This window comes from Sphingomonas sp. MM-1 (assembly GCF_000347675.2).
Lineage (GTDB): Bacteria > Pseudomonadota > Alphaproteobacteria > Sphingomonadales > Sphingomonadaceae > Sphingomonas_E > Sphingomonas_E fennica.
In genome coordinates, this window is sequence record NC_020561.1 from 3,395,289 (window position 1) to 3,451,880 (window position 56,592).

The following is a 56,592-nucleotide window of genomic DNA, read 5'->3' on the forward strand; positions in this document are numbered from 1 at the left end:
TAGACCTCGATGATGTTCACCTGCTGCTCGTCGAAGATGCGGGCGACATGGAACAGCGCGCCGGGCCGGTCCTGCAGGCGGATGCGCAGGCGCGCGAGGCGGCCGTCGCGGGCAAGATCGCGCAGCAGCACGTTGGCGAGCAGGCGGGTATCGATATTGCCGCCGCACAGCACCACGCCCACCGTGCGCCCGGCGAAGCGTTCGCGATGGGCGAGCAGCGCGGCGAGGCCGGCAGCGCCCGCGCCTTCGGCCACCGTCTTTTCGATCTGGAGGAGGAGGGACACGGCCTTCTCAAGATCGCGCTCCGTCACCAGCACCAGGTCGTCCACGATCTCGCGGATGATGGCGGAGGTGATCGCGCCCGGTTCCTTCACGGCGATGCCTTCGGCCAGCGTATCGCCGCCGATCGGCAGATCGGTGCCGTTGATGCGGTTGTACATGGACGGGAAAAGCTCCGCCTGCACGCCCACCACCTCGATCGGCCGGTCCTGCGCCTTGGCGACGATAGCCGAGCCCGAGATCAGGCCGCCGCCGCCGATCGGCACCGCCAGCGTATCGATTTCCGGCGCGTCCTCCAGCATCTCCAGCGCCACCGTGCCCTGGCCGGCGATGATCGCCGGATCGTCGAACGGATGGACGAAGGTGAGGCCGCGATCCTTGGCGACCACCAGCGCATGGGCATAGGCATCGTCGAAGCGTTCGCCGGTGAGGATCACCGTCGCGCCATGGCCCTCGGTCTGCGACACCTTCACCGTCGGCGTCGACTTGGGCATGACGATGGTGACGGGGATGCCCAGCCGCGCGCCATGATAAGCGAGGCCCTGCGCGTGGTTGCCGGCCGATGCCGCGATCACGCCGCGCGCGCGGGCGGTTTCGTCCAGCTGGAGCAGCTTGTTGAGCGCGCCGCGTTCCTTGTAGGCGGCGGTGAACTGGAGGTTCTCGAACTTCAGGTAGACCTTCGCCCCGGTCATGGCGGACAGCGTCTTGCTCAGCAGCGTCGGCGTGCGGACGATGCTGTCCCCAATGCGCATGTGCGCCGCCCGGACATCGGCGATGGATACGGGAAGGGCGGTCGGGGTGGTCGCTGCGGTAGCCATGATGGTCCGGGGCTCTAGCCCATCTGGCGGATCGGCGAAACCATGGTTATGCCGTCGCCATGGCAAGCATAGCTTTTATCGGCCTGGGCGTGATGGGCCGCGCCATCGCGCGTCACCTGCTTCGCGCCGGGCATGACGTGACCGTCTATAACCGCACCGCCAGCAAGGCGGAGGCGTGGGTCGAGGCGCATGGCGGGCGGGCGGCGCCCACCGCCGCCGCGGCAGCCGAGGGGGCGGACGCGGTGTTCACCTGCGTCGGCGCCGATCCCGATCTGGAGGCGGTGACGCTGCGGGCCGACGGCTGCTTCCGCACGATGAAGCCGGGCGCCGTCTTCGTCGATCACACCACGGCATCGGCACGGATCGCGCGGCAGCTTGCGGTGGAGGGCAAGGATCGTGGCCTGCTGGTGGTCGATGCCCCGGTCTCTGGCGGGCAGGCGGGCGCCGAGGAAGGGCGGCTTTCGATCATGTGCGGCGGATCGGCCAAGGCGGTGGCGGCCGCGACGCCGCTGATGCAGGCTTATTCGGCCCGGATCGTCCATGTCGGCGGCGCAGGCGCGGGGCAGCAGACCAAGATGGTGAACCAGATATGCATCGCCGGCACGATGCAGGCGATCGCCGAGGGGCTGCGCTTCGCCCAGGCGGCCGAGCTGGATCTGGAAAAGGTGTTCGAGGCGGTCTCCGCCGGTGCTGCATCGAGCTGGTATTTCGTCAATCGCTGGAAAAGCATGGCGGCAGAGGAATTCGACGAGGGATTTGCGGTGGACTGGATGCGCAAGGATCTGGGGCTGGCGCTGGAGGAAGCGCGGGCGAACGGCGCGACGCTGCCGTCCGCCGCGCTGATCGACCAATTCTATGCCGAGGTGCAGGCGATGGGCGGTGGCCGGCAGGATCTTTCCGCGCTGGTCCGGCGGATCCGGCGATGAAGGCTGTCCTCGCGCGGCCGCTGGCCGCGATTGCGTTGCTGCTCGCCACGCCGGCTTTTGCGGACGCATTGATCGACAATGTGAACGGCTACACCATCGGCAAGGGGGGCGAGGTCGAACGCTTCACCGGCCTGCTGATCGATGGCGAGGGCAAGGTCGTCCGCACGCTGGGCCATAAGGACAAGCGGCCCGAGAAGCTCGATTTCCGCATGGACGGGCAGGGCCGCACGCTGGTTCCCGGCCTGATCGACGCGCATGGCCATGTGATGGGGCTGGGCTTCAACGCCCTCCAGCTCGATCTTTCGGAAACCCGATCGCTGGCCGAGGCGCAGGATAAATTGCGCCAGTGGGTGCGCGACAATCCCGGCCAGCGCTGGGTGATCGGGCGCGGCTGGAACCAGGAGCGCTGGGGGCTGGGCCGTTTCCCCACCGCCGCCGACATCGATGCCGCCGTGGCGGACAAGCCGGTGTGGCTGATCCGCATCGACGGCCATGCCGGCGTCGCCAACAGCGCCGCGCTGGCGCTGGCCGGGATCGACGGCAAGACGCAGGCGCCGGCCGGCGGCCGGATCGAGATGGCGGGTGGGCGGCCGACCGGCCTGTTCGTCGATGCCGCGACCGCGCTGATGGAGCGCGCCGTGCCGCCGCCCCAGCCGCTCGAACGCGATCTCGCCTTCGCCAGGGCGCAGCAGATATTGATCGAGGACGGCATCACCGCCGTCGCCGACATGGGCACCACGGCGGACGACTGGGCGGTGATGCGCCGCGCGGGCGACCTCGGCCGGCTGCGCGTGCGGATCATATCCTATGCGCACGGCATCGAGCCGCTGGTCGCCATCGCCGGCACGGGTCCGACGCCCTGGCTCTATGGCGGCCGGCTGCGGATGGTGGGGGTGAAGCTTTATGAGGACGGCGCGCTGGGATCGCGCGGGGCCTGGCTGAAGGCCGATTATGCCGATGCCCCCGGCCAGCGCGGCCTGATGCTGCTCAACGACGCCAAGCTCAAGAATCTGGGCAGCCGCGCGGCGATGGACAATTTCCAGGTCGCCATCCACGCCATCGGCGATGCCGCCAACGCGCAGGCGCTGGATGCGATCGAGGAGCTTTCGGACACCTATAAGGGCGATCGCCGCTGGCGGATCGAGCATGCCCAGATCGTCGATCCCGCCGATCTGCCGCGCTTCGGCAGGCATGGCATCATCGCCTCGATGCAGCCCGTGCACCAGACATCGGACCGGCTGATGGCGGAGGCGCGGCTGGGGCCGGCGCGGCTGGCGGGGGCCTACGCCTGGGCTTCGATGCGCAAGGCGGGCGCGACCCTGGCCTTCGGATCGGATTTCCCGGTGGAAAGCCCCGATCCCTTCGCCGGCCTCGCCGCCGCGACCAGCCGGGAGGACGCCGCCGGTCAGCCGCCGGGCGGCTGGATTCCGGAGCAGAAATTGTCGCCGGCCGAAGCCCTGGCCGCCTTCACCCGCGACGCCGCTTATGCCGGCTTCGCCGAGGACCGGATCGGCAGCCTGGAACCCGGCCGCTATGCCGATTTCCTGCTGCTCGACCGCGACATATTGGCCGCCACCCCGGCGGAAATCCGCGCGACCCGGGTTCTGGAAACCTGGATCGGCGGCAAGCGAATCTGGGTGCGGAAGTAGCGATCCGGCTGCGCCTGCCCGGTATAACGGACTGAGGAAAATCGCGATGAAAGGGGCGCCGGCTATCAGCGGGTCGAGAGGAAAGGGCGGTAGCCACGCTTGCCGTCCGCATCGGCCGGGCGCGACGCCGGTGCTGCGCGGGGGAGCCAGATGAACTTCGTCCAGTGGCTGAACTCGCTCGATGAACTCCTCTACGAGTTGATGAGCTGGTTCGTATTTTTCCCGGTGACGCTGTGGAAAGTGCTGCGCCACCCCCTTGCGATGATGCGCTATGCCGAGGATCAGCTGAAGCTGGATGACGATCGCCAGTATCGCGGCACCGTCAGTCCGCCCATCATGCTGGTCCTGACGATCGTCGCCGAGCAGGCGATCGGACTCGCAGAGGACGGCACCAACCCGATCGTGAAAAGCCAGCATGGTCTGGCTTCCCTCGTCAATGACAATACCACGCTCCTCCTCCTGCATCTCGTTCTATTCGGGACGTTTGCCTTGGTGCTGGCTACGGGGAAGGTTTATCGAAGCAGCGTCGACCTGGACCGCGACACGCTGAAGCCGGCCTTTTATGCGCAATGCTATGCCATCTCGCCCTTCGCGCTGCTGGTCAGCCTCGGCGTGAGCGGGGCGATGCATAGCCATGGCGCGGTTCAGCTTGGCGGACTGACCGCAATCGTCGCAGCGTTTCTGTTTTATGGCATCGTCCAGGTGCGCTGGTTCAGCCGGGAACTGAATCAGTCTCTCATCCGCTCCTTCGTCGATGCGTCGGTCGGGATGGTCGCAAGCATCGTTGTCGCCCTTTTTATCGGACGTCTTTTTGTATGATGTCCGATACTGGCGAATATGTCAGTTATTTCATCATGAGGATTTAGCTGCGGATGAAGACCAACGGCCGTTCGTCTTGGTCTTCCCGACTTCGCGTCCCGTGCGTGGCGCCCCAATATCATTTGGACGTGCTCGAAATTTGATATCTGCTGGCCTTAGCAAGACTGCGGTCAGCCAATCGGCTGCGCTTCCGGGAACGTCCATGATCCATCGAGAATGACGGAACGGGGACGATAGAGCCGGACCATATAGTTCCAGCCCGGGACAATCGGTATGCAATTGGCGACGCCTCCGTCGCAGCCGCCGAACTGTATGGTGATCGATCCGTCGGCGTCCTTCTTCGCGGTGACGCTGTTATAAGAATAGATGCCGGCCTCGTTTTTCGGAATGTAACCTGTCTCGTCGTAGACCGTCACCGACCAGAAAGCGTCGACCGGCACATCCTTCACCCTGAGGCGGTGCACGGTTTTGCCGTCGTTCAATTTCGGCGTGATGTTGAGATAGGTTGCATCTTCCGGTGGATTGGCACCCCATCCCATCGCGCCGCCAACCAGGCGCTGGATGGGATCGACCTTCCCGCGCTTGCCAAAGCCCTTGCTGGTATCGGGCATCGTCCGCGCCAGCGCGAGCAGCGCCTCGCGCACCTTGCCCTGGCTTTCGTGATCCCAGTCGGGGATTTCGAACGCGCCCGGCCCGCCGGGCTGATCGAGGCGGATCGCATCCTGCAGTGCGTGCACCACGGCAAGGTCGTCGGGGTCTGCCGGATCGACCAGCGTGCGCACGCCGATCAGCACGTAGCGCGTTCCGATCTCCTCGCGGGTCAGCGTGTGCGGCTGGGTGTCGTAATATACCGCCGGCACATACTGGTCCTCGTCGATGATCTGCAGCGACATGAAGCGGCCCCCGCTGTCCGGCAGCGTGATCGTCGCTGGTCCGGCATCGAGATCGAGCAGCACCGCGGAATAGAGGGTGTCGCGATTGAGCCGGATGATGGTTTGGTTATCGACCGAGGCCACATCCCGATGATGCTCGAATTTGCCGAATCCCTCTTCCTTGAGCGCGATCGCCGAAAAATAGAGGTCGGATTCCGCCCGCAGGAAATTTTCCGGCGTGACGGTGATCGAACCGCCGCCGGTCCCAGGCTGCTGCAAGCTGGGCGTCTCGTTCATCGCGCGTCTCCTCGTTCAGCCGGCCTTCTCGAGATCGGGCAACACCCAACTCTTGTCAGAGAAGAACTTTTCGGGGTCGCAGGTGCGGAACGGCACCTCAAACCCGCGAGCGCCGCCGGCGCCGGGCGGCCATATTCGACGAGCGGATAGCCCCGGAGGAAAGCGTGGACCCCGATGGCATGCGCACGTTCTTTTGGGGCCGATGCCGAAGGGGGCGTTGCGATGGAGAGGCCGGTTGCGGGCATCGCTCTGCTCCTGGAAACGAGAGCGAGCCTATTCAGCGGAAGGACGCGAATCTATCGGTAATAACCCTACCGACCTTCGGGTATCGGACGTCGCGTCCGGCCATTCCTGGGTATATGACCAGATGAGGTGAATGGCTCCCGTTCACGGCGCCGGCGTGCCGTGTGTCAAGCTTCACGGGAGCCTGTCCGACCCGGCCCCGGAGCGCATATCGATGGGAGACTGCCCGGAGCCGCGCGTCGACAGCCACCGGATCGGTGGTCGCGGGGAAACGCTCGACCTTGGGGGGGGGCGGCACATCCGTCAGCGGTTGGGCCGGGTCGCGCTTGTTCGCGCTATCGCCAGACAGGATTTTGGAGGCCCGAGCCGGAATCGAACCGGCGTGCAAGGATTTGCAGTCCTCTGCGTAACCACTCCGCCATCGGGCCTCGACTGCGGAAATCCGCCGTTTTTGCGGAGCCGGCTTGGTAGAGTTCGCAGCCCGATCCGTCAAGTTCGCAGATTCACGATTTGTCCATCGCCTCCATTTTTGCGATCGCGGCCCTCGCCCGCAGCCGTTGGGGCGCATATATCAGCGCCATCTTGAACGTCTGGTGTCCGAGCACAGTCTCGATTTCGGCAATGGTGCAGCCTGCTTCTTCCATGTCGGCTGCGCGAGGGGATGGCCGGGGGTGGTGTGGAGGCGCGTCAGTCCTCGCCCTCGCCGCGATATTTCAGCTCGAGGAAGCGGCCCTGCGTGGCGAGGCGGTGGAGATCGCCGGAGGCGAGTTGCTCGGTCATGCGGGCAAGCTCGCTGTCCACGACCTCCAGCCCTTCGACAAGCTGGCGATCGGGCGATTTGCCGTTGCGTTCGTCGCGCCGGAGCGACGGCGGGACCCGCTGATAGCCGGAGACGAGCTCGGGCAGCTCCTCGCCGAGCAGCTTGCGGATTTCGACCGCGGCGGGCTGGGCCGGATCGAGGGTGGCGAGCTGGGGGGCGAGCGCCTCCAGCCGCACGCCGATGCCGTCGGCAAGGCGCTGGGCGGGGGCGGGGAGCGCGGGGCGCTGGCGTTCCAGCCATTGCTCGGTCTGGAGCGGCAGTGCCTTGATATCGGCCTGGACCAGCTTTTCGGGCGTGGGCTCCGTGCCCGCGGGCCACATCAGGATGGCGAAGGCGAGGATCGCCATGACGATGAGGGTGAGGAACACGCCGCCTATGCCCAGCGGGGCCACGAAGGTGCCGAAGATGCCGGCGGCGAGCGCGGCCGCGAGGATCGCGGCGATGGCGAGCTTCACCCGGCGCCAGAAGGCGGCCCAGCGCCGCTGGCGCGCGCGCTGGCGCATCCGCCGCCCTTCCGGCGAGACGCGACGCAGCAGGGCTTCGGCCTGTTCGAGGACGCGGGTGGAATCCGCCATCAGCGATCGACCGGCGTGAAGGGATCGGCCGGGCCGCCGGCCGTGATCCGCGCCTGCGCCGCGCCTTCGGCACGGGCGATATAGCCGCGCGACTTTTCGACCTCGTCGGTCAGGGTGGTCACCGTCTGCTTCATCGACGACAGGGCTTCCAGCTTGAATTTATCGATGCTGTCCATCGTATCATAGATGTTCTGGAAAGCGCGCTTCAGCGTTTCGAGCGGGATGGTGGAGGAAGCCGCCTGCTTGTGGATCTCCCCGGTCTGGGTGCGCAGCAGCTCGCCCGTGGAATCGATCATGTTGGCGGTGGTGGTGTTGAGCGCGGTGATCTGCTGCAGCACCAGCTTCTGGTTGGTGAGCGCCTGGGCGACCGTGACGGCGGTGCGCAGCGCCGCGACCGTGGTGGTGGACGCGCGATCGACGCCCTTCACCAGCTCCACATTGTTCTTCTTGACGAGATCGAGCGCGAGATAGCCCTGCACCGTCACCGCCATCTGGGTGAGGAGATCGGTGGAGCGCTGGCGCACATAGAAGAGCGCGGTTTCGCGGATCGCCTTGGACTTGGCCGGATCGGTCGCCTCCAGCTCCATCGCCTTGGCTTCGAGCTGGGCGTCGAGCGCCTTGGAGACGTGGATCATCTGTTCCAGCCGGCCCATCGCCGCCCACAGATTCTGCCGTTCGACATCGATGGCGGCATTGTCCTTCAGCAGCTCGTCCTTGCCGCCGGCCAGCCTCGCCAGGATCGACGAGATGTGGCTCTGCGCCGACTTGTAGCCGTCGAAATAGTCGCGCATCTTGTTGCCGAACGGGAGGATGCCGAACAGCTTCTTGGGCGCGAGCAGGTTGCCCTGCCTGCCGGGATCGAGATCCTCGATGGTGCGGCGAAGCTCCGCCAGGTCGGTGCCGACGCCGGTATCCTTGTCCATCGCGCGCACGGGGCGATCGAGGAAGCGGTTGGACTGGCCGGCGGCCTCGGCGATCTCGCGCCGGCCCATGTTGGAGATCTGATCGACCTTCATGCCGAATTCGGGGCTGTTCGCGTCGAGCGCGGCCAGCTCGTCCACGAACGCCTCGGCCTTGGCATCGAGCTGGGTGCGCTGCTCGTCGCGCAGGGGGACGAGCCCGGCGGCCTTTTCCGGCGCGACGATCTTCACCGGTTCCGGCGCCTTCAGCACCAGATCGGTTTCGGTTTCCGTCGCGTCCGTCGCCATGCAGGTCCTCCCAACCCTTTGAAGGCATCCAAGATGGAGGGGAAAGCCGCGCGGTTCAAGCGCCGGGGCGGGCGGCCGGGGCGTTCGTCGAACCGCTTGGACAATTTGTCAGATTTCGGGTATTTCAAAGCAGCCTATGAACGGGGGCCATGATGGCTGAAGGCGAAACGGCATTAATCCTGGCGCGCGCGCAGTTCGCGTTCACCGTTTCATTCCACTTCATCTTCCCGGCCTTTTCGATCGGCCTTGCGAGTTACCTCGCGGTGCTGGAGGGGCTGTGGCTGAAGACGGGCAAGGATCATTATCTCGACCTGTTCCGTTACTGGATGAAGATATTCGCCGTCGCCTTCGCGATGGGCGTGGTTTCCGGCATCGTCATGTCCTACCAGTTCGGCACCAACTGGTCGGTCTTTTCCGACAAGGCCGGTCCGGTGATCGGGCCGCTGATGGCCTATGAGGTGCTGACCGCCTTCTTCCTGGAGGCGGGGTTCCTGGGCGTGATGCTGTTCGGGATGAAGAAGGTGGGGCGCGGGCTGCACTTCACCGCGACCTGCGCGGTGGCGCTGGGCACCTTCATCTCCGCCTTCTGGATCCTTTCGGTCAACAGCTGGATGCAGACGCCGACCGGCCACACGCTGAACGATGTGGGGCAGTTCGTGCCGGCGGCGGGCTGGGCCGACATCATCTTCAACCCGAGCTTCCCCTATCGCCTGGTCCATACGGTGATCGCCGCCTATCTGACGACCGCGCTGGCCGTGGGCGGGGTGGGCGCGTGGCACCTGCTGCGCGGCGATCGCGGGCCGCAGGTGCGGACGATGTTCTCCATGGCGATGTGGATGGCGGCGCTGGTGGCGCCGATCCAGATCTTCGCCGGCGACCTGCACGGCCTCAACACGCTGGAGCACCAGCCCGTGAAGGTGATGGCGATGGAAGGCCATTATCAAAGCCACCCGGGCGGCGCGCCGCTGATCCTGTTCGGCATACCGGACAGCAAGGCCGAGACCGTGCATGCCGCGATCGAGATTCCCAAGCTCTCCTCGCTGATCCTGAAGCATGATCTGGATGCGCCGCTGGCCGGCCTCGATACCGTGGCCAAGGCGGATCGGCCGCCGGTCGGGATCATATTCTGGTCGTTCCGCATCATGGTGGGCATCGGCTTCCTGATGCTGGCGCTGGGCCTGTGGAGCCTGCTGGGGCGGGTGACGGGGCGGCTTTACGAATGGCGTTGGCTGCACCGCTTCGCGCTGGTGATGGGGCCGTCGGGCTTCGTGGCGGTGATCGCCGGATGGGTGACGACCGAGGTGGGGCGCCAGCCCTGGGTGATACAGGGGCTGCTGCGCACGTCCGACGCGGTTTCGCCGCTCGCCTCGCCGGCGGTGGGCGCATCGCTGGTGGCGTTCGTGATCGTCTACTTCACCTGCTTCACGGTGGGCACGCTCTATATCCTGAAGCTGGCGGGCAAGGCACCGGGGCCGCGCGAGGGCGCGCCGGAACGCGCGCCCATTCGCAGCGCCGGGATCACGCCCGCGCAGGCCGTGCAGGAGGGCGAATGATGGACCTCACCGTCATCTGGGCGGCGATCATCGCCATCGCGGTTGCCGCTTATGTACTGATGGACGGGTTCGACCTCGGCATCGGCATCCTGTTCCCGAAGTTCCGGGTGGGGCGGGAGCGCGATACCGCGATGAACGCCATCGCGCCGGTGTGGGATGGCAACGAGACCTGGCTGGTGATGGGCGGCGGCGGCCTGCTGGCGGCCTTCCCGCTGGCTTATTCGATCGTGCTGCCGGCGCTCTATGCCCCATTGATCGCGATGCTGCTGGCGCTGGTGTTCCGGGGCGTGGCCTTCGAATTCCGCTGGCGCGATCCCAATCATCGCCGGTTCTGGGATTTCGCCTTCTTCGCGGGATCGCTGGTCGCGACCTTCGCGCAGGGCATCACGCTGGGCGCGCTGCTGCAGGGCATCGAGGTGCACGACCGCGCTTATTCCGGCGGGTGGTGGGACTGGCTGAGCGGGTTCAGCCTGCTGACGGGGGTGAGCCTGGTGATCGGCTATGCCCTGCTGGGCGCAGGCTGGCTGATCTGGAAGACGGAAGGGCCGTTGCAGGCGGACGCCCGCCGCTTCGCCCGGCCGCTGGTGCCTGCGCTGGTGGTGGCGATCGCCGCCGTCAGCCTCTCCACCCCTTTCCTCGAGATGCAATATTGGCAGCGCTGGTTCGTATGGCCGGGGCTGATCGTGGCGGTGCCGATGCCGCTGCTGATCGCCTTCGTCGCCTTCATGCTGTGGCGATCGATCGGCCGCGCCCCGGATTCGCACCCCTTCCTGTGGACGCTGGGGCTGTTCGCCCTTTCCATGGCGGGGCTGGCCATTTCGATCTGGCCGTGGGTGATACCGGGCCGGGTTTCGATCTGGGATGCCGCGGCACCGCATTCGAGCCAGGTGTTCATGCTGATCGGTGCCGGCGTGCTGATCCCGGTGATCCTGGCCTATACCGCCTGGGCCTATTGGGTGTTCCGCGGCAAGGTGGGCGATGACGGCTATCACGCGCATGGCGACCACTGAGCGCAAGCCGTCGCTCTGGCTGCGGCGGATCGGCTGGTTCGTCGCCATCTGGGCGATGAGCGTCCTCGCGATCGGCGCGGTGGCGTGGCTGCTGCGGATGGCAATCAAGGGATAAAGGCCGATCCGGCGGCGTTCCAACGCACGGGAAAATGCTCTACGCCCGTGTCCCATGAATGCGACGGGGGACGATCTCGATATCATGCTGGCGACGGCCGCGGACTGGCTGGCAGCCGGGCATCGCGTGGCCATCGCCACCGTCGTCGAAACCTGGGGATCGGCGCCAAGGCGGCGCGGCAGCCATGCGATCATCCGCGACGACGGCCGCTTCGCCGGATCTGTGAGCGGCGGCTGCGTGGAGGGCGACGTGATCGTGGCCGCGCAGGAATTGCTGGCGACGGGCGGCGCGCGCCGGCTGGATTATGGCGTCGCGGACGAGACCGCCTGGGCGGTGGGGCTGGCCTGCGGTGGCCGCATTTCCGTGCTGGTGCAGACGATCGACGCGGACCATTTTCCGCCGGAACTGATCGCCCGTATCCGCGATGCGCGGGCGCGGGGCAAGACGGTTGCGGTCGCGACCGGCCTCGACGACGGGCGCAGCGTGGAGGGAGAGGGCCGGGACGGCGACTTCGTGGCGCGCTACGCGCCGCCCCTGCGGCTGATGATCGTCGGCGCCGTGCATATCGCCCGCGCGCTGGTGCCGATGGCGCGGATGATCGGATATGCGCCGCTGCTGGTCGATCCGCGCGGCAGCTTCGCCGCATCCTTCGGGGTGGAGGGGATCGTTCCCGACGAACGCTGGCCGGACGAGGCCATGGCCGAATGGCGGCCGGATGCGGCGAGCGCGGTGGTGACGCTGACGCACGATCCCAAGATCGACGATCCCGCGCTGGCGGCGGCAATGGAATCGCCGGCCTTCTACATCGCGGCGCTGGGATCGCGGCGGACGCACGCCGCGCGGCTGGAGCGGCTGGCGGCAAAGGGATTCGGCGAAGAGGCGCTGGCGCGGATCGCCGGGCCGGCGGGGCTGGACATCGGTGCGGCCGACCCGCCGGAAATCGCGCTTTCGATCCTGGCGCAGGCCACCGCCCGGCTGCGTGGCCGGGAATGAGGTTCGGCCCGGTTCCGACTGGCGAGGCGCTGGGCGCGCTGCTGGGCCATGGCCGCATGATCGGCGGCCGGCGCCTGCCCAAGGGCCGCAGCCTTTCGCCCGACGATATTGCGCTGGCGGAGCGCGAAGGCGTTACCGAGCTGGTGGTGGCGCAACTCGACCCCGGCGATGTCGGTGAGGACGAGGCGGCCGTGGCGATTGCCGCCGCGCTGGCGGGGGCGGGTGTGGAGGCATCCGTTCCCCGCCACGGCCGGGTGGACCTGATCGCCCTGCATGACGGGCTGTTCCATTGCGACGGGGCGGCGATCGACGCGGTGAATCTGGTGACGGAGGCGATCGGCCTCGGCACGCTGCACCCCTGCCGGCCGGTGCGTGCGGGCGATGCCGTCGCGACGATGAAGATCATCCCCTATGCGATCGGCGGGCAGGCGCTGGCGGCGGCGATCGCGGCGGCGAGGCGCGCCGATATCGGGGTGCGGCCCTTCGCCCTGCCGCCGACCGCGCTGATCCAGACGCGGCTGCCGGGCCAGCCCGACAAGATGTTCGCCGGCACCGCCGTCGCGACCCGGCAGCGCCTTGCCCGGTTGGGGGCGGCGCTGGCGGCGGAGCATATCTGCAACCATGACGAGGCCGCGCTTGCCCGGCGGCTGGGGGAACAGGAGGAGGCGATCGTGCTGGTGGCCGGCGCTTCCGCCACGGTGGACCGGCGCGACGTGATCCCTGCCGCCATCGTCGCGGCGGGCGGGGAGGTGGAGCGGCTCGGCATGCCGGTGGAGCCGGGCAACCTGCTGTGCCTCGGCAGGATCGGCGGGCGGATCGTGATCGGCCTGCCGGGCTGCGCGCGCAGCCCGCGCCGCAACGGCATCGATCTGGTGCTGGAGCGGATCGCGGTGGGGCTGCCGGTCGATGGCGGGGTGATCGCGCGGATGGGCGTGGGCGGCCTGATAGCGGACCAGATCCGCAGGGACGGCCCCTATGGGCAAGAGGCCTGGGAGCCGGAGGATTGAGCGCCAGCGCGGCGAAGGCGGGTGCGATCCTGCTCGCCGCCGGCTCCTCGCGGCGGATGGGGGCGAACAAGCTGACCGCCGATCTGGACGGGCGGCCGCTGATCCTTCACGTCGCCGAGGCCATCCGCGCGGCCGGCCTGCCGCCGCCGATCGTGGTGACGGGGCATGACCCGCAGGCGATCGAGCAAGCGCTGGCGGGCAGGGATTGCCGTTTCGTTCATGCCGCCGACCATGCGGAGGGGCTTTCGCGATCGCTGGCGGCGGGGATAGCCGCAGTGCCGGACGATTGGGGCGCGGCGATGATCTGCCTGGGCGACATGCCATCGATCCCGGCGGCCGTGCTGCGCAGCCTGGCGGACGAGGCGGGCAGGGAGCGGGTGATCGTGCCCGTGCATGGCGGGCGGCGCGGCAATCCGGTGATCTGGGGACGGAGCTACTTCCCCCGGCTGATGGCGATCCGGGGCGACAAGGGCGCGCGCGGGCTGATCGACGCGCTGGGCGATGCCGTGACCTTCATGGCCTGCGATACGCCCGCCGTCCTGATCGATGCCGATACGCCCGATGCGCTGGCGGCGCTGCGGGCGAATTTCGCCAAAGCGTCCTCAAGCGACAGGCGGCCATAAGCTCACCCCCTTGGCTGGGCCTGAGCCGGCGGGGCCGGTATCGATCGGGCAAAGATCATATGGGAGAGAGCAATGGCCTGGGACGAGGAATGCGACGTCGTCGTCATCGGATCGGGCGGGGGCGCGCTGGTGGGCGCGCTGGCCGCCGCCAAGGCGGGCCTGAAGGTGATCCTGGTCGAGGCGACCGACCGGTTCGGCGGCACGACAGCCTATTCCGGCGGCGGCATGTGGCTGCCCTGCAATGCCGCGCTGCGCCGCGCGGGCGACGACGACACCATGGAGGATGCGCGGGAATATTATCGCGCCGTGGTGGGGGACCGCACCCCGCGCGCGGTGCAGGACGCCTTCCTCGATAACGGCGCGGCCATGCTCGATTTCCTGGAAAGCGACCCGCATCTGGAATTCGCCGTCTATCCCTGGCCGGATTATTACGGGAAGGCGCCCAAGGCGCGCGCCGGCGGCCGGCACATCATGCCGCTGAACCTGACGCCCGAGGAGATCGGGGCCTTGCGCGACCAGTTGCGGCCGACCCTGCCGGTGGAGCGGCTGGGCGAGCCCCTGCCGGAGGAGCTGGTGGGCGGGCAGGCGCTGATCGGGCGGCTGCTGCTGGCGCTGAAGGCGCAGGCCGGCGCGGACCTGAGGCTTTCCACGCCGTTCCGCGATTATGTGGCGGAGGATGGCGCGGTTACCGGCGTCGTCGTGGGCAAGGACGGGGCCGAACGCCGCATCCGGGCGCGCAAGGGCGTGCTGGCGGCGGCCGGCGGGTTCGAACGCAATGGCGAGATGCGGGCGCGTTTTGGCGTGCCGGGCGAGCTTTCCGGCTGCGTGGGCGCGCCGGGCAATATGGGCCGGCCGATCGAGGCGGGCATCGCCATCGGCGCGGACGTGGACCTGATGGGCGAGGCCTGGTGGTCCCCCGGCATCCTGCACCCGGACGGCACGGCAACCTTCTCGCTCGGGCTGACCGGCGGCATCTTCGTCGATGCCAATGGCGAGCGTTTCGCCAACGAATCCGCCGCCTATGACCGGCTGGGCCGCGACATCATCGCGGCGGAGGCGGAGGGACGGCTGAAGCGGCCCTTCTGGATGGTCTATGACGATAGCACGGGCGGCGAGCCGCCGGTGATCTTCCCGACCGTGCCGGTGGGCAAGGCCGAGGATTATGTGGCCGCCGGCTATCGCAAGCGCGGCGCGACGCTGGCGGAGCTGGCAAGCGAGATCGGCGTGCCGGCCGATCGGCTGGAGGCGACGGTCGCGCGCTACAACGGCTTCTGCGATGCCGGCCGGGACGAGGATTTCGACCGGGGCGGTGAGCCTTATGACCGCTTCTTCATGGGCGAGGGCGGCGGATCGCCGCTGGTGCCGATCCGGCGGGGGCCGTTCCACGCCCAGGCTTTCTCGATATCCGATCTGGGCACCAAGGGCGGGCTGAAGACGGATGCCAAGGCCCGCGTGCTGCGCGCCGACGGATCGGTGATCCCCGGCCTCTATGCCGCCGGCAACACGATGGCGGCGGTGAGCGGCCAGACCTATCCGGGCGGGGGCAACCCGATCGGTTCCTGCGCCGTATTTTCCTGGATCGCCGCCCGCGACATGGCCGGAACGGGAGCATGACCATGGAAGCAGACGATTATTTCGCCATCCAGAATGTGCTGTTCAGCTATCCCTTCGCGCTGGATGCCGGCGATTTCGATGCGGTGGGCGAGCTGCTGGGCGATGCGGTGATCCACAGCGGCGGCGCGCTGCTGGCCGATCGCGATCCGAAGGCCGTGGCCAATGCCTTCCGCAGCTGGGTGCTCACTTATGCCGACGGCACGCCGCGCACGCGCCACATGCTGGCCAATGTGATGATCGTGCCGGAAGGCGAGGGGAAGGCGCGGGCCAGTTCCTATGTCATGGTGTTCCAGCAGGCGGGCGACGGGCCGTTGCAGGCGGTGATCGGCGGCGATTATCTGGACCGGCTGGAGAAGCGCGACGGCCGCTGGCGGATCGTGGAGCGGACCATGGGCAACGACCTGGTGGGCGACCTTTCCCGCCACGGCCGCGACATGGGGACGATCAAGCCCGGCCGGGCGAACGGAGCGAAGCCGCTGGCCGGGTGAACGCGCGCGGGGCGCAACGATCGAATTGCGCCCACCCCCTTGCCTGATCGCCCATTCCCTGCGCAAAGCGCGGACATGGATAGCGAAAGCCATTCGGAGTTCAGCCGCGCGGAATGGGCGCGGCTCCGCTCCAGCGTGCCGATGATGCTGAGCGAGGCCGAGGTGGAGGCGCTGCGCGGCGCCAACGAGCCGACGTCGATGGTCGAGGTGGAGGAGGTGTTCCTGCCGCTCACCCGCCTCATCAACCTGCACGTCGCCGCATCGCGCGGGCTGGCCCGCGTGACCGACGATTTCGTCGGCCGGCCGAGCTGGCCCCGGCCCTATGTGGTGGCGATCGCCGGCAGCGTGGCGGTGGGCAAGAGCACGGTCGCCCGCCTGCTGCGCGCGCTGCTTTCGCGCTGGCCGGATCATCCCAAGGTGGACCTCGTCACCACCGACGGCTTCCTCTTCCCCACGCGGGAGCTGGAGGCGCGGGGGCTGATGGCGCGCAAGGGCTTTCCCGAAAGCTATGACGTGAAGCGGATGATCGGCTTCCTCGCCGATATCCGCGCGACGGGGCGGGCGACCTCGCCGGTCTATTCCCACCAGGCCTACGACATATTGCCCGGCGAGGAACATGTGGTCGACCGGCCGGACATATTGATCTTCGAGGGGCTGAACGTCCTCCAGATCGGCGCCGGGATGGAGCGGGCGAACGCGCCGGTGTTCACCGCCAGCGATTTCTTCGACATATCGATCTACATCGATGCGGCAGAGGAGAATATCGAGCGCTGGTATCTGGAGCGGTTCATGCTCCTCCAGCGCACCGCCTTCCAGAACCCGGCATCCTATTTCCACCACATGGCCCACGCCCCGTTCGATGAAGCGCGGGCCTTTGCGCTGCAATTGTGGGAACGGATCAACGGCCCCAATCTGCGCGACAATATCGAACCCTCGCGCTCGCGCGCCGACGTGATCCTGCACAAGCAGGCCGATCACGGTGTCGATTGGCTGAAGCTGAGGCGGTTGTAGGGGAAAGCAGCCCCGGCCCTTCTCCCCCGGACCCGCCGCAAAATTCCGCATCGACAAAATTCCACATCGACCGTGCGACGATGCGGTAAAATTCGACTCCATGGCGTTCAAAAATTCCCTTCGCTTCCGCGCGGGATTCATGCAGCAAGGCTGCGCATGGCCACGTATGCGCGGCCGATAAGCGATGCTTTGCGGGAGTTTGCCATGGGAAGGATGCGCGACAAGATCGTGCTTATAACGGGCGCGAGCGAGGGAATCGGGCGCGCCACGGCCGAGCTGATCGCCGCGGAAGGCGGCCATGTCGCGATCGCCGCGCGGCGGGCGGAGCCGCTGGAGGAGACGCGCGCGGCAATCGCGGCGGCCGGCGGATCGGTGGAGGCGCACCGGCTCGACGTGTCCGATCTCGACGCTTACGCCGCGCTGATCGCGGACGTCGCCAGTCGCCATGGCCGGCTGGACGTGCTGGTGAACAATGCGATGTCCGCCGCCTACAAGTCGATCGCGGACCTCACCATCGAGGATTGGCGGCGCGATTTTGCGGTGAATGCCGAGGCGGTTTTCGTGGGCACGCGCGAGGCGATGAAGCTGATGATCCCCGCCGGGCGCGGATCGATCGTCAATATTTCCTCCGCCTGCGGGGTGCGAGCGATGCCGGGCATGGCGAGCTATTCCGCATCCAAGGCGGCGCTGATCCACTTTTCCGCCTGTGCCGCGATCGAGGGCGCGCCGCACGGCGTGCGGGTGAACAGCATCGTCCCCGGCCAGATCGCGACGCCCGCGACGCTGCATTTCCAGGAAATGGCGCCGGATGCGGCGAATGCCGTGACGCAGGCGATCCCGATGCGGCGCAGCGGCGAGCCGGCCGAGCTGGCGCAGGCCGTGCTGTTCCTGGCTTCGGACGAATCCGGCTACGTCAACGGCGTCGCGCTGCCCGTGGACGGCGGCAAGACCGTCCAGCTCTACATGCCGTCATGAGCGGGGCGCTTTCGGGCAAGCGCGCCGTCGTGACCGGCGGCGCGCAGGGGATCGGCCGGGCGATCGCGGAGCGGCTGGCGGCGGACGGCGCGCGGGTGGCGGTGCTGGATATCGATGCCGGCGCGGCCGGCGGCACGGCAGAGGCGCTGGCGGGCGGGGGCCATATCGGCCTGGCCTGCGACGTTTCCGACAGCGGATCGGTGGATGCGGCCTTCGCGGAGATCGCGGGCGCGTTCGGCGGCGTCGACATCCTCGTCAACAATGCCGGCACGGGCCGGGGCCCCGACGACGGCAGCGACCAGATGTATGCCGGTGCGGCCGAGCGCGCCGCCCAGATCGCGCGGGGCGAGGCGCCGACCGCGCATGCCGACCAGCTGATCCACATGTCCGACGCGGGATGGCGGCGGGTGATGGGCGTCAACCTGGACGGGATGTTCCATTGCGCGCGGGCGGCGGTGCGGCTGATGGCGGCGGGTGGCCATGGCGGCAGCATCGTCAACATCGCATCGACATCGGCGGCGTCCGGCGAAGGCCCGCTGCATTATGTGACGAGCAAGGCCGGCGTCGTCGGCCTCACCCGCGCGCTGGCGCGCGAGCTTGCGACGCGCGGCATCCGGGTGAACGCCGTCCATCCCGGTCCCACCGACACGCCGATCATGCAAAGCGTGCCCGATACGATGGTGGCGGCGATGGAGGCGGCGATCCCGCTGGGGCGGATGGCGCGCCCGGCCGAGATCGCGGCGGCGGTCGCCTTCCTCGCATCCGAGCAGGCGAGCTATGCCACCGGCAGCGTGCTGACGGTGAACGGCGGTTCCTACATGGTCTGACGGAAAGGGGTGGGCGGGGGAGGCCCGGCGTGGCATGGTGGCGCATCAGCGTTCTGGAGTAGCCATGTTCGATCGCCTGTTCCTCGCCCATCCGCGCAGCGTGAACGAAAGCTATGTCGAGCATTTCGGCGTGGCCTTCCGCTTCGGCGCGACGATGGTGGCAAGCGGCCTCGCCTGTATGGTCCATGGCATCGTTCCCGCCCTGTTCGTGCGGACCGGCAGCAATGCCGTGAAGCGGCTGCACGCGCAGATGGCCGCGCGCCAGCCTTCCCCCCGCGCCCGCGAGCAGCGCCATGCCGGGTGGAACGAGCCCGAATGGCAGATCGAGTATGAAATCTGATCGAATTTGAGGTATGAAATCTGATCGAATTTGAGGTCGGATTGCCGGGCGAGCGGTTGCCCTTGACGGCCCGCCTGCCTATCGGCGTGGATGTGACCGCGCCTGTTCCCCCGCTCCGCATCGATATCGACTCCGCCGCCCTCGTCGCCAACTGGCGCTGGTTCGCGGAGGCGAGCGGGCGTGCGGTATGCGGCGCGGCGGTGAAGGCGGACGGCTATGGCCTGGGCGCCAGGGGCGTGGTCGACCGGCTGGCCGATGCCGGCTGCCGCGACTTCTTCGTCGCGACCTGGGCGGAGGCGGAGGCGCTGGGGCCGCTGGCGGACGCGCTTTCGCTTTCGGTGCTGCACGGCCTGCGCGCCGAGGATGCGGAGGCGGCGCTCGCCAGCCGGGCGCGGCCGGTGCTGAACAGCGCGGCGATGGTGGCCCGGTGGAAGGCGCTGGGCGCGGGCCGGGCCTGCGACGTGATGATCGACACCGGCATGAACCGGCTGGGCCTGACGCCGGAAGAAGCGCGATCGGGCCTGCTGGACGGGCTGGAGATCGATACGCTGATGAGCCACCTGGCCTGCGCGGACGAGCCGGGCCATCCGCTGAACGAACAGCAACTCTTCACCTTTCGCGGGCTGAAGGCGGCGATCCCGGCGCGGCGATACAGCCTGGCCAATTCCGCCGGCATCTGCCTGGGGCAGCGTTACGCCTTCGGCCTCACGCGGCCGGGGCTGGGGCTTTATGGCGGGATTCCGGGGCCGGGCGCGGAAGGCCATGTCCGCCGCGTCGCGCGGCCGCATGCGCAGATATTGCAGGTGCGGATCGTGCCGCGCGACGCCACCGTCGGCTATGGCGCGACCTTCGCCGCGCCGGCGGCGATGCGCGTCGCCATCCTGAACGTGGGCTATGCCGACGGTTATCTGCGCGGTTTCGGCGAGGGACGGGGCCGGGCGCTGGCGGGCGGCGTGCCCTGCCCGGTGCTGGGCCGGGTTTCGATGGACCTGCTGGCCGTGGACATCGGCGCCGCGCAGGACGTGGAGGAAGGCGACTGGCTGGAGCTGGATTACGATCCCGCAACGGCATCGATTGCTTCGGGCCTGTCACAATATGAGTTGCTGACCTCGCTCGGCCGCCGCTATCAGCGGTGCTGGTTATGACGGGTAAGCGCTTGGCCGAAGCCATCATCTCATTCTTCGCCGCGATCGGCCGGATCGCCATCCGCTCGCTCGCCACCGTGGGCCGGGCGACATTGTTCGCGATCAACGCGATCCGGCGCGGGCTGACGCCCCCTTATTATCCGCACAAATGGCTGGAGCAGCTCGCCCATATCGGCTGGTTCTCGCTGCCGGTGGTGGGCCTGACGGCGATCTTCACCGGCGCCGCGCTGGCGCAGCAGACCTTCACCGCCGGATCGCGCTTCAACGCGACCTCGACGGTGCCGGCCATCGTGGTGCTGGGCATCGTGCGCGAGCTGGGTCCGGTGCTGGTCGGCCTGATGGTGGCGGGCCGCGTCTCATCGGCGATGGCGGCGGAGCTGGGCACCATGCGCGTGACCGAGCAGCTCGACGCGATGACGACGCTGCGCACCGATCCCTTCCGCTACCTGATCGCGCCGCGCCTGTTCGCGTCCGTGATCGCGCTGCCGCTGATGGTGATGATCGCCAATGCCATCGGCATCTTCGGCGGCTATCTGATCGCCGTCTACAAGCTGGATTTCAACGCCGTCGGCTATCTGAAGGTGACGCGCGAATTCCTGGAGGCCAGCGATTTCATGATGGCGCTGGTGAAGGCGGCGGTGTTCGGCTTCTTCATCGCGCTGATGGGCTGCTATCACGGGTTCCGCGCCAATGGCGGCGCGGCCGGCGTAGGTGAGGGCACCCGTAATGCGGTGGTGAGCGCCTTCATCCTGATCCTGCTTTCCAACCTCCTCATCACCGTGATGGCGTTCGGCTGATGGCGACCCCCAAGATCCAGATCAGCGGGCTGGCCAAGACGTTCGGCGCGAACCGCGTGCTCGACGGGGTGGACCTGGCGGTCGAGGCCGGGGAATCGATGACGATCATCGGCCAGTCCGGCAGCGGCAAATCGGTGACGCTGAAATGCATATTGGGCCTCGTCCGGCCCGATGCCGGGTCGATCCGCATCGACGGCGAGGAGATCGTGGGGCTGGGCGAGCGCGACCTTGCCCGCGTGCGCGCCAAGTTCGGCATGCTGTTCCAGGGCAGCGCCCTGTTCGATTCGCTGCCCGTGTGGCGCAACGTGACCTTCGCGCTGACGCAGGGCCGCGCGCGGGACACCGCCCGGATGCGGGCGATCGCGCAGGAGAATCTGGAGCGGGTGGGGCTGGGGCCGGAGGTGCTGAACCTCAGGCCCAGCGAGCTTTCCGGCGGCATGCAGAAGCGCGTGGCGCTGGCCCGCGCCATCGCGCCCCGGCCGGAGATCATCTTCTTCGACGAGCCGACCACCGGCCTCGACCCGATCCGCGCCGACGTGATCAACGACCTGATCATGAGCCTGGTCGACGACCTCGGCATCACCGCGCTGACCATCACCCACGACATGGCATCCGCGCGGAAGATCGCCCACCGGGTGGCGATGCTCTACCAGGGCAAGATCATCTGGCACGGCCCGCGCGACCGGCTTTATGATTCCGGCAATCCCTATGTGGACCAGTTCGTCCAGGGCAATGCCGAGGGGCCGATCCGCTAGGATCAATCGGTTCCGGAATGGGGAGATGCTCTCCATTCCCATGCGTAGCTGGGGCGGCCGCCGCGAGGGCCGCCGAGTGCCTCGGCGGAACCCACCCCCAACCCCTCCCTTGCAGGGAGGGGAGAGGAAGCGCGGAAGGCCGCCTGCTTCTGATATTCCGGACGGTTCCGGTGCGTGGAAAAGCGTTGTCCCGGAGCCGCCAGCGATGCCAGCCTGCGCTGGCATGACGTTATCGGATCGGCTGCGGCCCGCCATCGCCGCTTCGCCCGATATCCGGGCGTCGCGGCGACGGCGGGGTGTTTCGGGTCAGCGTTCGATGCACATGGCGATGCCCATGCCGCCGCCGATGCAGAGCGTGGCGAGGCCCTTCTTCGCGTCGCGCTTTTCCATCTCGTAGAGCAGGGTGGTGAGGACGCGGGCGCCCGAGGCGCCGATCGGGTGGCCGATGGCGATGGCGCCGCCGTTGACGTTCACCTTGTCGGCATCCCAGCCGAGTTCCTTGCCGACGGCGAGCGACTGGGCGGCGAAGGCCTCGTTCGCCTCGATCAGGTCGAGATCGGCGACCGTCCAGCCCGCCTTTTCCAGGGCGATGCGGCTGGCCGGCGCGGGGCCGATGCCCATGATCGCGGGATCGACGCCGCAAGTGGCCCAGGAGACGATCTTGCCCAGCACCTTGGCGCCGCGCCGGGCGGCCTCATCCGCCGACATCACGACGATGGCGGCGGCGCCGTCGTTGATGCCGCTGGCATTGGCGGCGGTGACGGTGCCGTCCTTCTTGAAGGCGGGCTTCAGCGCCTGCATCGCTTCCAGCGTGGCGCCGGCGCGGATATATTCGTCCTGATCGACGACGGTGTCGCCCTTGCGGCCCTTCACGGTGACGGGCGCGATCTCATCCTTGAAGCGGCCGTCGGCGCGGGCCTTTTCCGCCCGGTTCTGGCTGCGCACGGCGAAGGCATCCTGCTCGGCCCGGGTGATCTGATATTTCTCCGCCAGATTTTCGGCGGTGATGCCCATGTGGTAATTGTTGAACGCGTCCGTCAGGCCATCATGGATCATGGTGTCGAGCAGGGCGACATTGCCCATCTTGGCGCCGGCCCGCAGGAACTGGGCGTGCGGCGCCATCGACATATTTTCCTGCCCGCCGGCGACCATGATCTTCGCATCGCCGGCGCGGATCGCCTGGGCGGCGAGCGCGACCGCGCGCAGGCCGGACCCGCAGAGCTGGTTGATGCCGATCGCGGTCTTTTCCACCGGCAGGCCGGCATTGACCGCCGCCTGGCGGGCGGGGTTCTGCCCCTGGCCGGCGGTGAGCACCTGGCCCAGGATCACCTCGTCCACATCCGCCGGCGCGACTCCGGCCTGGGCGAGCGCCGCCTCGATCGCGATGCGCCCCAGCTCGTGCGCGGGGGTGGCGGCGAAGGCGCCGAGAAAGCTGCCCACGGGGGTGCGCTTTGCGGCGGTGATGACGACTTCGGTCATGCTAGGCTCCTGTGCGAACGTGGCTCGATCGGCCCTTTGCGGTGCTTCTTCGGCAGCGCGCCTATCATCTCTTTCGCGGTTGCGAAAGCCAATGTGCCAGCGGCTCCCACAGCGCCTGCCGGCCCCGGCTGCCGACGATCATGCCGACATGGCCGAGGTCGAGCCGCATCGCATCGCCGATACCGGCCGCGCTGGCGGCGGGCACGATGCGATCGGTGAGCGAGGCGACGTCCAGCACCGGGCAGGCGATCGCGGCCGGATCGACCGGCGCGCCGGCCACCAGCCATCCGCCCTTGCCGGTAATGTCGCCGCCGAAGAGATCGACCAGCAATTGCCGCCCGGCGGCGAGCGTCAGCGGTGGGCCGTCATTGGCCCAATCCTCCAGCGCGATGAAGGCCTGGATGCGGGGATCGCCTTCGGGCAGGCGGCCGAAATCCTCGAACTTGCGGATGGTGCGCGCGGGATCGAGCCGCCAGAAGCTGGCCTGCAGCGCCTCCATCGGCAGCACGCCCAGCGTTTCGGCGGTGGGTTCGGCCTGGTTCCACAGGCCGGCAAGGTCATCGCGTGCCGCGCGCGCGAACGCGCTGAAATGCCACGGCGCCGCGATCAGCGCGAGCGAGCGGACCGGATGGCGCGCGGCGGCGGCGAGCGCCATCGTGCCCCCCAGGCAATAGCCGGCAAGCGCCACCGGCTCGCCCAGTTCGCGCAGCAAAGGCAGCAGCAATTGTTCGACATGGCCGGCGACGTCGCGATCGCGCTCCTCCGGCGCGGGCGTGCCCCAATCGAGGAGGAGCGGGCGCACGCCCTGCGTTGCCAGCCAGCGCAGCAGCGACCGGCCTTCGGCGAGATCGAGGACGTGCGGCGGGTTGATGAGCGAGGGCACGAACAATGCGGGCGGCCCATCGCCGCCATAATCGCGGATCGCGGCGCGGCCGATACGCGCGATCACCGGCATTTCGGGCGGGCGCGGGGCGCGATCATGGCCCTGGTAGCGGCGCAGCCCGGCGAGCGCCGCGCGCAGCCGGGCCGGATCGCCCGCGGTTTCATGCTGCAGCATGGCAAGGAACAGCGGAAGGGGGCGGGGCTTCTGTTGCGGTGCGTCAGAAAATGATGCTACGCTGCCGCAATTCGTGGGAAAGGGCGCGGTCATGGCGAAATCAGCTGGTTCGGGCACGGGGGGTTCTGGCACGGTCATCATCAAGAAATACGCCAATCGCCGGCTCTATAATACCGAGACGTCGAGCTACATCACGCTCGATCATCTTGCGCACATGACGCGCGAGGGGCGGGATTTCAAGGTGATCGACGCCAAGACGGAAGAGGACATCACGCACAACGTCCTCACCCAGATCATCATGGAGGAGGAAAATCGCGGGCAGACGATGCTGCCGGTGAATTTCCTGCGGCAGCTTATCTCCATGTACGGCGATTCGATGCAATCGATGGTGCCGCAATATCTGGAAGCATCGATGGATGCGTTCCGCCGCAACCAGACGCAGTTCCGCCAGGCGATGGAAGGGGCGTTCGCCGGCGGCCCGTTCGCGGAGCTGGCCAAGCGCAACATGGACATGTTCGAGGCGGCGGCCAAGGCGTTCCAGCCGCCGAAGAAGAACGGCTCCGCCGGCGAGGAATCGGCCGGGGCCGCTGGCGGATCGCGCGATGACGAGCTGGCGGCGCTGAAGGCGCAGCTTGCCGGCCTACAGGCCAAGATCGACAAGCTGGGCGAATAAGCGGGCGGGCCGGCGGCTTTCCGCGCGCCGGCCCCGCCCCTTCGATCAGGGCTTCACGAATTTCAGCGTGAGCCGGTCGCTTTCGCCGATGGCGAGATATTTTTCGCGGTCCTGGTCCCCCTGCGAAAGGGTGGGCGGCAGGGTCCACACGCCGTTCGGATAATCGGCCTTGTCCCTGGGATTGGCGTTCACTTCCGATTCGGCGGCCAGCTTGAAGCCGGCGCTTTCGGCGAGGCGGACGATCGTCGACTTCTTCAGATAGCCGCTGGATTTTTCGAGGGCGGAATCGCGGTCCTCGGGCAGGCGGTGATCGACCACGCCCAGCACGCCGCCGGGCTTCAGCGCCTTGTAGAAGCTGGCGAAGGCGGCCTTCGCTTCCGGCTCGCCCGTCATCAGCAGGTTGTGGACGTTGCGGAAGGTGAGCACCACGTCCGCGCTGCCGGCCGGCGCGATATCGCCGGGGGCCTTGGGATCGAGGGTGGTGATCTCCACCTTGCCGAAGCGGGCCGGATCGCTGGCCACCAGCGTTTCGGTGGCGGTGCGATATTTGCCCGGAGGCTGGGCGGCGGCGATGTAACGGCCCTTGTCCTTGAGCAGCGGGGCCAGGATTTCCGTATACCAGCCGCCGCTGGGCCAGATTTCCACCACCGTCTGGTCCGGCTGGATGCCGAAGAAGCTGAGCGTTTCCACGGGATGGCGATATTGATCGCGCGCGCGATTTTCCGCCTTGCGGCGCGGATCGGCCACGGCGGCCGCGATCGGCCCGGAAGCGGCGGCGTGGTGCATGGCGTGGCCGGCGTGGGCGGAATGATCCTCCTGCGCGAAGGCCGGCGCGGAAGATGCCAGGCCGGCCAGCAGGGCTGCCGCAAAAACAGGGTGGCGCAAAGTCTCTCTCCCAATCATGACGATGGCGGCATGATGCGGAGGACGGGTTGGGGATGCAAGGCACACTCTGGGCGTTGGCGGGGGCTTCGGCGGCGGTGGCCGGGCTGGCGGCGCTGGCGGACCACCGCCGCAACCGCCGCCGCGACGTGGACCGGGTGGGCTGGGTGCCGTGGCCGCTGATCGTGATGCTGGCGATCCTGCTGGCGCTGGCCTTCACCGCCTTCGCCATCCACAATCCGGAGTGACCGGATGCGGGGCGTTGAATGAAAATTACTCATGTGACGGGTAAAGAGTAACGTCGTTTCAAAAAATCATGGGCCACGGGTTGCGCGAAGCGGCGCGACAGGCCAAAGACGCCCCGCAAACCCAACCCTTAAAGGAGCGGAGCCTGATTCACGATCCGATCGGCCGGCACCCGGCGGAGCGATCGAGACGTTCAAGCCCCAGGATAGCGTGTCATGACCCATCAGTTCGACAAGTCCCGCCTGCCCAGCCGCCATGTTTCCGTCGGGCCGGAGCGCGCGCCGCATCGCAGCTATTATTACGCGATGGGCATGACCGAGGAGGAGATCGCCCGTCCGTTCGTGGCGGTGGCGAGCGCGGGCAACGACAGCGCGCCCTGCAACACCACGCTGAACGAACAGGCCGATATCTGCCGCGAGGGCGTGATCGCGGGCGGCGGCACGCCCCGCCGGTTCAACACCATCACCGTGACCGACGGCATCGCCATGGGCCATCAGGGCATGAAAAGCTCGCTGGTCAGCCGCGAGGTGATCGCGGATTCGGTGGAGCTTTCGGTGCGCGGCCATTGCTATGACGCGCTGGTGGGCTTTGCCGGCTGCGACAAATCGCTGCCCGGCATGATGATGGCGATGCTGCGCCTGAACGTGCCTTCGATCTTCGTCTATGGCGGATCGATCCTGCCCGGCCGGTTCCACGACCGCGACGTGACGGTGGTCGACGTGTTCGAGGTGGTCGGCAAATATGCCGCGCACGCCTGCCCGCTTTCGGAAGTGACGGCGCTGGAAAAGGTGGCCTGCCCCGGCCACGGCGCCTGCGGCGGCCAGTTCACCGCCAACACCATGGCCTGCGTGGGCGAGGCGATCGGCCTGTCGCTGCCCAACAGCAACATGATGCCGGCGCCCTATAAGGGCCGCGACGAGATCGCCCGCGCCGCGGGACGGCAGGTGATGGAGCTGGTGGCGCGGAACATCCGCCCGCGCGACATCTGCACGCGCGAAGCCTTCATCAACGCCGCCCGGATCGTGGCGGCGACCGGCGGATCGACCAACGGCGCGCTCCATCTGCCGGCGATGGCGAACGAGGCGGGGATCGAGTTCGACCTGTTCGACGTGGCCGAAATCTTCAAGTCCACGCCTTATATCGCCGATCTGAAGCCGGGCGGCCGCTATGTCGCCAAGGACATGCACGAGGCGGGCGGCATCTACATGCTGATGAAGACGCTGATGGCCGAAGGGCTGCTCTACGGCGACTGCATGACGGTGACGGGCAGGACGCTCGCCGAGAATATCGACGAGGTGACGTGGAACCCCGACCAGAAGGTGATCTACGACGCCAAGACCCCGATCACCCCCACCGGCGGCGTCGTCGGCCTCAAGGGCACCCTGGCCCCGGAAGGCGCGATCGTGAAGGTGGCCGGCATGCACCGGCTGCAGTTCGAAGGGCCGGCGCGCGTGTTCGATTGCGAGGAGGATGCCTTCGCCGCCGTCGAGGCGCGCGACATCGCCGAGGGATCGGTCATCATCATCCGCTATGAAGGGCCGAAGGGCGGACCGGGCATGCGCGAGATGCTTTCGACCACGGCGGCGCTTTACGGGCAGGGCATGGGCGAGAAGGTGGCGCTGATCACCGACGGGCGCTTTTCGGGCGGCACGCGCGGCTTCTGCATCGGCCATGTCGGGCCGGAAGCGGCGGACGGCGGGCCGATCGCGCTGGTCGAGGATGGCGATCCCATCCGCATCGATGCCGAGGCCGGCACGATCGACCTGCTGGTGGCCGACGACGTTCTGGCGGAGCGCCGGGCGAAGTGGCAGCCGCGCAAGACCGATTATAATTCGGGCGCGCTGTGGCGTTATGCCCGAAATGTCGGGCCGGCGTGGAAGGGGGCGGTGACGCATCCCGGCGCCAGGGCGGAGACCCATGTCTACGCCGACATCTGATCCGGCGGCGGCGCGCCGCGCGATCCTGACGGCGGCGGAAACGCGCGCCGCGGAGGAGGCGATCTTCGCCCGCGGCGTGCCGGTGGCGGACTTGATGGAGCAGGCGGGCGCCGCCGTGGCCGAGGCCGCGTGGCGCTTCGCCGCGATGCCGCCGACGCTGATCCTGTGCGGGCCGGGCAATAATGGCGGGGACGGCTATGTCGTCGCGCGGCACCTGCGCGAACGCGGCGTGCCGGTGCGCGTGGCGGCGACCGGCGAGCCCGCAACCGAGGCGGCGCGAGAGATGCGGGCGCGGTGGGGCGGGCCGGTGGAGGCGCTGGCCGATGCGAAGCCGGCGCCGCTGCTGATCGATGCCCTGTTCGGCACTGGCCTGTCGCGGCCGCTGGACGGCGACGTCGCGGGCCGGCTAGCGGAACTGGCGGCGGCGGCGAAGCTCGCCATCGCGGTGGACCTGCCGAGCGGCATCGCCACCGACGACGGCGCGATCCTTTCCCCCGTGCCGCGTTTCGACCTGACGGTGGCGCTGGGCGTGCTGAAGCCGGCGCATGTGCTGCAGCCAGCCGCATCCTTTTGCGGGCGGGTGGCGGTGGCCGATATCGGCCTTGGCGGCGAGGCGCGCGCGTGGCGGGTGGCGCGGCCGCGGCTGGCGGCGCCGACGCCCGCCGACAACAAATATACGCGCGGGCTGGTGGCGGTGATCGGCGGCGCGATGCCGGGCGCGGCGATGCTGGCGGCGACGGCGGCCGCCCGTGCCGGTGCCGGCTATGTCGTGCTGACGGGCGAGGGCGCCGGGACGCTGCCCCATGCCATCGTGCGGCGGGACGATGCGACGGCGCTGGCCGATCCGCGCACCGGCGCGGTCGTGGCGGGGCCGGGGCTGGGGCGCGACATCGCGGCGCGCCGGCGGCTGCGGGCGGCGATGGATTCGGGCCATCCGATCGTGATCGATGCGGATGGGCTGGCCTTGCTGGCCGATGCTGGGCTATCGCGCCTCCGCCGGCTGGCGATGCCGGCGGTGCTGACCCCGCATGAGGGCGAATTCAAGCGCCTGTTCGGCGATCTGCCGGGCAGCAAGCTGGATCGCGCGCGGGAAGCCGCGCGACGGAGTGAAGCAGTGATTGTGTTGAAGGGCGCGGACAGCGTGGTCGCCCACCCCGATGGCCGGGCGGCGGTGGCCGTAACGGCGCCGGCCTGGCTGGCGAGCGCCGGCACGGGCGATGTGCTGGCGGGCATCACCGGCGCGATGCTGGCGCGCGGGCTGGACCCGTTCGCGGCGGCGCAGGCCGGCCTGTGGCTGCACGGCGCGGCGGCGGCGCAGGCCGGCCCCGGCCTGATCGCCGACGACCTGCCGGCCCATCTGGCATCCGCGCTGGCGGCCTGCGCATGAGCGAGGACGGACTGGTCGTCCGCCTCGCCGGGCGCGGCGACGGCGTGACCGCCGATGGCCGGTATGTCCGGCTGGCGGCGCCGGGCGACATGGTGGCGGCGGACGGCACCGTCATTCCCGGCCCGCAGCATGTGGAGCCGCTGTGCCGCCATTTCCCGCGTTGCGGGGGCTGCCAGCTCCAGCATGTCGACGACGAGGTCTATGCCGATTTCGTGACGAGCCGGATCGTGGGATCGCTGCGCGCGCAGGGCGTGGAGCCGCCGCCGATGGACCTGCCGCACCTCTCCCCGCCGGGCGCCCGGCGCCGCGCGACGATGCGGGCGGAACGGCAGGGGCGGCGCGTGCTGCTGGGCTTCAACGAAGGGGCCAGCCACCGGATCGTCGACCTGAAGGAATGCCCGGTGCTGCGGCCGGAGCTTGCGAGGCTGATCGAGCCGCTGAAGGGGCTGCTGGCCGGGCTGGTGCGCGATCGGCGCGCGGCGGCGGTGCAGATGACGCTGGCCGATCAGGGCGTGGACCTGCTGATCGAGAAGGTCGAGGCCGAAGGGCTGGCCGCCGCCGAGGCGCTGACCGCCTTTGCCGAAACCCACGGGCTGGCCCGGCTGGCGGTGGATGAGGGCGACGGGCCGCAGGTGCGCTGGGAACCGGCGCCGGCGACGGTGACGCTGGGCGGCATCGCGGTGGGGCTGCCGATCGGCGGCTTCCTGCAGGCGACGGCGGATGGCGAGGCGGCGCTGCTGGCCGAGGTGCGGCGGATCGTGGGCGACGCGGCGGTGGTGGCGGACCTGTTTTCCGGCATCGGCACCTTCGCCTTGCCGCTGGCGGAGAAGGCGAAGGTCTATGCCGCGGAAGGCGCGCGCGATCCGACGACGGCGCTGAAGCTGGCGGCGGCGCGCGCGGGCCGGGCGGTGATGGTGGAGCATCGCGACCTGTTCCGCCGGCCGGTGGACGCCAAGGATCTGGCGCGGTTCGATGCGGTGGTGCTCGATCCGCCGCGCGCGGGCGCCGTCGAGCAGGCGGAGGAGCTGGCGGGCGCCGGGGTGCCGTGCATCGCCTATGTATCCTGCAACCCGCACACTTTCGCTCGCGATGCCAAGATATTGATCCAGGGCGGATATGAGCTGGCGCGGATCACGCCGGTGGGGCAGTTTCGCTGGTCCACCCATGTCGAGCTGGTGGGGGAATTCCTGGCGTAACGACGGAGAGACGGATGCGCAAAGCGATGCTGGCGCTGCTGGGGCTGGCCACGGTGGCCGCCGCGCCGCCGCCCGTGCCCTTCACCAACCTGGCACCGGCCTTCGACGCATTCGAGGCGCGCACCGCAGGCATGGACCCCGCCCGGCGGGTGGCGGAATTCCGCGCCACCTTCGATCGGCTGGCGCCGGGGCTCTACACGGCCCGGGATCCCGCGAAGCTCGACCGGCGGATCGCGGCGGCGCTGGCGGAGTTTCCCGCGATCCGCACGGCCTATCGGCAGGTGGAGCGCGAATTTCCGGCGACTCTTGCGGGATCGGTGGCGCGGTTCCGCAAGGTCTTCCCCGATTTCGTGCCGCCGCTGCCCATATACCTGACCCATCAGCTGGGCGTGCGTGACGGCGGATCGGATTATGTGAACGGGCGCAAGGTGATGCTGTTCGGCGCCGATATGATCGCGCGGCTGCATAATGACGATTCGCTGCCGACCTTCCTCGATCATGAGCTGTTCCATCTCGAACATGCCCGGCATTTCGACGATTGCGACCAGCTATGGTGCGTGCTGTGGCAGGAAGGGCTGGCGACCCATGTCGCGGCCACGCTGACGCCCGGCGCCAGCGATCACCAGTTGCTGCTGGACCAGCCGGCGCCGAACCGCGCGCCGACCGACGCGCGCTGGGGAGAGGCCTTGTGCTTCGTCGCCACCCGCTTCGACGCGGTGGACGGCGGCGACATCGATGCCGTGTTCACCGGCGGCGCCCAGGCGGCGGGGCTGCCATCGCGCTTCGGCTATTATGTCGGCCTGCGCATCGCCGAACAGGCGGGACGCGAACGGAGCCTGGCGGCGCTCGACCGGCTGGACAATGAGGCCGCCCGGCCCGTGGCGGCGGGCGCGCTCGCCAGCCTGATCGCGGAAGCCCATGCCCCCTGCTCCCCGCCGGCCGCCACCGGCCCGATCACCCGGACGGCGCCGCGCCCGGCCTAGCGGGTCGGCTTACGGCACGGAATCCGGATGCCGTCCGGTCCTAGCCCTGCCGGCGGGCCATGAAGGCGAGGCGTTCGAACAGCATCACGTCCTGCTCGTTCTTCAGCAGCGCGCCGTGGAGGGGCGGGATCGCCTTGCGGGCGTCCTTGGACTGGAGGACGTCCAGCGGCATATCCTCGGCCAGCAGCAGCTTCAGCCAGTCGAGCAGCTCGCTGGTCGACGGCTTCTTCTTGAGGCCCGGCACGTCGCGCACCTCGTAGAAGATGTCCATCGCGCGGGAGACCAGTATCTTCTGGATGCCGGGGAAGTGGACGTCGACGATCGCCTGCATCGTCTCCCGATCCGGGAACTTGATATAGTGGAAGAAGCAGCGGCGCAGGAAGGCGTCCGGCAGATCCTTCTCGTTGTTCGATGTGATGACGACGATCGGGCGCTCCCGCGCGGCGATCGTCTCTCCCGTCTCATAGACGTCGAAGCTCATCCGATCGAGTTCCTGCAACAGGTCGTTCGGGAATTCGATATCGGCCTTGTCGATCTCGTCGATCAGCAGCACGGGCAGCTGCGGGGAGGTGAAGGCCTCCCACAATTTGCCCTTGCGGATATAGTTGGAAATCTCGTGGACGCGCGGATCGCCGAGCTGGCCGTCGCGCAGGCGGGCGACGGCATCATATTCGTAAAGGCCCTGATGCGCCTTGGTGGTGGATTTCACGTGCCACTGGATCAGCGGCGCGCCGGTGGCTTTGGCGATCTCATGCGCCAGCACGGTCTTGCCGGTGCCGGGTTCGCCCTTCACCAGCAGCGGGCGGCGGAGCGTGACCGCGGCATTGACGGCGACCTTCAGGTCGTCGGTCGCGACATAATCCTTCGTGCCTTCGAAACGCACCCCGCCACTCCCTTGCCGTTCGCGTCAAGCCGGTCCAGCGATAGGGGGCGTGGCGCGGGCTGGCAAGCCGCCGCGTTTTGCGCAGGCGTTCAGCCCCGAAGCTCCGCAAGCCACGCGGGCAGATCGCCCAGCGCCGCCAGCTCGCGATAGCGGGGATGATCGGTCGGGGCGTCGGCCGCCTCATGCGCCCAGACGAGGGGGTAGGGGATCAGCGCGGCGTGGGCGCCGGCCGCCAGCGCGGGCAGGACATCCGATTTCACCGAATTGCCGGCCATCAGCGCGTCTTCCGCCCGGCCGCCATGGCGGGCGAAGGCGCGGGCATAATGATCGGCCGTTTTCTCGCTGACGATCTCGACGCCGTGGAACAGGCTGCCGAGGCCGGATGCCGCCAGCTTCTGTTCCTGATGGAACAGATCGCCCTTGGTGATGAGGACGAGGCGATGGTCGGCCGCCAGCGTCTCCAGGGCCTCGCGCACGCCGGGCAGCGGATCGACGGGATGGGCCATCATCTCCCGCCCGGCGGCGACGATCTCCGCGATCACGGCCGTGGGGGCCGCGTTGCCGCTGATTTCCAGCGCGGTTTCCAGCATCGACAAAGTGAAGCCCTTGGCGCCGTAGCCGTAAAGCGCGAGGTTGCGCCTCTCCACCTCGGCCAGCCGGGCTTCCACCGTCTCCGCATCGGCGAAATCGGCGAGCAGGGCGTTGAAGCGCTGGTGGGTGAGGCGGAAGATCGTCTCATTATGCCAGAGCGTGTCATCCGCATCGAGGCCGACGAGGGTGATCGCCATCGCGGCTATTCCACGCCTTCGAACTGGAGGCGGGCAAGCCGGGCGTAAAGCCCGCCATTGGCCGCCAGCGCATCATGGCTGCCCTGTTCGACGATCCGGCCGCGTTCCATCACCACGATGCGATCGGCGGCGCGCACGGTGGCGAGGCGGTGCGCGATCACGATGGTGGTGCGATCGCGCATCAGCCGGTCCAGCGCCGTCTGCACGAGCCGTTCGGATTCGGCATCGAGGGCGGAGGTCGCCTCGTCCAGCAGCAGCAGCGGCGCATCGCGCAACAGCGCGCGGGCGATGGCGAGGCGCTGGCGCTGGCCGCCGGAAAGGCGCGCGCCGCCTTCGCCCATGAAGGTATCGAGGCCCTGCGGCAAGGCACGGAGGAATTCGGCGGCGTTGGCGGCCTCGGCCGCCGCCCACAGCGCCGCATCGTCCGCGTCCCAGCGGCCGTAGCGCAGATTGTCGCGCGCGGATGCGGCGAAGATCACCGTTTCCTGCGGCACCATGGCGATGCGGGCGCGGACGTCCTTGGGATCAGCATCGGTGAGCGCCACGCCGTCCATCCGCACGCTGCCGCCTTCGGGATCGTAGAAGCGCTGGGCGAGCTGGAACAGGGTGGACTTGCCGGCGCCCGACGGGCCGACCACGGCGACCATCTCGCCGGGCTGGATGGCAAGGGTGAAATCGTCGAGCGCCTTCACCTCCGGGCGGGTGGGATAGCGGAAGGTGACGTGATCGAAGGCAAGCGCGCCGCGTGCCGGCAGGGGCAGCGGCACCGGATGGGGCGGCGGCGCGATATCGGGCACCTCGGCCAACAGCTCGGCCAGCCGGCTGGCGGCGCCCGCGCCGCGCAGCAGATCGCCATAGACTTCGGTGAGCGCGCCGAAGGCGCTCGCCACGATCGCGCCCGAAAGCATGAAGGCCGCCAGCGATCCGCCCGAAAGGCGGCCCGAGGCGACGTCCACCGCGCCCTGCCACATCACCATGGTGATCGATCCGAAGACGAGCAGGATCACGATCGCCGTCATCACCGCGCGCAGCGTGATGCGCCGGCGCGCCGTGCCGAAGGCGCTTTCCACCGCCGCCGTGAAGCGGCCGCTCTCGCGGTCCTCCTGGCCGAAGGCCTGCACGATCTTCATCGCGCCCAGCGTCTCGGACGTCATCGCGCCGACATCGGCGATGCGATCCTGGCTGGACCGCGAAACCGCCCGCAGCCGCCGGCCGAGGATCACGATCGGGGCGATCACCAGCGGAATGCCCAGCAGCAGCATGGCCGTGAGCTTCGGCGCGAGGGTGAAGAGATAGAGGATGCCGCCGATCCCCAGCACGAGGTTGCGCAGGGCGACCGATGCGGTGGTGCCGACGATCTGTTCGATGATCGTGGTGTCCGACGTCAGGCGTGAGGCGATTTCCGCCGGCCGGTTCTCCTCGAAGAAACGGGGGGCGAGGGTCAGCAGGTTGCGATGCACGGCCGCCCGGATATCGGCCACCACCCGCTCGCCCAGCCACGACACGAAATAGAATCGCATCGCCGTCGCCAGCGCCAGCACGACGACGATCATCAGCAGGTAGCGGAAATAAGGCGATACCTCCCCGCCGCCGGCGATGAAGCCCTTGTCGATGATCCGCTGCAGCCGCTGGGGAATCGCCAGCGTCGCGCCGGCGGCCGCCACCAGCGCCAGCCCGGCCGCCGCGATGTGGCCGGGATAGCGGATGGCGAAGCGCCAGATGAGGCCGAGATTTCCGAGCTTGCGATCGGCGGGCGGGGCGGTTTGCTGGTCGGCCATGCGCGCCCGACTAGCAGGACGCCGCACCCTGCTCAACGGGGCGGAATGCCGCAGGCGACGGCGACCGGGGCCATGCTGCATTGCACCGTCGCGAAGTTTGGGCGTAAGCTGCCGTCAAGTCTTTTCCGGGATTCTGTATCTGATGTTGTACAACGCCTATGAAATGCAGCGCACCCTGCTGGCGGGCGCAAGCTCGCTCGCCAATATGGGGGCGGAATGGATGCAGAATCCGGCCAATCCCTTGTCCTACACGGCTTTCGGACCGGTGATGGCATCGGGGCTGGATGTCTTTGCCCATGCCGCCGCGCCGCGCGGCAAGCCCGCCTTCGGCTTCACCAGCACGATCGTGGACGGCAAGACGGTGCCGGTTTCGGAAGAGATCGTGCTGCGCAAGCCGTTCGGCCAGCTCAAGCATTTCGCGCGCAAGGGCGTGAAGGGCGGGCGCAAGCTGCTGATCGTGGCGCCGATGTCCGGCCACTATGCCACGCTGCTGCGCGGCACCGTGGAACGGATGCTGCCGGACCATGACGTCTACATCACCGACTGGCGCGACGCGAAGATGGTGCCGTTGTCGGAAGGGTTGTTCGACCTCGACGACTATGTCGATTATATCGTGGAATTCCTGGAGCATATCGGCCCCGGCGCGCATATGCTGGCGGTCTGCCAGCCTTCGGTGCCCTGCTATGCCGCCGCCTGCCTGATGTCGGAGGACGATAATCCCGCCCGGCCGCGCACGCTGACGATGATGGGCGGGCCGATCGACACGCGCAAGGCGCCGACGGAGGTGAACACCGTCGCTACGCAACGGCCGCATAGCTGGTTCGAGCAGAATGTGATCGTGACGGTGCCCTTTTATTATCCGGGCGCCGGGCGGCGGGTCTATCCCGGCTTCCTCCAGCTCACCGGCTTCATGGCGATGAACCTCGGCAACCACCTGATCAGCCACTGGACGATGTTCAAGCATCTGGTGGACGGCGATGGCGACAGCGCGGACGCGACCAAGGCCTTCTACGACGAATATCGTTCCGTCTGCGACATGGATGCCGAATTCTACCTGCAGACGATCGATGTCGTGTTCCAGGACCATGCCCTGCCGGACGGGCGGATGATGCACCGGGGCCGCAAGGTCGATCCCGCCGCGATGAAGGATATCGCGGTGCTGGCCGTGGAAGGCGAGCGGGACGATATTTCCGGCATCGGCCAGACCAAGGCCGCGCTCACCATCTCCACCGGCCTGCCGGACGCGCTGAAGAAATATTATATGGCCGAGGGCGTCGGCCATTACGGCATCTTCAACGGCCGGCGCTGGCGGGAGATCATCGCACCGGTGGTCATCGACTGGATGGCCGCGCATGACGATCGCGCCTGATCGCCGCGCCCCGTTGAGCGGGCGCGCCTGATGGGGCGGGGCCGCACCGGCATCGGCGCGCTTCTGCCGCCGGCCATCGCCGTCGCCTGCCTGTTGGCGCCGGTGCCGGCGGAGGCATCCCGCCCGGCCCGGATCGATCCGCCGGCCGCGGGCGGCGAGCCCGGCCGGGAGCAGGGGCTGACGGCGGCGGTTGCCCGCTTGCAGCAGGGCGATTGCGCGGGGGCGCTGGCGATCCTCGATCCGCTTGTCGCGGACACGACCGGCAGGCAGCGCAACGCCGTGCAGATCCTGCGCATCTCCTGCCTGGGGCCGGTGGGGCGGGGCGACGAGATTCCGGGCATCTACAAGGAAATGGCGGCGTCGGAGCCGGACAATCCATCGGTGCGCGCGGTGGGCGTGTTCGTCGCCGCGCAGCAGGACGACATGCCCGAGGCCGCCCGCCGGCTGACGGCGCTGGCCGAACAGGCGCCCGACGGCCTGGGTTCGATCAACGGCGTGCTGGCGCGCGGCATCCTGCAGGATCTGGGGGAGCGGCACGATCTTGCCGGCCGCAAGCGCCTGTTCGTGGCGCTGGCGCGGGCCGACTGGCAGCCGGCGGACGAGCCGGACATGCGGGAAAGCGTGGCGCAGGGCGCGATAGAGGCGCTGCTGGCCGATCGGCGGCTGCCCGAGGCCGAGGCGTTTTTGCCGCGCATCGCCATGCCCGAAATCCTCGTCACCATGGCGACCGAACGGCTTTACGAGCCGCTCTGGCCGGCGATCGAGGCGCGGCTGGGCGATCATTCGGGGCTGGCGATCGATCGCTTCGCGCTGGGCCGGCTGGAAGCCTTCACCCGCAGCGAGAATGACGATCGCACGCGCCGCGACGCCATCCGCGCCTTCATCCTGCTCGGCCGCTATCCGGAAGCGATCGAGCTTGGCGAGAAGGTGGCCGTGGTCGACGGCATGAGCGACGATGCGGTGGCGAGCGTGCGCTACCACGCGCAGGCGCTGGCCGCCGAAGGCGACCGGGCGGGCGCGATCGAGCGGCTGCGGCCGTTCACGACGATCGATCCCGCGAAGACACCGTCCAGCGTTTCCGGCCTCGTCGGCCTGGCGGAGCTGCTGGATGAGGCGGCCCGGCCGGCGGAGGCGCTGGCGGTGGCGCGCGCCGCCCAGGCATCCAGCGGCGATACGATCAGCAAATGGGGCCGCGCCTGGCTGCGGCGGACGGAGGTATGCGCGCTTTCCACCATGGGGCGCGAGGGCGAGGCGAAGCCGATCGCCGACGGGCTGATCGCCGGTTCCGCCGACAATGAGGCCGCCGCCATCGAGGCGCTGCTCTGCGCCGGCCGCGCCGACGATGCCGCGAAGATCGCGGTGGCCACCCTCGCCACCCCGGACGGCACGGCCGCCATCGCCGACCAGTTCCAGCCGGACGAGGCGATCTGGGCGCCGGCGGGATCGCGGCTGCGCGGGCTCTGGGTGGCCTTCCTCACCCGGACGGACGTGAAGGCCGCGTTCGACAGGAGCGCGCGCATCCTGCCCAGGCGCCTGTGGCCGGCGCGGACGCCGCGGCCCATCCCGCGCCGCGGCACGGACGAACCCTCGACACTCACCTGAGGACCATGACCGAAAAAAGCACCCCGCGCCTTTCCGCGCGGATCGAACGCTGGCCGGTGGCGGGCGCCTTCACCATCGCGCGCGGCGCCAAGACCCATGTCGATGTCGTCATTGCCGAGATCGCGGCGGACGGCCATGTCGGCCGGGGCGAGGCGACCGCCATTTATTATCACGGCGAAAGCGCGGAGAGCGTGGCGGCGCAGGTGATGGCGGCGGCGGACGCGATCGAGGCGGGCGCCGATCGCGCGGCGATCCAGATGCTGATGCCGCGCGGCGCGGCGCGCAACGCGGTGGATGCGGCGCTGTGGGATCTGGAAGCGCGGATGACCGGCAGGCCCGCATGGGCGATCGCCGGGCTGGCGCCGCCCGCGCCGCTGCTGACCGCCTACACCATCTCGCTCGGCGAACCGGCGCGGATGGAGGCGGACGCCCGCGCGGCGGCGGACCGGCATCCGCTGCTCAAGCTCAAGCTGGCGGGCGAGGGCGATCTGGACCGGGTGGCGGCGGTGCGGCGGGGGGCGCCCGCGGCCCGGCTGATCGTGGACGCCAACGAAGCCTGGACCGGGCGGGACGTGGTGGCGGAAGCGGCCGCCCTGCTGCCTTATGGCGTGGAGCTGATCGAGCAGCCGGTGAAGGCGGGGGAGGATGCGCTGCTGGACGGCATCCGTTCCCCGATCCCGCTCTGCGCGGATGAAAGCTGCCAGGATCGCGCCGATCTGGCGCGGTGCATCGGCCGCTATCAGGCGGTGAACATCAAGCTGGACAAGGCGGGCGGCCTCACCGAGGCGCTGGCGCTGACCGCCGAAGCGCGCGCGGCGGGGCTGGAGATCATGGTGGGCTGCATGCTTTCCACCTCGCTCGGCATCGCGCCGGCCTTCCTCGCGGCGCAGGGCGCGCGCTGGGTGGACCTGGACGGGCCATTGCTGCTGGCGAAGGATCGCGCGCCGGGCTTCGTCTTCACCGGCGGCACGATGCATCCGCCGGCGCAGGGATATTGGGGCTGATCGCAACGACGGCGAACTGGCGAGAGGTGCCGGAAGGCGCTATCGGAGGCTCATGACAATCAACAGGCATTTCGGGGCGTTGCTGGGCCTTTCCCTGCTGCTTGCGGGCTGCGGCGGGGCGCCACGGATGCGCATCGTGCAGACCGGCGCGCTGCCGGCGGCGTCCGGGGCGGGCTTCCGGCTGGATCAGGCCGGCGACCTTGGCGACACGGTGGCCGGATGCCTTGCCGGCATGGGCTTCCGCGCGGACGATGCCCATCCAGCCTATCTCGCGCAGGTCGCGTTTTCGGATCGATCGGCCGGCACCAACCTGTTCATCCACGAGGCGGCGACGCCCGATGCCGGGGCTGAGGCGGTGAACGGCCGCTGGGCCGATGCGCCCAGCCGCGACCGACGGCACCGGAACGCCACGCTTTCCTTCAGCATCACCGACATCGCCGCCGCGCGCGAAATCTATCATGTCGCCGTGATCCGGCCGCACGGGCGGAAGGAAGGGGGCGATCCGCGCGCCGGCATGGCCGGGGCGCTGTGCGAGGCGATGGCTGGAAAGGCGGCGGGGGAGGCGGCGCCCGTCACGCCGTCCTGACGCCGTCCCGTCAGGTCAGCGGGATCATCACATGGGCGGCATAGCCGGGCCGTTCGCGCAGCCGGGCATACCAGTCCTCGACATGGGGCATGGCGGGACGTTCGATATCCAGGGCGAACCAGCTATGGGCATAGACGCCCATCGGCACGTCGCCCACGCCGAAATTGTCGCCCGACAGCCAGGGGCGATCGGCCAGCGCCTGATTGAGGATCGCCATCATCGTCGCCGTGGCCTCGGCCGATCGGGCGATCGCGGCCGCATCCCGTTCTTCCGGCGAATGGCGGACGAGGTTGAGGAAGGCATCCCGCTGGGCATCGGCATAGCCGAACTGCCAGTCCATCCACTTGTCGCCCCGGGCGCGGGCGGCGGGATCGGCCGGCCATAGCGTCCCTTCGCCATATCTGGCGGCCAGATAGCGGAGGATGGCGTTCGATTCCCATAGCACCAGCCCGTCATCCTCGATGGTGGGGATGAGGGCGTTGGGATTCATCTCCCGATAGCTGTCGGTGATGCCGAAGGCGCCGCCGATATTCAGGCGGACAAAGGGGCGGCCGATCTCCTCGGCGAACCAGACCACCTTCTTCACATTGTGGGAATTGGGCCTTCCCCAGATCGTCAGCATCGGGTCAGCTCCGATAATCGGCGTTGATCGCGATGTAACCATGGGTGAGATCGCAGGTCCAGACCGTGGCGCGCCCGTCCCCCAGGCCAAGCTCCACGCCGATCTCGATTTCCTGCCCCTTCAGGTGGGCGGCGACGGGCGCTTCGTCATAGCCTTCCACCGCCAGCCCGTCGCGGGCGACCTGGGTGGCGCCGAAGCGGATGGCCAGCCGGTCGCGCTCGGCCGGCTCGCCCGCCTTGCCCACCGCCATGACGACGCGGCCCCAATTGGCGTCCTCCCCGGCGATGGCGGTCTTCACCAGCGGGGAGTTGGCGATGGAAAGCGCGATGCGCCGCGCGCTTTCGTCGGAAACCGCGCCTTCCACGGTGATGCCGATGAACTTGGACGCGCCCTCGCCATCGCGCACGACGAGCTGGGCGAGCTGGGTGCAGAGATCGGTGAGCGCCGCCTGGAAGGCATCGGCCCCGGCATCGTCGAACGAAGCGAGCGGCGTGTTGCCCGCCTTGGCCGTAGCGAAGGCCAGCACGGTATCCGACGTGGAGGTATCGCCATCCACGGTGATGCAGGAGAAGCTGCGGCCGTTGGCGGCGTTCAGCATCTGCTGGAGGAAGGCGGGTTCGATCGCGGCATCGGTGAAGATGAAGCCGAGCATGGTCGCCATGTCCGGCGCGATCATGCCGGAACCCTTGATGATGCCGACGAGATCGACGGTGCGATCGCCGATCACGACGCGCGTCGCGGCGGCCTTGGGGAAGGTATCCGTCGTCATGATCGTGGCGGCGGCTTCCTCCCACGACGCTTCCGGCGCGGCGAGCGCGGCATCGATCCCGGCCTCGGCCTTGTCGATGGGCAGCGGCACGCCGATCACGCCGGTGGAGGCGACGAACACGTCCGAGGGCGCGCAGCCGATCGCGCCCGCCACCCTGGCGGCGATCGCCTCCACCGCCGCGCGGCCGCGATGGCCGGTGAAGGCGTTGGAATTGCCGGCATTCACCACCAGCGCCCTGGCGCGGCCCAGCGGCAGCGCGGCGCGGCACCATTCGACCTCGGGCGAAGGGCAGAGGCTCTTCGTCGTCACGCCGGCCACCGCCGTGCCCTCGTCCAGCGCCACGAAGGTGAGGTCGCAGCGGTCCCACGCCTTGTATCGCGCGCGGGCCACCGCCGGGCGGACGCCGGCGATCGACGGCAGGAGGGGGAAGGCGGCGGGGGCGAGGGGCGATTTTTCCATGGGCGCGCCATAATGCGAGTCCGCCTGCGATAGAAGGGCGCTCATTGCCATTGGCCGTCGCCTTGGTAGGGAGTGGCGGGAATGTTCGGGGGGACACGGATTTGCTGTCATTGCTGTTGACGATGTCGGGCGCCGTCGCGCTGGTGGCGGTGGAACCAAAAGAGGTTGGCGATACCCTGACCTGGGTGACGACCGAGGATTATCCGTTCGAAGCCCTGCGCGCGGGGATGGAGGGGATGACGGCCGTCCAGCTTAGAATTTCGGCCGAGGGGCGGCCTTCCGGCTGCGCGGTCACCGTATCCAGCGGCCACAAGCTGCTGGACGATACCACCTGCAATCTGCTGCTGCTGCGCGGCCGGTTCGAACCGGCCAGGGATCAGATGGGGCAGCCGGTTTCATCGGTCTATTCGCGGCGTGTCCGCTGGCAGCTGCCAAAAGATGATGAGGGGGAGCGAATCAAGCTGGGGGCTCCCCAGCCTTATTCGTTCATCTACGAATATGACGTTTCCGAAGCGGGATTGATCGAGAATTGCAAGGTGGCGTGGGGAAGCGGTGCCGCACCGGGCGCCGATCCCTGCGGCGGATCCGAGAGGGTGCGCATGGAGCCGTTCCGGGATGCGGCGGGCAAGCCCGTGCGCAAACATGTTACCTTCCGCAATTCGCTGACGGTGGAGGATGCCGTGGAGACCGGGGGCGGGGCGGCGTCGGCCGAGGCTGAACGCGGCAGCCCGGCGCCGCGCTGAAGTAATATCGAAGTAGCGCTTCGTTGCGCGAAGGACGGCCTGTCCTTTCGATTTCGGTTGGACGGACGGGCCGGGAGCACCTATGTGGTGCGCTTCGCAACTATGGGATCGTCCTTGCAGCTTCTGCTTTTCCTCTCCGCGCTGTTGAGCGGCCTGACCGGGGTGATCTCCGGCGATCGGGTGGCTGCGCCGTCGAGCCTGGAGCGCGCCAGCGCCGAGGTGACGGTGATCGCGGAGGAATTGGCCGAGGCCGCCGTCCGGGCGCCCGTCGTCCTGGCGGCCGTCGCCGCGCTCGCGACGATTCTGTCCGTGCGCGCTTTCGCGATCGTCACGGCCCCCGCGCCCGATCCCTTCCGCGTGAGCGAGCGCCGGCGCGAATAACGCGCCCGGCGTCGACGGCCGGCGCGCTGGCGCGGCCGTTCCCCGGTTTCATGCGCCGAAAGGCGCCTCGGGCCGGCCCTTCCGGCCCCGCATCTGCCAATTTCAACGAACAGGAATCACCATGCTGGGCGGACTCGCCAAGGCCATTTTCGGATCGTCCAACGACCGTTACGTGAAGTCGCTGCGTTCCATCGTCGCGAAGATCAACGCGCTGGAGCCCCAGATTTCCGCGCTGGACGATGAAGCGCTGAAGAACCAGACGGTGGTGCTGAAAGGCCGCCTCGCCGCCGGCGAGACGCTGGACGATATCCTGCCCGAAGCCTTCGCCACCGTGCGTGAGGCGGCCAAGCGCGTGCTCGGCCAGCGGCATTATGACGTGCAGTTGATCGGCGGCATCGTCCTCCATCGCGGCGAGATCGCCGAGATGCGGACGGGCGAGGGCAAGACGCTGGTGGCGACGCTCGCCACCTATCTGAACGCGCTGGACGGCAAGGGCGTCCATGTCGTCACCGTCAACGACTATCTCGCCAGCCGTGATGCCGAGTGGATGGGCCAGGTCTATCGCTTCCTGGGGCTGAGCGTGGGCGTGATCGTGCCCAACCTTTCTGACCAGCAGCGGCGCGATGCCTATGCGGCGGACATCACCTACGGCACGAACAACGAATTCGGTTTCGATTATCTGCGCGACAACATGAAATATGATCGCGGGATGATGGTGCAGCGGCCCTTCGCCTACGCCATCGTCGACGAGGTCGATTCGATCCTGATCGACGAGGCGCGCACGCCGCTGATCATCTCCGGCCCGACCGACGACAAGTCCGAGCTTTATCTGGCCGTCGACGCCATCGTGAAGCAGGTGACGCCGGAGGATTACGAGCTCGACGAGAAGCAGAAATCGGTGACGCTCACCGAGGACGGCACCGAGCGGATCGAGCGGCTGCTGGAAGCGGCGGGGCTGCTGGAAGGCGCCAACCTTTACGATTTCGAGAATACGCAGGTCGTCCACCACCTGAACCAGGCGCTGCGCGCCAACGTCGTGTTCAAGCGCGATACCGACTATATCGTGAAGGACGGCAAGGTCGTCATCATCGACGAGTTCACCGGCCGCATGATGGACGGGCGCCGTTGGTCCGACGGGCTCCACCAGGCGGTGGAAGCCAAGGAAGGCGTGAAGATCGAGCCGGAGAACCAGACGCTCGCCTCGATCACCTTCCAGAATTATTTCCGCATGTATCCCAAGCTGGGCGGCATGACCGGCACCGCCGCCACCGAGGCGGGCGAATTCTACCAGATCTACAAGATGAACGTCGTCACGATCCCGACGAACCTGCCGGTTCGCCGCATCGACCAGGACGACGAATTCTACAAGAACATCACCGACAAGTTCGGCGCCATCACCAAGGCGATCCGCGAGGCGGCGGAGCGTGGCCAGCCGGTGCTGGTGGGCACCGTCTCGATCGAGAAGTCGGAGCTGCTTTCCGAATATCTCAAGAAGGAAGGCGTCGACCACAAGGTGCTGAACGCCCGTTATCACGAGCAGGAAGCCCATATCGTCGCCCAGGCCGGGCGGCTGAAGGCGGTGACGATCGCCACCAACATGGCGGGCCGCGGCACCGACATCCAGCTGGGCGGCAACCTGGAATTCCGCATGCTGGACGAGCATCCGGACCTGGTGGAAGGCACGCCTGAATATGAGGCGAAGGCGGCCGAGATCCGCACCGAGATCGCGGCGGAGAAGGAAGCCGTGCTGGCGGCCGGCGGCCTGTTCGTGCTCGGCACCGAACGGCATGAGAGCCGCCGCATCGACAACCAGCTGCGCGGCCGTTCGGGCCGCCAGGGCGATCCGGGCCTTTCGCGCTTCTACCTGAGCCTGGACGACGACCTGCTGCGCATCTTCGGCCCGCAGACGATGTTCGCCAAGATGATGAACAAGAACCTCGCCGATGGCGAGGCGATCATCAGCCCGTGGATATCGAAGGCGATCGAGACCGCACAGAAGAAGGTCGAGGCGCGCAACTACGACATCCGCAAGCAGGTCGTCGAATATGACGACGTGATGAACGACCAGCGCAAGGTGGTCTATGAGCAGCGCGCCGACATCATGGACGCCGAGACGGTGGACGATGTCGTCGCCGACATGCGCGCCGAGACGGTGAACGCGATCGTCGCCGATGCCTGCCCGCCCAATTCCTATCCCGAGCAGTGGGACCTCGCCGGCCTGAAGGCGCGCGTTGCCGAGCTGCTGGGCCTGGAGCCGCCGATCGACGACTGGCTGAAGGAAGAGGCGGTCGAGCCGGAGATGGTGAACGAGCGGCTGCAGGCTCTCGCCGAGGAGCGGATCGCCGAGCGTTTCGCCACGGTCGAGCCGGAAACCCGCCGCAGCGTCGAGAAGAGCGTGCTGCTCCAGTCGCTCGACCATCATTGGAAGGAGCATCTCGCGACGCTCGATGCGCTCCGCGCGGTGATCCACCTGCGCGCCTATGCGCAGAAGACGCCGATCAACGAATATAAGCAGGAAGCCTTCGCGCTGTTCGAACGGATGCTGGTGGCCATCCGCGAGGACGTGACCCGCATGCTGAGCCATGTGCAGTTTGGCGCGCCGCCGGAGCTGCCGCCGATGCCGGACTTCATCACCAGCCATATCGATCCGTTCACAGGCGAGGACGATACCCGCGATATCGATGCGGGGGCGCTCGGCCTGGTGACGACGCGCATCGCGCCGCTTTCCATCGCCACCGCATCGGCGGCGGACGAGCTGGGCAGCGATCCGGCGGACTGGGAAGGCAAGATCAGCCGCAACGCGCCCTGCCCCTGCGGATCGGGGCAGAAATATAAGCACTGCCACGGCGCCTTCTGATCGCAGCGGCGGTGGGCCCGGCGGGGAGGGGCGGCGGAGTGTCCGCCCCGTCCCCGCGCGCACCGCGCTTTCCCCGCGCTGGATGGATGCCCGATGGCGGCGGGCCCGCCTGTGGCTGCGTGTCGGATGCTGTGCCTAAAAAGCGGGCAGATGTCGACGAGCGGGCAAATCCGGCGGGAGCGCCGGAATTCCAGGATATCGCTGCGATTCGCTTTATGCTGCATTGCAGCATCTGCACCCATATTGGGCAATGGGTGCGTAGAAAAATCTACCTCACGATACGCAAACTCATGTTTCTGATTTGCTGATACCGAGATCATGGGGCAGAATGGGGTGAGATTGCATATTTTGCAACCATGGCTCGTAGTTTTGCACTTGCGTAATATCGTTCGCGGACGCAAAAAGGACGGGCCTTTCAGGCATCCTCTCCTAAAAACTTCAAAGGCCGGCCCTTGGGTCGGCCTCTTTTTTTGCCCGCTGCCGGAGATGGAGTCGCCTGCCGCGCGCGGCCCGCGGCCTCAGCAGGCGTCCGATGCCGAAGCGTCGTCGGTCGCCAGGGCGACGAGGAGCGGCCAGTAATCGTTGGCGCGCAGCGGCTCGACAAGCTCGAGCCCGGCCTTGAAGCCTTCGCGCCAGATCAGCCGGGCCGGCAATAATTGCCCCTCGATCAATTCGATGCGGATATCGCTGTGGCTGGAAAGCGAGGCGAGGCTGTCGATCACCATGCCATGGCGGGAGATATTGCAGAGCGTGGCGGCCATCGGCGCCTCGCCGGCGACATGCAGGATGGCCTGCGCGATCACATCATGCCGCATGCTTCGTCTGGTCGCTTCCGACATTCCGTTGCCCCGCAATTCGCCGGCCCTCGATGCCGATTATCGCGCGAGGAGGTGAAATCTGCGTAAACCCCGGCAGGGTGGGGGGCTGTTTCGGAAAGCTGGCGGCAATGGGGCGTCCGGCAATGCACCTTTCCGATGAGGTGGGCATGGCGGCCATAGCCGTTGGCGGACACCAGCTCAGCTATCATCCGAACCGGTTTTAGGGTCCCCTCCAAGCCGAGAGTCGCTCGCGTCGACGGATCACACCTCCGATATCACGGATCGAACGCCTCTCTTCTGTTATCGGGCTGGTCAACGACCGATCATCGGCGAGTCAGACCGCAACCGGTCCGGCCCCGTCGGCATTGCGGACATAGCTCTGCACGCATACCCCATCGTCACCCGGACTTGTTCCGGGGTCCATGGTGCCGCAGACATTGGCGTTGATGATCGAGCGCCAGCCTTGCGTCTACATTCTCGCCAGCAGCTTCAACGGCACGCTGTATGTCGGCGTAACGTCCGATCTTCTGCGCCGCATCGCCCGGCATCGCGACGGCATGTTCGATGGCTTCACCAAGCGATATGGGGTGAAATATCTCGTCTACTGGGGAGCGTTTGGCACGATGGAAGCCGCGATCCTGCGCGAAAAGCAGATCAAGCGCTGGCGAAGGGACTGGAAACGGAATCTGATCGAACGGGATAATCCGTCTTGGCATGATCTGGCGGTGCCGCTCGGGCTTGAGCCGCTGGCGCCATCACCTGCTTGACGGCGGACCCCGGAACAAGCCCGGGGTGACGATAGGTCCGTCCCACCTCCGACCGCGCGACCCTATTTTCTGTCGCCGGCAGCCGATGGTCGCCGCTTCGGAATTCCTTCGCCTCATCAGCCGAGGCGTGAAGCGGTCGGCAATTCCATCCGTTGGGAAATCCATCTAACGGGGCGGGGCAATCGGGAAATCTGAAAAAGGGGCCGGGCAATGACGATCGAAACCCTGTCGAGCAATCGCAGCTTCGGCGGTATCCAGAGCGTGCATCGCCATGCCTCGGCCGAAACCGGCACCGACATGGTCTTTTCCGTCTTCCTGCCGCCGCAGGCGATCGCCGGGGAGAAGCGGCCGGTGGTGTGGTATCTTTCGGGCCTCACCTGCACCCATGCCAATGTCACCGAGAAGGGGGAATATCGGCGGGTCTGCGCGGAACTGGGCCTGATCTTCGTCGCGCCCGATACGTCCCCACGCGGGGAAAGCGTGCCGGACGATCCCGACGGCGCCTATGATTTCGGGCTGGGCGCGGGCTTCTATGTCGATGCGACCGAGGCGCCCTTCGCCGCCAATTATCGCATGCGCAGCTATGTCGAGCGCGAGTTGCCGGGGCTCATTGCCGGGCATTTCCCCGCGGACATGGGGGCGCAGGCGATCATGGGGCATTCGATGGGCGGCCATGGCGCGCTGACCATCGGGCTCCGCAATCCGGCCGCCTATCGCAGCATTTCCGCTTTCGCGCCGATCGCCTCGCCCATGCGCTGCCCCTGGGGCGAGAAGGCGCTGGGCGGCTATCTGGGACCGGATCGTGCGCGCTGGCGGGATTATGACGCGACGGCCCTGATCGAGGACGGCGCGCGCGTCGATGCGCTGCTGGTGGACCAGGGCGAGGCGGACGCTTTCCTGGAAACCCAGCTCAAGCCCGAGCTGCTGGCCGAGGCGTGCGATCGCGCCGGCATCCCGCTGACGCTACGGATGCAGCCGGGCTATGACCACAGCTATTATTTCATCTCCACCTTCATGGAGGATCATCTGCGCTGGCACGCCCGGCGCCTTGGCTGAAATAGCCCTATGCCCCCTCCCGCAATGGGAAGGGGGCATGGGCGCAGGCGCGATCAGATGCCGCTGGGCCGCCGTTCGCCGATGACCTTGACGGCGAAGTCCATGGCGGGCCCCGGCGTGGGCGCGGTCTTGGTCTTCAACTCGTAGTTCGGATGCGGCAGGGCGAGATCGAGCCGGTGGAAGATCCGGGCGATGCTCATCGCCATCAGCACCTCGGCCAGGCCCTGGCCCAGGCAGGAATGCGGGCCGCGCCCGAAGGGGGAATAGGCGCCCTTCTGGAGATGCTCCGCGCGGGGGCGCTGATAGCGATCCACATCGAACTTGTTCACATCCGGGAAGAATTCCTCCATGAAGTGCGGCACGCTGGTGCCGATATAGATCATCTCGTCCTTGGGGATGGTGTAGCCCGCATATTCGAAATCGAAATTGGCGACGCGCATCTGGGCCACGGCGATCGGCCACAGCCGCATGGCTTCCATCACCGCGCCGTTGATGACCGGCAGCTTGCGGATATCGTCCTCGTTCAGCGTTTCCTTGGCGAACAGCTCGTCCGCCTCGGCCTGGACGCGGGCCAGCACCTCGGGATTCTTGAGGACGCCGTAGATGCAGGCGGCCATGGTGTTGGCGGCGGTATCGAGCCCGGCGACATAGGGGCCGGTGACGGTGAGGATCAGGTTCTGATCCGGCATGATATCCTTGTCGTCCAAATTGGCGCGGATGATGTCCGTGATCAGGTTCTTGGGCGCGGTGCCGTCCGCCACCTTCCGCTGGAAATCGGCGATCATGGTGTGGCCGAGCTCCTCCACCCGGCGGCGCGCCTTACGGAAGCGGGGATCGTGCAGCATGATCTTCGGCCGCTGGCGCGTGACCAGCACGTTCAGGATGGTGAGGATCGCGAAGCGAATATCCTCGACATAATCGAGCGGCGCCTGGCCGGTCAGGATCATGCCGAGCTGCTCGACGATCATATATTGGATCGCGGAGACGACCGGCAGCCGGGAGCCCACCTGCCAGCGGCGCGCGATCGCGCTGTCGGTGATGCGGACCAGATCGTCATACTGGCCGTGCACCGCCTCGCGCGAGAAGCCCTGGCGCATCAGCGTGCGGAGGCGGACATGGCGTTCGCCGTCCACGCCGTTGATCACCTCGGTCGCGCCATATTCGTCGGCGACGCCCTGGTTATATTCCTTCGACCGCAGGGCATCGCGGCCCTCCCGCGTCGTCATGAACAGGGCGGATTCGGGGCCCGCGATCACGATGGATTCGCGGCCGAACACCTTCACCTTGAAGACGGAGCCATATTCGCGATAGCAGCGCAGGAAGAAGGCGGCGGGGTCCTTCGCCATTTCCAGCGTGTTGCCGAGGAAGGGCACGACCGAGACAAGGGGGATCTCGCTCGCCGGACGCGCAAGCGAAGGATCGCTCGTTTCCGGCGCCATTGGTCTTTCGAGTAGCGTGGCCAAGACAACCTCCTGTCTATCCGGCCGGTGCCGGCCCGCCCCGGCGCCACCGGCGGCGGCATGGGGCGAACCGGCGATATCGGCCCGATCAGGGCATCAGCAGATGCTCCACGAACATCGCCGCTTCCTTCGGGAAGGGCGGGTAGAACATCGGCGCGCCCTGTGCGGGATCCAGCGCATCCTCCACGACCGCGCGGCCGTTCGAGAATTCCTGGAAGCCGGCCTTGCCGCCCAGCCGGCCGATGCCGCTGTGGTTCGATCCGCCGAAGGGCAGGGTGGGGATGTTCGCCTGGATCGCCGCATTGTTGACGGCGGCCGAGCCCGAACGGGTATGATCGATATACCAGTCGGCGGTCTCGCGATCCTGGGTGAAGACATAGAGGCCGAGCGGCTTGGGCCGCTTGGCGATCTCCTTCACCGCTTCCTCGCGGGTGGAGAAGCTGTGGACGGTCAGCACCGGGCCGAACACTTCCTCCTGGAAGATCTCCATATCCTCGGTCACATTGTCGAGGATGGTGGGCGAAACGAACCGGGTCGCCGGGTCCACCTCGCCGCCCATCAGCACGCGCGCGCCCTTGGACACGGCATCGTCGATCAGCGCCTTGATGCGGAGCGTGTGGCGCTCGTTGACGATGCGCGGCAGATCCTCCGAGCTTTTGAAGCCATCGCCGTTCGGATTGTAGAAGGCGGTGATCTTCTCCTTCAGCTTGTCCACATAGGCATCCTTGATGCTTTCGTGGACCAGCAGATAATCGGGGCACAGGCAGACCTGGCCGGCGATCAGGTGGCGGACGAAGGCGATCTTGGACCCGGCATCCTCCAGATCGGCATCGCGTTCGATCACGGCGGGGTTCTTGCCGCCCATTTCCAGCGTGACGCCGGCGAAATGGCGGGCGGCGGCTTCCATCACCAGCCGGCCGACGCGGTTGTTGCCGACATAGCAGATGTGGTTGAACGGCAGCTTCAGCAGCGCCTGCGCCACTTCCGGGCCGCCGGTGATGACGGCCACGTCATCCGCGAGGCCGGCCTTCTCGATCACCTGGCGCACCATCTCGGCGGAAAGCGGTGCCACCTCGGACGGCTTCAGCACCACGGCGTTGCCGGCGGCGATCATGCTGATGAGCGGGGAGAGGCTGATGAGCACTGGGGAGTTCCAGGTGGACAGGTGCAGCACCACGCCCTTGGGTTCCCAGTGGATATAGGCCTTGCGCCCCTGGAGCATCGGCACGTCCTCGACGGCCTCGTTGCCCATCCAGCTTTCCAGCCGCTCGCAGAAGAAGTTGATCTCCTCCTTCAGCGGGATGAGGTGGAGCTTGCCGTCCATGCCCAGCTCGTCATGGCCGGCCTGGCCGATTTCGGCGCGCAGTTCGTAGACGGCCTGGTAGAGTGCGCGCAGCTTGGCGATGCGTTCGACGGCGGTGGTGCGGGCCAGCGCGGGGGCGCGGGCCTGCAGCCTGTCGAAGACGTCCTGATAGGGATTGGCTTCGGCGACGGGGGAATATTGGTTCATCTCGGCCAACTCCTCACATCATGTCCGGAATGGCGGGCTGGCGACGCTCGATCATGTCGTCATACCGCTTGCGGATCGCGTCCTTGGTCTTGTCGGTCAGCGGCAGGATGTAGAAATCGTCGCGCAGGATCGACTGATAGACCTCCTCGGCGAAATCCTCCGGCTTGGTCAGCGGCACTTCATGGCCGATCAGCATCTTCATCGCCGCCTGGAATTCGTCGACATTGTTGATGCCGGCGCCCGACGCGATGGCCGGATCGTCATATTCCTTCTGCAGGTTGCGGTGCGAGCTGAACAGGTTGGTGTCCACCACGTGCGGGCCGGGGAAGAGGATCGCCGCGCGAACCTGCGTGCCCGAGAATTGGAGCTGGTAGGAAAGCACCTCCATCAGCGCGATCAGCGCCGCCTTGGACGCCGAATAGGCCGCGCCCGACGGCGGGAAGACGATGCCCGCGCCCGAGGATGTCGCCGCGATCAGCGCTTCCTCGCCCTGCGCGATCAGGGTGGGCATGAAGGATAGCACGCCGTTCAGCGGCCCGAAGAAGTTCACGTCCATCGCCCAGCGATAGGCCTTTTCGGGCGTATCCCAGATGGTGGGGCCGCCGCCGCCGCCGACGCCGGCATTGTTGAACACCAGATGGACCTTGCCATATTCGGCCAGCGCGCGATCGCGCAGCGCGTCCACCTGCTCGCGCTTGGAGACGTCTGCCACCTGGCCGATCGCGGTGCCGCCGGCGGCCTTCACCTCGGCCACCGCGGCTTCCAGCGCGTTCGCTTCGATATCGGAGAGGACGACCTTCGCCCCGGCCCGCGACAGGCGGAGCGCGAGCTGCTTGCCGACCCCGCTGGCGGAGCCGGTTATTACCGCGACCTTATCCTTCAAATCCTGCATTTGCCTTCATCCTCTCATTTGATGTCGTTGGCAGGCTGACGGGGGGAGGGGATCAGCCCTCGGGCAGAGCCTCCCCGCGTTCGCGCGCGATCTTTTCAATCAGTGGAACGATCAACCGGTCGATTATGGTCTCGGTGTCGGTCGAATAATGTTGTGCCTGGGCGCGGATCAGCGGCAGCTCCTCCGGCGCATAATGGGTGAGCGCCGCCTGGACGCGCGCGGTGGAGGAGCGGCCTCGTGCGCGGCTCGCCCGCTCACGGCAGATCGCCACCGCGCCGGCGATCGCCAGCGCGCCGATATGGCTCTGTATCTCCAGCGCCTTTTCCGGGGTGAAGCCGCGCGTCACCATGCCCTGCAGGAACCGCTCGGCCACCTCCAGCTCGACCTCCGGCCCCAGGCCCGCATCGATGAACTGGACGATGATCTGCGGATAGCGGACGAGCTGGTCCTGGATGGCATGGGCGAAGGCGGCGATATATTTCGACCAGTGCAGGTCGCTCGCCTCGTCCATGTCGAGCGAGGAGACCTGCCGCGCGGCCGCCAGCTTCAGGAGCTCGTCGCGGCTGCCGACATATTGGTAGAGCGTGGCGGTGCCCACGCCGAGATGCTCGGCAAGGCGTTTCATGCTGATGGCGGCCAGGCCGATATCGATCGCGGCGTCGATCACCATATCCCGGGTGAGCAGGCGTGGTCGGCCGATCGAGCGGCGGGGCGCAGGCATTTCTCGAATCACATTCGGATACTCGTTCGGAAAGATCGGGACGTCAACCCCGTCGCGCCACGATCCGGCGACAGGGCCTTCCCAGACGGCCGGTGTCGTCCTATCGGCAGGGCCATGTCCATTCATATTCTCCTGACCGGCGCGAGCCGGGGTATCGGCGCCGCCATCCGCGAAAGCCTGGGCGGGTTGCCGGACGTCCGCGTGGTCGGCCAGGCCACCCGTGCGGCGGACGCGCAAACGATCGCCTGCGACTTCGCCGATCCCGACGCACCCGCGCGGCTGTGGGGCGAGGCGCTGGAGCGGCTGGACGGCCGGATCGACGTGCTCATCAACAATGCCGGCATCTTCGAAGCCACGCCGATCGGCCTGCCCGACGCCGAATGGCGCGCCGGCTGGGAACGCACCCTGCAGGTGAACCTGCTCGCCGCCACCGATCTCTGCCGCCGCGCGGTGCTCCATTGGCAGGAGCGGAAGGCCGGCGGCCGCATCGTCAATGTCGCCAGCCGCGCGGCGCACCGTGGCGACAGCCCCGATCATTGGCATTATGCCGCGTCCAAGGCCGGGCTGCTGGCGGCGACCAAGACGATCGCGCGCGCTTATGCCCGGCAGGACATATTGGCCTTCGCCGTCTGCCCCGGCTTCACCATGAACGGGCCGGCGGAGGAATATATGGCGAGCCGCGGCGGGGACAGGCTGCTGGCGGATATTCCGCTGGGCCGCGTCGCCATGCCGGAGGAGGTGGCCGAGGCCGTGCGTTTCCTCGCGCTGGAGGCGCCCGCGTCGATGACGGGGGCCGTGATCGATATCAATGGAGCAAGCTATGTCCGCTAAGCAACCGGTCGCCCGCAGGGGCCGCAGGGGCCCCGCGGCGGAGCCGAAGGGCGACGGCGTGACCGGCTTTCCCTTCGATGCCCCGCGCGAGGGAAGCTGGAAGCTGACGCTCCCCTGCACCAAGGCGGAGGCGGAACTGCTGGCGGACGACGTGCCGGCGCTGGCGCTGATCGATCCGATGCCGACGATCATGACCAGCGAGCCCGATCCGGCGCGGCCGGACGACTGGCAGCTCGACGTCTATTTCGAGGGGCGGCCCGACGATGCGGCCGTGGCGCTGGTCCGTTCGCTCGTGCCCAGCGCGGACGGTGTCGAGCCGGTGATCGCCCATATTCCCGAGGAGGATTGGGTGACGCTCTCGCAGGCGGGGCTGGAGCCGATCCACGCCGGGCGCTTCCACGTCCGCACCCCGGCCGCCACCGAGGCGCCGCCCGAAGGATCGATCGCCTTCACCATCGAGGCCGGCCGCGCCTTCGGCACGGGGCATCATGAAACCACCACCGGCTGCCTGCTGATGATCGATCGGCTGAAGCGCAACGGCCGCCGCTTCACCGACATCGCCGATGTCGGCACCGGCACGGGGCTGCTCGCCTTCGCCGCGCTGGCGGTATGGCCGCGCGCGCGGGTGATCGCATCCGACATCGATCCCGTCGCGATCGAGGTGACGGCGGAAAATGCGGCGGTGAACGGCATTCCGGCCAGGGAAGGCATGATCGGGCACGGCGCGGGCCGGATCGAGCTGGTGACGGCGCCCGGCCTCGCCCATCGCCGCCTGCGCGCGCGGGTGCCCTATGATCTCATCATCGCCAATATCCTGGCCGGCCCGTTGATCGAGCTGGCGCCGGTGCTGGCGGGCGCGCTGCTGCCGGGCGGGTCGCTGATCCTCGCCGGCCTGCTGGATCATCAGGCCGATGCGGTGGCGTCCGCCTATCGCCGGCAGGGCATGCGGCTGGCCGACACGATCGTGCGCGGCGACTGGCCGACGCTGCGGCTGGTGAAGCGCCATCGATGACTTTGCCGGCCGCCGGGGCGGCGGATGACGGATTGGGCTTGCGCCCGCCGATCCACCGCCGCTAAGGCCGGCATGTCGGGGAGTAGCGCAGCCTGGTAGCGCATCTGCTTTGGGAGCAGAGGGTCGCAGGTTCGAATCCTGTCTCCCCGACCATTTTCAAGTGACGGGATTTCACCCCTTTTCCCCGCGCTGGCCGATCAGGCCTCCCCTTCGTCCGGGGATGAGCCCGTCTCCAACTCGAGCCACTCCGCTTCGCTGCGAGGAATGATGGCTTTGGGTTTCCGCCGGAACATCCGCTTCAGCCATTGCCCGATTGCGGCGCATATGGTCCGAAAGGCGAGCCCTGAGCGGCCCCTTGCCTGAGATGCCGGCTCGCCAAGGGGAGATGGTTGGTTTCCGCTCGATGCTTGAAGCGCCGTATCTTTGCGCTCGCGAGCGCTGGCGCCATCCCCGTCGCTTTCCTCAGATGCGGCATAAGCGGTTTGTGTATTGGACATGATCCCAGACCCCCCGCTTATGAAGCCAGGCATGCCTTGGCGGGCGGAATGCCGCCGCTCAGGCCGATATCCTTGGCCCGGTCAAATTCGGTTGTGACGCCCACGTCGATGAAAAGCGCGTTCGCTGTCCGCATCTATGGCCCCTCGTTCTTTCATTGAGAGGCTTCCCGGACCAAGGCCCGGTGTTCGCATCCCCGCGCAGGTCGAGGCTTTGCCGTCGTTGGGCAGAGCCTTGGACATGCGCGACAGCCATCCGGCCGGAAAATCCGACCGGCCCGTGGCAATGGTTACGACGCCCCCCGCAGCCCGATTTGCGGAGCTGCCTCATCTTGATGGCAAAATGTCCGAAGGCCGTAAATAGAGATGTGGAAGATGTAGCCGCCAAAGGGCGGAGTCGTGTCGCGATATTTATCGGAAGGAATATTGGAGGCGCGGATATGAATGGGGGTAGGTCAGCTTATTGAGAAAGTGAGGCCCCAGAGATGTGGTGGCAAGGGGACTTCAGAATTCTGCGAATGGTAGCCGTGGAGCGGCACGTTCCTTGGTGAGGCCGAAAGTTTCTTGACCGAAACGCTGTGTCTGGAATTGTCAGTCGCGATATCGTCGCGTGATTGTGGATCAAGGGCCCATGGCCTCCTCGGGGTCTCGCCTGCCTTCATACGGCCATTGGTTTTTCGTCGGGGCTTTCGGTCCGGGGTGGTGCCCGTCAGGCCGGCAGGTCGCCGATCCAGTCCCGGCGCAGCCGGGGGCCGGCCAGTGCCATCAGCGCCGCCGCCAGCAGGTAGAGCGCCAGCGAATAGAGCATCGAATGGCGGAGCGCTTCGCTGCCGTAGATCGGGGCCAGCGCGTCGGAGAGGGCGCCGAGGGCGTAGATGCCGCCGCCGAGGCCGAGCAGGTTGTTGATCAGCAGGAACAGGGCCGAGGCCGTCGCGCGGGCCGGCGGCGTCACGAGATGCTGGATGGCGGCCAGCACCGGCCCCAGCCAGACATAGGCCATGGCCTGCGGCACGAGGAACAGGATGAAGGCCAGGCGCACGTCGGCGCTGTAGATGCCGATGGCGAAGAGCGGCACGCCGATCAGGAAGGCTGAAGCCGGCAGATAGGCGAAATAGGCGCGATCGCGCGAGCCCAGCCTGTCGCCCAGCCACCCGCCGAGCAGCATGCCGGCTACGCCGCCGATCAGCAGCACCGCGCCGATGAAATAGGATGTCTCCACCAGATCGAGCGCGAAGCTGCGCTGGAGCAGGCTGGGGAGCCAGAAAGCCAGCCCGTAGCCGAGCATCGAGCTTGTCGCCGCGCCGAAGGAGAGCAGCCAGAAGGAGGGCTTGCCCGCCAGCAGCCGGGCGGTGGCGAGCAGGCGGGGCGCTTCCCCGGCGGCATCGGCGGCGACCTTCCTGTCGCGGACGAGGAACTTGAACAGCGGCGCGATCAGGATGCCGGCGCAGCCGACGGCCAGAAAGGCGGCCCGCCAGTCGACCGTGGCGGCGATATAGCCGCCGGCGAGGACGCCGGCTGCCGAGCCCAGCGGGATACCGAGCGAATAGACGGAAAGCGCGAAGGCGCGGCGATGGCTGGGGAAATAATCGCC

54 protein-coding genes and 2 tRNA genes (2 of these 56 running past the window's edge) are annotated in these 56,592 nt (G+C 67.9%); 36 read left to right on the forward strand and 20 right to left on the reverse strand.

Annotation, left to right across the window (positions count from 1 at the left end):
• A protein-coding gene (locus G432_RS16185; RefSeq protein ID WP_015459896.1) for a threonine ammonia-lyase crosses the window boundary here: on the reverse strand, positions 1-1,097 show its 5' portion. The gene continues 145 nt to the left of window position 1, outside the view; only the first 1,097 of its 1,242 coding nucleotides appear in the window; it begins with the start codon at positions 1,095-1,097; its stop codon lies off the left edge, out of view.
• A 23-nt stretch (positions 1,098-1,120) separates the two neighbouring features.
• Here G432_RS16185 and G432_RS16190 point away from each other — a divergent pair, with 23 nt between their 5' ends.
• The 3 genes from G432_RS16190 to G432_RS16200 all read left to right on the forward strand — a co-directional run bounded on the left by G432_RS16190 (position 1,121) and on the right by G432_RS16200 (position 4,491).
• A complete protein-coding gene (locus tag G432_RS16190) occupies positions 1,121-2,023 on the forward strand; it encodes an NAD(P)-dependent oxidoreductase (protein WP_269078709.1) in 903 nt (300 codons plus the stop codon).
• Positions 2,020-3,672: an amidohydrolase gene (locus G432_RS16195; protein WP_015459898.1), complete on the forward strand. Its 1,653-nt coding sequence runs from the start codon at positions 2,020-2,022 to the stop codon at positions 3,670-3,672. Before G432_RS16190 ends, G432_RS16195 begins: the two co-directional genes overlap by 4 nt.
• 150 nt (positions 3,673-3,822) lie before the next feature.
• Positions 3,823-4,491 (forward strand): hypothetical protein, encoded by a 669-nt coding sequence (locus tag G432_RS16200; RefSeq protein ID WP_015459899.1) that lies wholly within the window; start codon positions 3,823-3,825, stop codon positions 4,489-4,491.
• A gap of 170 nt (positions 4,492-4,661) precedes the next feature.
• Here the strand turns inward: G432_RS16200 and G432_RS16205 are convergent, their stop codons facing one another.
• From G432_RS16205 to G432_RS16220, 5 genes are all read right to left on the reverse strand, one after another.
• Complete coding sequence (locus tag G432_RS16205; RefSeq protein WP_015459900.1) at positions 4,662-5,660, reverse strand: DUF1254 domain-containing protein; 999 nt, start codon at positions 5,658-5,660, stop codon at positions 4,662-4,664.
• A 597-nt stretch (positions 5,661-6,257) separates the two neighbouring features.
• Positions 6,258-6,331 (reverse strand) — tRNA-Cys (locus G432_RS16210).
• 75 nt (positions 6,332-6,406) lie between these two features.
• Entirely contained in the window at positions 6,407-6,547 is a 141-nt protein-coding gene (locus tag G432_RS23785) for a hypothetical protein (protein WP_170112613.1), read from the reverse strand.
• Positions 6,548-6,590: 43 nt separating this feature from the next.
• Entirely contained in the window at positions 6,591-7,298 is a 708-nt protein-coding gene (locus G432_RS16215; protein ID WP_015459901.1) for a hypothetical protein, read from the reverse strand.
• Entirely contained in the window at positions 7,298-8,506 is a 1,209-nt protein-coding gene (locus G432_RS16220) for a toxic anion resistance protein (protein WP_015459902.1), read from the reverse strand. The genes G432_RS16215 and G432_RS16220 overlap by 1 nt, the downstream gene beginning before the upstream one ends.
• Positions 8,507-8,655: 149 nt before the next feature.
• On the opposite strand from G432_RS16220, the gene G432_RS16225 reads away from it, so the two are divergent.
• From G432_RS16225 to G432_RS16290, 15 genes are all read left to right on the forward strand, one after another.
• A complete protein-coding gene (locus tag G432_RS16225; RefSeq protein ID WP_015459903.1) occupies positions 8,656-10,059 on the forward strand; it encodes a cytochrome ubiquinol oxidase subunit I in 1,404 nt (467 codons plus the stop codon).
• Positions 10,056-11,069 carry a cytochrome d ubiquinol oxidase subunit II gene (gene cydB, locus G432_RS16230; protein WP_041864962.1) on the forward strand — a complete coding sequence of 338 codons (1,014 nt, stop codon included), beginning with the start codon at positions 10,056-10,058 and terminating at the stop codon, positions 11,067-11,069. The genes G432_RS16225 and cydB overlap by 4 nt, the downstream gene beginning before the upstream one ends.
• On the forward strand, positions 11,056-11,184 hold the full coding sequence (locus G432_RS22665; RefSeq protein ID WP_015459905.1) for a DUF2474 domain-containing protein: 129 nt from the start codon (positions 11,056-11,058) through the stop codon (positions 11,182-11,184). The genes cydB and G432_RS22665 overlap by 14 nt, the downstream gene beginning before the upstream one ends.
• A gap of 54 nt (positions 11,185-11,238) precedes the next feature.
• Positions 11,239-12,177, forward strand: coding sequence for an XdhC family protein (locus G432_RS16235; RefSeq protein ID WP_015459906.1), 939 nt, complete (start codon positions 11,239-11,241; stop codon positions 12,175-12,177).
• Positions 12,174-13,184 (forward strand): putative molybdopterin biosynthesis enzyme, encoded by a 1,011-nt coding sequence (locus G432_RS16240; RefSeq protein ID WP_015459907.1) that lies wholly within the window; start codon positions 12,174-12,176, stop codon positions 13,182-13,184. Before G432_RS16235 ends, G432_RS16240 begins: the two co-directional genes overlap by 4 nt.
• Positions 13,181-13,807: a nucleotidyltransferase family protein gene (locus G432_RS16245; protein ID WP_015459908.1), complete on the forward strand. Its 627-nt coding sequence runs from the start codon at positions 13,181-13,183 to the stop codon at positions 13,805-13,807. The genes G432_RS16240 and G432_RS16245 overlap by 4 nt, the downstream gene beginning before the upstream one ends.
• A 72-nt stretch (positions 13,808-13,879) precedes the next feature.
• Positions 13,880-15,421 (forward strand): FAD-binding protein, encoded by a 1,542-nt coding sequence (locus tag G432_RS16250; RefSeq protein WP_015459909.1) that lies wholly within the window; start codon positions 13,880-13,882, stop codon positions 15,419-15,421.
• Positions 15,418-15,909, forward strand: a complete 492-nt coding sequence (locus tag G432_RS16255; RefSeq protein WP_041864963.1) for a nuclear transport factor 2 family protein — start codon at positions 15,418-15,420, stop codon at positions 15,907-15,909. Before G432_RS16250 ends, G432_RS16255 begins: the two co-directional genes overlap by 4 nt.
• A 75-nt stretch (positions 15,910-15,984) precedes the next feature.
• On the forward strand, positions 15,985-16,920 hold the full coding sequence (gene coaA, locus G432_RS16260) for a type I pantothenate kinase (RefSeq protein ID WP_015459911.1): 936 nt from the start codon (positions 15,985-15,987) through the stop codon (positions 16,918-16,920).
• A 204-nt stretch (positions 16,921-17,124) separates the two neighbouring features.
• Positions 17,125-17,895 (forward strand): SDR family NAD(P)-dependent oxidoreductase, encoded by a 771-nt coding sequence (locus G432_RS16265; protein ID WP_015459912.1) that lies wholly within the window; start codon positions 17,125-17,127, stop codon positions 17,893-17,895.
• Positions 17,892-18,722 (forward strand): SDR family NAD(P)-dependent oxidoreductase, encoded by an 831-nt coding sequence (locus tag G432_RS16270; RefSeq protein ID WP_015459913.1) that lies wholly within the window; start codon positions 17,892-17,894, stop codon positions 18,720-18,722. Before G432_RS16265 ends, G432_RS16270 begins: the two co-directional genes overlap by 4 nt.
• 64 nt (positions 18,723-18,786) lie before the next feature.
• Positions 18,787-19,062, forward strand: a complete 276-nt coding sequence (locus tag G432_RS16275; RefSeq protein ID WP_015459914.1) for a DUF6356 family protein — start codon at positions 18,787-18,789, stop codon at positions 19,060-19,062.
• Between the two features lie 92 nt (positions 19,063-19,154).
• Positions 19,155-20,207, forward strand: a complete 1,053-nt coding sequence (alr, locus tag G432_RS16280) for an alanine racemase (protein WP_041865497.1) — start codon at positions 19,155-19,157, stop codon at positions 20,205-20,207.
• Complete coding sequence (locus G432_RS16285) at positions 20,204-21,004, forward strand: MlaE family ABC transporter permease (RefSeq protein WP_041864964.1); 801 nt, start codon at positions 20,204-20,206, stop codon at positions 21,002-21,004. The genes alr and G432_RS16285 overlap by 4 nt, the downstream gene beginning before the upstream one ends.
• Positions 21,004-21,759 carry an ABC transporter ATP-binding protein gene (locus G432_RS16290; protein WP_015459917.1) on the forward strand — a complete coding sequence of 252 codons (756 nt, stop codon included), beginning with the start codon at positions 21,004-21,006 and terminating at the stop codon, positions 21,757-21,759. The genes G432_RS16285 and G432_RS16290 overlap by 1 nt, the downstream gene beginning before the upstream one ends.
• Positions 21,760-22,065: 306 nt before the next feature.
• On the opposite strand, the gene G432_RS16295 is transcribed toward G432_RS16290, so the two are convergent.
• Positions 22,066-23,238: an acetyl-CoA C-acetyltransferase gene (locus tag G432_RS16295; protein WP_015459918.1), complete on the reverse strand. Its 1,173-nt coding sequence runs from the start codon at positions 23,236-23,238 to the stop codon at positions 22,066-22,068.
• Between the two features lie 64 nt (positions 23,239-23,302).
• The gene (locus tag G432_RS16300) at positions 23,303-24,295 is read right to left on the reverse strand and encodes an alpha/beta hydrolase (protein ID WP_015459919.1); all 993 of its coding nucleotides are present in this window, start codon (positions 24,293-24,295) and stop codon (positions 23,303-23,305) included.
• A 91-nt stretch (positions 24,296-24,386) separates the two neighbouring features.
• On the opposite strand from G432_RS16300, the gene phaR reads away from it, so the two are divergent.
• The gene (gene phaR, locus G432_RS16305; protein WP_015459920.1) at positions 24,387-24,968 is read left to right on the forward strand and encodes a polyhydroxyalkanoate synthesis repressor PhaR; all 582 of its coding nucleotides are present in this window, start codon (positions 24,387-24,389) and stop codon (positions 24,966-24,968) included.
• 45 nt (positions 24,969-25,013) lie between these two features.
• On the opposite strand, the gene G432_RS16310 is transcribed toward phaR, so the two are convergent.
• Entirely contained in the window at positions 25,014-25,853 is an 840-nt protein-coding gene (locus G432_RS16310; RefSeq protein WP_015459921.1) for a class I SAM-dependent methyltransferase, read from the reverse strand.
• A 53-nt stretch (positions 25,854-25,906) separates the two neighbouring features.
• On the opposite strand from G432_RS16310, the gene G432_RS16315 reads away from it, so the two are divergent.
• From G432_RS16315 to G432_RS16335, 5 genes are all read left to right on the forward strand, one after another.
• Positions 25,907-26,098, forward strand: coding sequence for a hypothetical protein (locus G432_RS16315; protein ID WP_041864966.1), 192 nt, complete (start codon positions 25,907-25,909; stop codon positions 26,096-26,098).
• Between the two features lie 213 nt (positions 26,099-26,311).
• A complete protein-coding gene (gene ilvD, locus G432_RS16320) occupies positions 26,312-28,033 on the forward strand; it encodes a dihydroxy-acid dehydratase (protein ID WP_015459922.1) in 1,722 nt (573 codons plus the stop codon).
• Positions 28,014-29,420, forward strand: a complete 1,407-nt coding sequence (locus tag G432_RS16325; RefSeq protein WP_015459923.1) for an NAD(P)H-hydrate dehydratase — start codon at positions 28,014-28,016, stop codon at positions 29,418-29,420. Before ilvD ends, G432_RS16325 begins: the two co-directional genes overlap by 20 nt.
• Positions 29,417-30,616, forward strand: a complete 1,200-nt coding sequence (locus tag G432_RS16330) for a class I SAM-dependent RNA methyltransferase (RefSeq protein ID WP_015459924.1) — start codon at positions 29,417-29,419, stop codon at positions 30,614-30,616. The genes G432_RS16325 and G432_RS16330 overlap by 4 nt, the downstream gene beginning before the upstream one ends.
• Before the next feature lie 14 nt (positions 30,617-30,630).
• Complete coding sequence (locus G432_RS16335; protein ID WP_015459925.1) at positions 30,631-31,599, forward strand: hypothetical protein; 969 nt, start codon at positions 30,631-30,633, stop codon at positions 31,597-31,599.
• 40 nt (positions 31,600-31,639) lie between these two features.
• Here the strand turns inward: G432_RS16335 and G432_RS16340 are convergent, their stop codons facing one another.
• The 3 genes from G432_RS16340 to G432_RS16350 form a co-directional block, all read right to left on the reverse strand.
• Positions 31,640-32,482 carry an AAA family ATPase gene (locus tag G432_RS16340; protein ID WP_015459926.1) on the reverse strand — a complete coding sequence of 281 codons (843 nt, stop codon included), beginning with the start codon at positions 32,480-32,482 and terminating at the stop codon, positions 31,640-31,642.
• A gap of 89 nt (positions 32,483-32,571) precedes the next feature.
• Positions 32,572-33,270 carry an HAD family hydrolase gene (locus G432_RS16345; protein ID WP_015459927.1) on the reverse strand — a complete coding sequence of 233 codons (699 nt, stop codon included), beginning with the start codon at positions 33,268-33,270 and terminating at the stop codon, positions 32,572-32,574.
• Positions 33,271-33,275: 5 nt separating this feature from the next.
• A complete protein-coding gene (locus G432_RS16350) occupies positions 33,276-35,048 on the reverse strand; it encodes an ABC transporter transmembrane domain-containing protein (protein WP_015459928.1) in 1,773 nt (590 codons plus the stop codon).
• Positions 35,049-35,190: 142 nt separating this feature from the next.
• Between G432_RS16350 and G432_RS16355 the strand changes: the two genes are divergently transcribed.
• From G432_RS16355 to G432_RS16370, 4 genes are read left to right on the forward strand one after another with little or no spacing between them, the layout of a single operon-like run.
• Complete coding sequence (locus tag G432_RS16355) at positions 35,191-36,417, forward strand: polyhydroxyalkanoate depolymerase (protein WP_015459929.1); 1,227 nt, start codon at positions 35,191-35,193, stop codon at positions 36,415-36,417.
• A gap of 30 nt (positions 36,418-36,447) precedes the next feature.
• On the forward strand, positions 36,448-38,019 hold the full coding sequence (locus G432_RS16360; protein ID WP_015459930.1) for a hypothetical protein: 1,572 nt from the start codon (positions 36,448-36,450) through the stop codon (positions 38,017-38,019).
• 5 nt (positions 38,020-38,024) lie between these two features.
• Positions 38,025-39,023 carry an N-acetyl-D-Glu racemase DgcA gene (dgcA, locus tag G432_RS16365; protein WP_015459931.1) on the forward strand — a complete coding sequence of 333 codons (999 nt, stop codon included), beginning with the start codon at positions 38,025-38,027 and terminating at the stop codon, positions 39,021-39,023.
• A 52-nt stretch (positions 39,024-39,075) separates the two neighbouring features.
• Positions 39,076-39,609: a hypothetical protein gene (locus tag G432_RS16370; RefSeq protein ID WP_015459932.1), complete on the forward strand. Its 534-nt coding sequence runs from the start codon at positions 39,076-39,078 to the stop codon at positions 39,607-39,609.
• 10 nt (positions 39,610-39,619) lie between these two features.
• Here the strand turns inward: G432_RS16370 and G432_RS16375 are convergent, their stop codons facing one another.
• Together G432_RS16375 and argJ are read right to left on the reverse strand one after the other, a co-directional pair.
• Positions 39,620-40,231, reverse strand: a complete 612-nt coding sequence (locus G432_RS16375) for a glutathione S-transferase family protein (RefSeq protein ID WP_015459933.1) — start codon at positions 40,229-40,231, stop codon at positions 39,620-39,622.
• Between the two features lie 4 nt (positions 40,232-40,235).
• Positions 40,236-41,459 (reverse strand): bifunctional glutamate N-acetyltransferase/amino-acid acetyltransferase ArgJ, encoded by a 1,224-nt coding sequence (gene argJ, locus G432_RS16380; protein WP_041865499.1) that lies wholly within the window; start codon positions 41,457-41,459, stop codon positions 40,236-40,238.
• 110 nt (positions 41,460-41,569) lie between these two features.
• On the opposite strand from argJ, the gene G432_RS16385 reads away from it, so the two are divergent.
• The 3 genes from G432_RS16385 (at position 41,570) to secA (ending at position 45,440) form a co-directional block, all read left to right on the forward strand.
• Positions 41,570-42,202 carry an energy transducer TonB gene (locus G432_RS16385; RefSeq protein WP_015459935.1) on the forward strand — a complete coding sequence of 211 codons (633 nt, stop codon included), beginning with the start codon at positions 41,570-41,572 and terminating at the stop codon, positions 42,200-42,202.
• Positions 42,203-42,316: 114 nt separating this feature from the next.
• Positions 42,317-42,583 (forward strand): hypothetical protein, encoded by a 267-nt coding sequence (locus G432_RS23790; RefSeq protein ID WP_015459936.1) that lies wholly within the window; start codon positions 42,317-42,319, stop codon positions 42,581-42,583.
• Between the two features lie 121 nt (positions 42,584-42,704).
• Positions 42,705-45,440, forward strand: a complete 2,736-nt coding sequence (gene secA / locus G432_RS16395; RefSeq protein WP_015459937.1) for a preprotein translocase subunit SecA — start codon at positions 42,705-42,707, stop codon at positions 45,438-45,440.
• Positions 45,441-45,958: 518 nt separating this feature from the next.
• Here the strand turns inward: secA and G432_RS16400 are convergent.
• Positions 45,959-46,255: a PilZ domain-containing protein gene (locus G432_RS16400; RefSeq protein WP_015459938.1), complete on the reverse strand. Its 297-nt coding sequence runs from the start codon at positions 46,253-46,255 to the stop codon at positions 45,959-45,961.
• A gap of 425 nt (positions 46,256-46,680) precedes the next feature.
• On the opposite strand from G432_RS16400, the gene G432_RS16405 reads away from it, so the two are divergent.
• Both G432_RS16405 and fghA read left to right on the forward strand, forming a co-directional pair.
• Positions 46,681-47,025 carry a GIY-YIG nuclease family protein gene (locus tag G432_RS16405; RefSeq protein ID WP_187294009.1) on the forward strand — a complete coding sequence of 115 codons (345 nt, stop codon included), beginning with the start codon at positions 46,681-46,683 and terminating at the stop codon, positions 47,023-47,025.
• Between the two features lie 210 nt (positions 47,026-47,235).
• Positions 47,236-48,081, forward strand: coding sequence for an S-formylglutathione hydrolase (gene fghA / locus G432_RS16410; RefSeq protein ID WP_015459940.1), 846 nt, complete (start codon positions 47,236-47,238; stop codon positions 48,079-48,081).
• 53 nt (positions 48,082-48,134) lie between these two features.
• On the opposite strand, the gene G432_RS16415 is transcribed toward fghA, so the two are convergent.
• The 4 genes from G432_RS16415 to G432_RS16430 form a co-directional block, all read right to left on the reverse strand.
• Positions 48,135-49,544 carry a cytochrome P450 gene (locus tag G432_RS16415; protein WP_015459941.1) on the reverse strand — a complete coding sequence of 470 codons (1,410 nt, stop codon included), beginning with the start codon at positions 49,542-49,544 and terminating at the stop codon, positions 48,135-48,137.
• Between the two features lie 85 nt (positions 49,545-49,629).
• Complete coding sequence (locus tag G432_RS16420) at positions 49,630-51,051, reverse strand: aldehyde dehydrogenase family protein (protein ID WP_015459942.1); 1,422 nt, start codon at positions 51,049-51,051, stop codon at positions 49,630-49,632.
• Positions 51,052-51,064: 13 nt separating this feature from the next.
• On the reverse strand, positions 51,065-51,943 hold the full coding sequence (locus G432_RS16425; protein WP_015459943.1) for an SDR family NAD(P)-dependent oxidoreductase: 879 nt from the start codon (positions 51,941-51,943) through the stop codon (positions 51,065-51,067).
• A gap of 52 nt (positions 51,944-51,995) precedes the next feature.
• Positions 51,996-52,664 (reverse strand): TetR/AcrR family transcriptional regulator, encoded by a 669-nt coding sequence (locus G432_RS16430; RefSeq protein WP_236626801.1) that lies wholly within the window; start codon positions 52,662-52,664, stop codon positions 51,996-51,998.
• Between the two features lie 114 nt (positions 52,665-52,778).
• Between G432_RS16430 and G432_RS16435 the strand changes: the two genes are divergently transcribed.
• The 3 genes from G432_RS16435 (at position 52,779) to G432_RS16445 (ending at position 54,660) form a co-directional block, all read left to right on the forward strand.
• The gene (locus G432_RS16435) at positions 52,779-53,495 is read left to right on the forward strand and encodes an SDR family NAD(P)-dependent oxidoreductase (protein WP_015459945.1); all 717 of its coding nucleotides are present in this window, start codon (positions 52,779-52,781) and stop codon (positions 53,493-53,495) included.
• The gene (locus G432_RS16440) at positions 53,485-54,507 is read left to right on the forward strand and encodes a 50S ribosomal protein L11 methyltransferase (protein ID WP_015459946.1); all 1,023 of its coding nucleotides are present in this window, start codon (positions 53,485-53,487) and stop codon (positions 54,505-54,507) included. The genes G432_RS16435 and G432_RS16440 overlap by 11 nt, the downstream gene beginning before the upstream one ends.
• A 76-nt stretch (positions 54,508-54,583) precedes the next feature.
• Positions 54,584-54,660: transfer RNA gene (locus G432_RS16445), tRNA-Pro, on the forward strand.
• 1,050 nt (positions 54,661-55,710) lie between these two features.
• Here the strand turns inward: G432_RS16445 and G432_RS16450 are convergent.
• Positions 55,711-56,592, reverse strand: the 3' portion of a protein-coding gene (locus G432_RS16450; protein WP_015459947.1) for a spinster family MFS transporter. Its footprint extends 372 nt past the window's final position; 882 of the gene's 1,254 nt are visible here — the last part of the coding sequence; the start codon falls outside the window, past its right edge — the gene reads right to left on this strand; its stop codon occupies positions 55,711-55,713.

Coding starts and splice junctions, on each gene's coding strand:
- G432_RS16195 (WP_015459898.1), top strand. CDS start 2,020: ATGAAGGCTGTCCTCGCGCGGCCGCTGGCCGCGATTGCGTTGCTGCTC.
- G432_RS16200 (WP_015459899.1), top strand. CDS start 3,823: ATGAACTTCGTCCAGTGGCTGAACTCGCTCGATGAACTCCTCTACGAG.
- G432_RS16205 (WP_015459900.1), bottom strand. CDS start 5,660: ATGAACGAGACGCCCAGCTTGCAGCAGCCTGGGACCGGCGGCGGTTCG.
- G432_RS23785 (WP_170112613.1), bottom strand. CDS start 6,547: ATGGAAGAAGCAGGCTGCACCATTGCCGAAATCGAGACTGTGCTCGGA.
- G432_RS16215 (WP_015459901.1), bottom strand. CDS start 7,298: ATGGCGGATTCCACCCGCGTCCTCGAACAGGCCGAAGCCCTGCTGCGT.
- G432_RS16220 (WP_015459902.1), bottom strand. CDS start 8,506: ATGGCGACGGACGCGACGGAAACCGAAACCGATCTGGTGCTGAAGGCG.
- G432_RS16225 (WP_015459903.1), top strand. CDS start 8,656: ATGATGGCTGAAGGCGAAACGGCATTAATCCTGGCGCGCGCGCAGTTC.
- cydB (WP_041864962.1), top strand. CDS start 10,056: ATGATGGACCTCACCGTCATCTGGGCGGCGATCATCGCCATCGCGGTT.
- G432_RS22665 (WP_015459905.1), top strand. CDS start 11,056: ATGGCGACCACTGAGCGCAAGCCGTCGCTCTGGCTGCGGCGGATCGGC.
- G432_RS16235 (WP_015459906.1), top strand. CDS start 11,239: ATGAATGCGACGGGGGACGATCTCGATATCATGCTGGCGACGGCCGCG.
- G432_RS16240 (WP_015459907.1), top strand. CDS start 12,174: ATGAGGTTCGGCCCGGTTCCGACTGGCGAGGCGCTGGGCGCGCTGCTG.
- G432_RS16250 (WP_015459909.1), top strand. CDS start 13,880: ATGGCCTGGGACGAGGAATGCGACGTCGTCGTCATCGGATCGGGCGGG.
- G432_RS16255 (WP_041864963.1), top strand. CDS start 15,418: ATGACCATGGAAGCAGACGATTATTTCGCCATCCAGAATGTGCTGTTC.
- coaA (WP_015459911.1), top strand. CDS start 15,985: ATGGATAGCGAAAGCCATTCGGAGTTCAGCCGCGCGGAATGGGCGCGG.
- G432_RS16265 (WP_015459912.1), top strand. CDS start 17,125: ATGGGAAGGATGCGCGACAAGATCGTGCTTATAACGGGCGCGAGCGAG.
- G432_RS16270 (WP_015459913.1), top strand. CDS start 17,892: ATGAGCGGGGCGCTTTCGGGCAAGCGCGCCGTCGTGACCGGCGGCGCG.
- G432_RS16275 (WP_015459914.1), top strand. CDS start 18,787: ATGTTCGATCGCCTGTTCCTCGCCCATCCGCGCAGCGTGAACGAAAGC.
- G432_RS16285 (WP_041864964.1), top strand. CDS start 20,204: ATGACGGGTAAGCGCTTGGCCGAAGCCATCATCTCATTCTTCGCCGCG.
- G432_RS16290 (WP_015459917.1), top strand. CDS start 21,004: ATGGCGACCCCCAAGATCCAGATCAGCGGGCTGGCCAAGACGTTCGGC.
- G432_RS16295 (WP_015459918.1), bottom strand. CDS start 23,238: ATGACCGAAGTCGTCATCACCGCCGCAAAGCGCACCCCCGTGGGCAGC.
- G432_RS16300 (WP_015459919.1), bottom strand. CDS start 24,295: ATGCTGCAGCATGAAACCGCGGGCGATCCGGCCCGGCTGCGCGCGGCG.
- phaR (WP_015459920.1), top strand. CDS start 24,387: ATGGCGAAATCAGCTGGTTCGGGCACGGGGGGTTCTGGCACGGTCATC.
- G432_RS16315 (WP_041864966.1), top strand. CDS start 25,907: ATGCAAGGCACACTCTGGGCGTTGGCGGGGGCTTCGGCGGCGGTGGCC.
- ilvD (WP_015459922.1), top strand. CDS start 26,312: ATGACCCATCAGTTCGACAAGTCCCGCCTGCCCAGCCGCCATGTTTCC.
- G432_RS16325 (WP_015459923.1), top strand. CDS start 28,014: ATGTCTACGCCGACATCTGATCCGGCGGCGGCGCGCCGCGCGATCCTG.
- G432_RS16330 (WP_015459924.1), top strand. CDS start 29,417: ATGAGCGAGGACGGACTGGTCGTCCGCCTCGCCGGGCGCGGCGACGGC.
- G432_RS16335 (WP_015459925.1), top strand. CDS start 30,631: ATGCGCAAAGCGATGCTGGCGCTGCTGGGGCTGGCCACGGTGGCCGCC.
- G432_RS16345 (WP_015459927.1), bottom strand. CDS start 33,270: ATGGCGATCACCCTCGTCGGCCTCGATGCGGATGACACGCTCTGGCAT.
- G432_RS16350 (WP_015459928.1), bottom strand. CDS start 35,048: ATGGCCGACCAGCAAACCGCCCCGCCCGCCGATCGCAAGCTCGGAAAT.
- G432_RS16355 (WP_015459929.1), top strand. CDS start 35,191: ATGTTGTACAACGCCTATGAAATGCAGCGCACCCTGCTGGCGGGCGCA.
- G432_RS16360 (WP_015459930.1), top strand. CDS start 36,448: ATGGGGCGGGGCCGCACCGGCATCGGCGCGCTTCTGCCGCCGGCCATC.
- dgcA (WP_015459931.1), top strand. CDS start 38,025: ATGACCGAAAAAAGCACCCCGCGCCTTTCCGCGCGGATCGAACGCTGG.
- G432_RS16370 (WP_015459932.1), top strand. CDS start 39,076: ATGACAATCAACAGGCATTTCGGGGCGTTGCTGGGCCTTTCCCTGCTG.
- G432_RS16375 (WP_015459933.1), bottom strand. CDS start 40,231: ATGCTGACGATCTGGGGAAGGCCCAATTCCCACAATGTGAAGAAGGTG.
- argJ (WP_041865499.1), bottom strand. CDS start 41,459: ATGGAAAAATCGCCCCTCGCCCCCGCCGCCTTCCCCCTCCTGCCGTCG.
- secA (WP_015459937.1), top strand. CDS start 42,705: ATGCTGGGCGGACTCGCCAAGGCCATTTTCGGATCGTCCAACGACCGT.
- G432_RS16400 (WP_015459938.1), bottom strand. CDS start 46,255: ATGCGGCATGATGTGATCGCGCAGGCCATCCTGCATGTCGCCGGCGAG.
- G432_RS16405 (WP_187294009.1), top strand. CDS start 46,681: ATGGTGCCGCAGACATTGGCGTTGATGATCGAGCGCCAGCCTTGCGTC.
- fghA (WP_015459940.1), top strand. CDS start 47,236: ATGACGATCGAAACCCTGTCGAGCAATCGCAGCTTCGGCGGTATCCAG.
- G432_RS16420 (WP_015459942.1), bottom strand. CDS start 51,051: ATGAACCAATATTCCCCCGTCGCCGAAGCCAATCCCTATCAGGACGTC.
- G432_RS16425 (WP_015459943.1), bottom strand. CDS start 51,943: ATGCAGGATTTGAAGGATAAGGTCGCGGTAATAACCGGCTCCGCCAGC.
- G432_RS16430 (WP_236626801.1), bottom strand. CDS start 52,664: ATGCCTGCGCCCCGCCGCTCGATCGGCCGACCACGCCTGCTCACCCGG.
- G432_RS16435 (WP_015459945.1), top strand. CDS start 52,779: ATGTCCATTCATATTCTCCTGACCGGCGCGAGCCGGGGTATCGGCGCC.
- G432_RS16440 (WP_015459946.1), top strand. CDS start 53,485: ATGTCCGCTAAGCAACCGGTCGCCCGCAGGGGCCGCAGGGGCCCCGCG.